Source organism: Pseudomonas sp. S2_E02 (genome assembly GCF_054668355.1).
The window spans coordinates 3,414,401-3,472,071 of sequence record NZ_CP162761.1; the positions used below are offsets into that span (position 1 = coordinate 3,414,401).

The window sequence follows — 57,671 nt, forward strand, 5'->3', positions numbered from 1 at the left end:
CAGGCGCACCAGATCAATCCGGAAGACCCAGCCGTACTCGACAGCCTCGGCTGGGTGAATTACCGCATGGGCAATCTGGATGACGCCGAGAAATATCTGCGTCAGGCGCTGGAGCGCTTCCCTGATCACGAAGTCGCCGCGCACCTCGGTGAAGTCTTGTGGACCAAGGGCAACCAGCGTGAAGCCAAACAAATCTGGGGCAAATTCCTCAAGGATCAGCCCGACAGCACCATTCTGCGCAGCACCATCAAGCGCCTGACCGGATCCGAGACTCTTTAACCCATGTTTTTGCGCCACGTTATTGTTTTCAGCTTCATCGCCCTGCTCGCCGGCTGCTCGGGTTTTGGTACCCGCGAATCGGTCGAGGGCCACGGCAGTCCGGCTCAATGGGCCGCTAACAAACAACAGCTGACCGGCCTTGATGGCTGGCAGATCGACGGCAAGATTGGCATCCGCGCACCGAAAGATTCCGGTAGCGGCACACTGTTCTGGCTGCAACGTCAGGATTACTACGACATTCGTTTGTCCGGCCCGCTGGGTCGTGGCGCCGCACGCCTGACCGGGCGTCCGGGCAAAGTGTCGCTGGAAGTCGCCAATCAGGGGCGCTACGAATCGCAGTCCCCTGAAGCCCTGCTCGAAGAACAGCTTGGCTGGAAACTGCCGGTGTCGAATCTGGCCTGGTGGGTGCGTGGCCTGCCGGCTCCGGACAGCAAAAGTCGCCTGAATCTGGACGCCAACAGCCGCCTGGCCAACCTGGAACAGGATGGCTGGAAGGTCGAATACACCGCTTACACCGAACAAAACGGTTACTGGTTGCCCGAGCGCATCAAACTGCACGGCACTGACCTCGACGTGACGCTGGTGATCAAGACCTGGCAACCGCGCAAGTTGGGGCAGTAACCCATGACCGCAGCACGCCTGACCCTGCCGTCGCCGGCCAAACTCAACCTGATGCTGCACATTCTCGGTCGCCGTGAAGACGGCTATCACGAATTGCAGACGCTGTTTCAGTTTGTCGATTACGGCGATGAAATCACTTTTGCCGTGCGCGATGACGGCGTGATTCAGTTGCACACCGAGTTCGCCGGCGTGCCGCATGACAGCAACCTGATCGTGCGTGCAGCAAAAATGCTCCAGCAACAGTCCGGTTGCTCGCTCGGCATCGATATCTGGATTGATAAAGTCCTGCCCATGGGCGGCGGTATCGGTGGCGGCAGTTCGAACGCGGCGACGACTTTGCTCGGCCTGAATCATTTGTGGCAGTTGGGTTGGGATGAAGATCGCCTGGCTGCACTAGGCCTTTCGCTGGGGGCCGACGTACCGGTTTTCGTCCGTGGCCACGCGGCGTTTGCCGAGGGCGTGGGCGAGAAACTCACCCCCGTGGATCCCGAAGAACCGTGGTATCTGGTGCTCGTGCCGCAAGTCTCTGTAAGTACGGCAGAAATTTTTTCCGATCCTTTGTTGACACGTAACACGCCGCCCATTAAAGTGCGCCCCGTTCCCGAGGGAAACAGTCGAAATGACTGCTTGCCGGTGGTTGCAAGGCGTTATCCAGAAGTACGTAACGCATTGGATTTGTTAGGTAAATTTACCGAAGCAAAGCTCACCGGAACTGGAAGTTGTGTGTTTGGGGGCTTCCCAAGCAAAGCTGAAGCTGATAAAGTCTCGGCCCTTCTGACAGAGACCCTTACAGGGTTTGTAGCCAAAGGCAGCAACGTTTCGATGTTGCACCGCAAGCTGCAAAGTCTGCTCTAAAGGAACCAAGTGCACGGCACTTGATGCAACAGATACAGGGGCGTCGCCAAGCGGTAAGGCAGCAGGTTTTGATCCTGCCATGCGTTGGTTCGAATCCAGCCGCCCCTGCCATTTTCTATACTCATCCAGGTTACCCTCAGCCTCTAGGTACTGCGCGTGTCCAAGATGATGGTCTTTACGGGGAATGCTAACCCCGATCTGGCTCGGCGTGTTGTACGTCAGCTGCATATCCCTCTCGGTGACATCTCTGTCGGTAAGTTCTCCGACGGCGAAATTACTGCCGAGATCAATGAAAACGTTCGCGGTAAAGACGTTTTCATTATTCAGCCGACTTGCGCTCCGACCAACGATAACCTGATGGAACTGGTAGTGATGGCTGATGCCTTCCGCCGCTCCTCGGCTACTCGTATCACTGCTGTTATTCCTTATTTTGGTTATGCCCGTCAGGATCGCCGTCCGCGTTCCGCACGTGTGGCTATCAGCGCGAAAGTCGTTGCTGACATGCTTACCGTAGTCGGCATTGACCGTGTTCTCACGGTTGATCTGCATGCTGACCAGATTCAGGGTTTCTTCGATATTCCGGTAGATAACATCTACGGCTCCCCGGTTCTGGTGGATGACATTGAAGATCAGCGCTTCGAAAACCTGATGATCGTGTCCCCGGACATTGGTGGCGTCGTGCGTGCACGTGCTGTTGCCAAATCCCTGGGCGTGGACCTCGGGATCATCGACAAACGCCGTGAGAAAGCCAATCACTCTGAAGTGATGCATATCATCGGTGATGTCGAAGGGCGTACCTGCATTCTGGTCGATGACATGGTCGATACCGCCGGCACTCTGTGCCACGCGGCCAAGGCCCTGAAAGAGCATGGCGCAGCCAAGGTCTTTGCCTACTGCACACACCCTGTGCTGTCGGGTCGGGCCATCGAGAATATCGAAAATTCCGTGCTGGACGAGCTGGTGGTGACTAACACCATCCCGCTGTCCGCTGCAGCACAAGCCTGTGCACGTATCCGTCAACTGGATATCGCACCGGTTGTTGCCGAAGCGGTTCGCCGCATCAGCAATGAAGAATCGATCAGCGCGATGTTCCGTTAAGGGCCCTGCCCTTCTCGAAATGTCTCGTTGACGAAAAGCGCCCCGCCCCGGCATTCCTGCCGGGGCGGGGCTTTTTTGCCCATACCGTGTTCGGCGCTGGTCGCAAACGCCACTCGGTCATGGCTATTTTGGAGATACAAAATGAACGATTTTACTCTGAATGCTGAAGTGCGTTCCGACCTGGGGAAAGGTGCGAGCCGCCGCCTGCGTCGTCTCGCCGCTCTGGTTCCAGCTGTTGTTTACGGTGGCGAAAAAGCCCCTGAATCCATCAGCATGCTGGCCAAAGAAGTTGCCAAACTGCTCGAAAACGAAGCTGCCTACAGCCACGTTATCGAACTGAACGTTGGCGGCAAAAAGCAGAACGTCATCATCAAAGCTCTGCAACGTCACCCATCCAAGGGTCACGTTCTGCACGCTGACTTCGTACGCGTCGTAGCCGGTCAGAAACTGACCGCTATCGTGCCTGTGCACTTTGTTGGTGAAGAAGCTCCGATCAAGAAAGGCGGCGAGATCTCGCACGTCCTGAACGAAATCGAAGTAACTTGCCTGCCGAAAGATCTGCCTGAGTTCATCGAAGTCGACCTGTCGGCTCTGGAAATCGGCGCAATCGTCCACCTGTCCGACATCAAAGCCCCTAAAGGCGTTGAGTTCGTTGCACTGGCTCACGGTGACGACAAAGCTGTTGCAAACGTACACGCTCCACGCGTTGCTCCAGAAGCTACCGAAGAAGGCGCAGCAGAGTAATTCACTCTGTTTAGCCTGAGTGAGCAAGTAACATCGCGGACTGGAACGTAGCGAGAAAGCGGGCGAGAACGCGGAGTTTACATCCATGGTAAATGAGCATTTTTCGTCCACTTTCGCCGCTTTGCCTGATCACGGCGATGTTACTCACCACTCAAAGGAAGGGCCCCTATCGTGACTGCCATCAAACTGATCGTTGGCCTGGGAAATCCAGGCGCCGAATACGACCAGACCCGGCATAACGCAGGGGCCCTTTTTGTTGAGCGCATCGCCCACGCACAGAATGTGAATCTTGTGGCCGATCGCAAATATTTCGGCCTGACCGGGCGCTATTCGCATCAGGGTCAGGATGTTCGTCTGCTGATTCCCACCACCTACATGAACCGCAGCGGCCAGGCCGTGGCGGCACTCGCCGGTTTCTTCCGCATCAAGCCTGAAGAAATTCTGGTGGCGCATGACGAACTCGACTTGCCTCCGGGCGTTGCCAAGCTCAAGCAGGGCGGCGGCCATGGCGGTCACAACGGGTTGCGCGACATCATTGCGCAACTGGGCAATCAGAATACGTTCTACCGCCTGCGGCTTGGCATTGGCCACCCGGGCGTCGCCAGTATGGTTTCAAATTTCGTCCTGGGTCGTGCGCCACGCGCCGAACAGGAAAAACTCGATGCCAGCATCGACTTTGCCCTCGGCGTGCTGCCGGATATCCTCGCCGGTGAATGGAACCGCGCGATGAAAAACCTGCACAGCCAGAAGGCCTGACTCTACTCCGAGGGGAAACACCATGGGATTCAATTGCGGCATCGTCGGCCTGCCTAACGTCGGCAAGTCCACCCTGTTCAACGCCCTGACCAAATCCGGTATCGCGGCCGAGAACTTCCCCTTCTGCACCATCGAGCCGAACAGCGGCATCGTGCCGATGCCGGATCCGCGCCTGGAAGCACTGGCGGCCATCGTCAATCCGAAGCGCATCCTGCCGACCACCATGGAATTCGTCGACATCGCAGGCCTGGTTGCCGGCGCCTCGAAAGGTGAAGGCCTGGGCAACAAGTTCCTGGCCAACATCCGTGAAACCGACGCGATCGCTCACGTCGTGCGCTGCTTCGAAGACGAAAACGTGATCCACGTGTCCAACAGCGTCGACCCGAAACGCGACATCGAAATCATCGACCTGGAACTGATCTTCGCCGACCTCGACAGCTGCGAGAAGCAACTGCAAAAAGTCGCGCGTAACGCCAAGGGCGGTGACAAGGACGCCGTGGTTCAGAAAGCTCTGCTTGAGCAACTGATCGCGCACTTCACCGAAGCCAAGCCGGCACGCAGCCTGATGAAGAACATGAGCGCTGACGAAAAGGCAGTGATCAAGGGTTTCCACCTGCTGACCACCAAACCGGTCATGTACATTGCCAACGTCGCTGAAGACGGTTTCGAGAACAACCCGCACCTGGACGTGGTTCGTGCCATTGCCGAAGAAGAAGGCGCCATGGTCGTTCCGGTCTGCAACAAGATCGAAGCGGAAATCGCCGAACTGGATGACGGCGAAGAGAAGGACATGTTCCTTGAGGCCCTGGGCCTGGAAGAGCCTGGCCTGAACCGCGTGATCCGCGCCGGTTACGAAATGCTGCACCTGCAGACCTACTTCACCGCCGGTGTCGAAGAAGTCCGCGCCTGGACCGTCAAAGTCGGTGCCACCGCACCTCAAGCTGCTGGCGTGATCCACACCGACTTCGAGAAGGGCTTCATCCGCGCCGAAGTGATCGCCTACAACGACTTCATCCAGTACAAGGGCGAAGCCGGCACCAAAGAGGCCGGTAAATGGCGTCTGGAAGGCAAGGATTACATCGTCAAGGACGGCGACGTGATGCACTTCCGCTTCAACGTTTAATGCAAAAATCAGAAAACCTATCTATCCTCAAGCGGCTTAAACCCTAAAAATGGAGAGCTTAGCTCTCTATTTTTATAAAAAATCAAAAGTACATCACAAAAGGAAGTTGAAGATGGCAGCCCCTCAAACCCAACCCCGCGTAGCTTCCAATGATGCTGGTAGGGGGGCAAGCACCGTCCTAAACGGACTAATTTCAAAGGAGTTGGTTTTTGCTGTGGTTGGACCTGTTGGTTCCGGCACTAGCTGGGTTGCGAATGCCCTAAAAGATCAACTCAGAAAAGGAATAAATCAGTCTGAAGTTCATATTTTAAAGGCCAGCGACGCCATTGAAGCGCGGGCAAAAGAGATAGGAATCATCATTGATTCAAAAACCGCGTTAACGCGCGCGCGGTCACTCCAAGACGCCGGGGATAAAATTCGAGAATCCGATACAGCTGGCGTTGCAGTAAATCTGATTTCCGCGATCCAAAAAATTCGCTCGACCACGGTGGAAAAAACTACTGAATCCACCGCTGAAAAACCCTATCGAGTGTATATTCTAGACTCTCTGAAACATCCCGCCGAAGTGGCATTACTTAGAAGCGTATACCAAGAGGCGTTTTGTTTGATTGGTGTTGTTTGTGAAAACGATATCCGAGAGGCACGCTTAATTGAAAAAAAATGTGATTCTTCCACACCCGAAGAAATAAGAGAGTTCGTAAACCGCGATCAAGACTCTGGAATAGATAACGGCCAGAAAGTTGCTGATACGTTTCACTTAGCCGATTTTTTTGTAGATAACACTCCAGCCCGCTTCATCGAAAAAGACGAAGACCGAAAAGAAAATCCGGCTTGGATTGTAAACGAACAACTTGGGCGTCTCATCGATATACTTACATTCAAAAAAGTAGTTCGACCCAATCCGAGTGAAACTGGTATGTTTCATGCGTATGGCGCCCAGATGACAAGCGCATGTCTTTCTCGTCAAGTTGGGGCGGCCCTGATGGACGGGATTGGAAACCTAATGTCCACAGGAACAAACGAAGTACCGAATGCCGGTGGCGGCGTATATGGTGGCAACTTAGTCTTCTCGAATGGATATGAAAGAGAAGATCATCGCTGTGCAGCTGGCAATGGCTATTGCAGCAGTAATCGCGAGCAAGACGAAATTATTAAAGATTTGATCGTCAACGTTCCAGAACTAAGTGGAATAACATTTTCAAATTTGAAAACCAAACTAAAAAACACAAGAATTGGAAAACTCTTGGAATTCAGCCGCGCCGTCCATGCTGAAATGGATGCGCTATTGAGCGCCGCTCGCAAAGGATCGTCGCCGGTAGGTGGGAAGCTTTACGTCACAACATTCCCTTGCCACTATTGCGCCCGGCACATCGTATCGGCTGGCGTCGATGAGGTTCAATATATCGAACCGTATCCAAAGAGCTTAGCATTTCATCTTCATGGGGACGCGATTGAGCAGACAGCTCAAGACTGGATTGCACCAAGCAATATCATAGCTAGACTTTCATCTATTACGGACATCACCAATATAGAACACGAAGAAATCAAAGTTCTATTTCGGCCGTTTACAGGAGTTGCCCCTCGGCTCTACCGCCGGGCATTCATGAAAAGCAGACCATTGAAAAACAGTAATGGCGATTTTCATATTGGAGAACCTGTATGGGCATCAGGACTACTACGTCTCAGCTATCAAGATGTTGAAGACCGATTGATTGCTAACAACTCGCAACAGGAGAAGATATGAAAACCATAATCAAGTCGAATTTTTTGCGTCTCATCACTCCTGTAAATGAAACTTCGTACTTTCAATCAGATTGTGAGGAGAGAAAGATGTTTAGCACATACAACAAAAAGCAAAACATTGAAACTCTTATCCTCTTGAGAGAATCTGAAATCTCAAAAAAAGGCACATTTAATACTTTCGCCAAGAGATTTCGACCTTCATACGTAATTGACTTGAGATCAGTACCTAGACTTGACTTACTTGCTGGGTCTAGAGCGCTTGCTTTCAGATTATTTGAAGAACTTGACATAGAATATTTCGATTTTTTTGGAAGGCTTGAGATAGGTTTTCATGACAACTTGGAGGAAATAGAGAATCATCTTATTAAATCCTTTCATTCAATATGCAAAAAACAAAAAAATGTCCAGCGACCATTAGTTTTATTTTTTGACAATGAAAGTCTGCTTCAAAATTTCCGCCAAACACTTCCACAGACTCTCATTAGCAACAGTAACTCTCTGAATCGTTGCTCTTTTAGTATCACAGAGTACAAATCCGGTTTTTTATCAGTCAACATGGCCAATGCATAACATCGGATGGTTTAACGGTAGGAGTTCACACTGTTGAAAATGCTCAACCAAAGCAAAGCCGCGTTTGATACGCGGCTTTTTTGTGCCTGACAGATTGTTAAAAGATCGCAGCCTTCGGCAGCTCCTACAGGTGTACATCAATCCCATGTAGGAGCTGCCGAAGGCTGCGATCTTTTGATCTTAGGGCTTTTTGGTACGCGGCAAGAAGATTGCCAACACGCCAAACAACGGCAGGAAAGAGCAGAGGAAATACACGTACTCAATCCCGTGAATATCCGCCAGATGGCCGAGCAGCGCCGCGCCAATCCCGCCAAAACCAAACATCAAACCGAAGAACACCCCGGCAATCATCCCGACATTGCCCGGCACCAGTTCCTGCGCGTACACCACGATCGCCGAGAATGCCGAAGCCAGAATGAAGCCGATCACCACACTGAGAACAGTGGTCCAGAACAGATCGACGTGAGGCATCAGCAACGTGAACGGCGCCACACCGAGGATCGAGAACCAGATCACCGCCTTACGCCCGATCTTGTCGCCGATCGGCCCACCGAAGAACGTCCCCGCCGCCACCGCGCCCAAGAACAGGAACAGGTGCAACTGCGAACTGGCCACCGACAGGTCGAACTTCTCGATCAGGTAGAACGTGAAATAGCTCGTGAGGCTGGCCATGTAGAAATACTTGGAGAACACCAGCAGCCCCAGCACCACCAACGCACTGATCACCCTGCCCTTCGACAGCCCGTGAGTCGCTGCCTGACCGGCCTTGAGCTTGAACAGGTTCAAGTGATGGGCGTACCAGCGACTGATGCGGTACAGCACGAACAGCGCAAACACCGCGAACAAGCCGAACCACGCCACATTGCCTTGGCCGAACGGAATAATGATCGCCGCCGCCAGCAACGGACCGAACGCGGAACCGGCGTTACCGCCGACCTGGAAGGTCGATTGCGCCAGACCAAAGCGTCCGCCCGAGGCGAGTCGTGCGATCCGCGAGGCTTCGGGGTGGAACGTCGAGGAACCGATACCGATGAGCGCCGCCGCCAGCAGAATCAACGGGAAACTGCCGACCATCGACATCATCACGATGCCAATCAACGTGCAAATCGACCCGGCCGGCAACAACCACGGTTTCGGATGCCGATCGGTGTGATAACCGACCCACGGCTGCAACAAAGATGCGGTCAGCTGAAAGGTCAGAGTAATCAGGCCGACCTGAGTAAAGGTCAGGCCGTAATTGGCCTTGAGCATCGGGTAGATCGACGGCAGCACCGACTGGATCAGGTCGTTGATCAAATGCGCCAGCGCCACCGCGCCGATGATACGCATCACCAATGGGCTGCTTTGCGGAGCAGCGGGCGCCGAGGCAGCGGCGGTCTGAACGTTGCTGATAGCCATGAAAGTTTCCGGACAGCAGATGGGTGCACACAGGCAGGTGCGTCAATGTGCCATTTTTCGGTGCGCCAGCGCCATCCCCTTAGCCAGCTAACTAACTGACTGGTCGTCGACTGCAAAGTGATAGCGCAACGCCATGGTCTGAATCTTGCCTTGTTTCATCCCTTGAACGCGGGCGCCTTACAAAGGCGACCGACAATGGGAAGTTTCGCTACAGAGCCGGCCTACAGAGCGGGCGAGAGTGAACTTTCGAGGCCTTTTAGCAGGGCACAACATCAACGTCGCACGACCGCGATGCACGCCAATAGTGCGTGGTGTCCAGAGGAGTCATGAGGCATGCAGGCTTTCCTTTCACCGGGGATCAAATTGCTGGGGCGGTTTGGCTTCGCAGGTAAATTCCAGTTGTTGTTTCTGCTGTTCATTCTGCCGTTGGCCGGCAGCCTGTTGATGATTGGCCAGGACTATCGCGACAAACTCAATCTGATTTCCGGCGAACGTGCCGGCGTGCGTCAGTTGCTCGCGCTGGATGCGCTGGACAACCTGCTCGCCGCCCAACGTGACCGCGCCGCGCGCTGGCGCGCCACGGAAACCAATCGCCAACCGACGCCGGCCACCCTCGCCGCCATGGGCGCATTCGACGCGGTGCAACCGGCGGTTCTGCAAGCCACCACCGATTTAGGCGCTGCGCTGAAAAATGAAGGCGCCGAGGGGGAAACACTCACCCGCTATCAAGCGCTGCAAACCGCGCTCAACGGCCTGGACTCGAAAAGCCTCAGCGGTGTCGGTTGGTGGCCGGACGGCTACGACCGTTTCACCAGCGCCCTCAGCGCCCTGCAAGCGTTGCGCGAGCAGATCGTCATGGACAATCGCCTGACGCTCGCACCGTGGCTGGAAACTTATCTGCTCACGCAGATCTCCACGCAACACGCCCCGGACCTGATCGAACGCGTTGGACGCCTCGCTGCCGTCGGCCAGGCTTCAGTAGTCTCGGGCCAGTTCACCCTGCAAAGCCGTCTGCAGTTGCGCGACCTGCGCAGCCGCATCGGTGACGCCCGCGAGCAATTGGTCAAAACGGCCACGCTGCTCGAAGCACGCTTGCCGAAAGATCAGCAGAGCTGGGCCAGCCAATACCACGACAGCCTCAAAAACCTCGACAGCGGTCTGAAGGTGTTGGACGACGGCGTATTCGGCGGCTCTATCAATCTCAAACCCGAAGAGTTCGAACGCAGCCTCGATGCGCTGCTGACCGACCTAGCCGCACTGCGCCAGCAATCGCTGGTGTCGCTGGATCAACGACTTGACGCTTACCACAGCTCAGCGATCCGCCAGTTCATCATCGTCGCGGCGATTTTCGGCTGCCTGCTACTCGCGGCGTTGTACCTGTTTGTCTGCCTGCAAGCCTCGATCCGTCGCAGCGCCAGCGGCATCACCCTGCTCGCCGAAGCCCTGCGCGATGGCAACCTGAGCTTGCAAGTGCCGGTGGTGGGCCGCGATGAGCTGGCCGCGATCAGCACTGCACTCAACGTTGCCGTGGTGCAACTGCGTAGCAGCATGCTTGGCGTCGATCACGAGACTTCGCAACTGAGCAACGCGGTGCGCAGTCTCAACGAGCATTCCAGCGGCGCCCTCAGTGAAGTCGAAGCGCAGCAATTGCAGATCAGCCAGATCGCCGCAGCCGCCACGCAGTTGGCCGCAACGTCGCAAGGCGTGGCGCAGAGTTGCGAACAGGCTTCCGGCAGCGCACAGCACACCCGGCGCATCGCGGCCGACAGCAGCCGCGACAGCCAGCGCACCACGGCGAGTATTCAGCAGCTCAATCAGCGTTTGAATGAAACGGCTGCGGCGTTGGGTCGGGTCAGTGAACAAGGTCAGCAGATTCAATTGGTCGTCGACACCATTCGCGGCGTCGCCGAACAAACCAATCTGCTGGCGCTCAACGCAGCCATCGAGGCTGCTCGCGCGGGTGAACAGGGACGCGGTTTCGCCGTGGTCGCCGATGAAGTGCGCAGCCTTTCACAACGTACACAGTCGTCCACCGCGCAGATCGCCGGTACGGTCGACAGCTTGCGCGCGACGGTCAACGAAGCCGTGAGTTTGATGGAAGCGGCGTGCGGCCAGGCGCAAACCGATGCCGAGTCGGTGACTGGTCTCGGTGAACGCCTGGGCGAAATCGCCAGCGCCGTGCAAAGCGTCACCGACACCCTGGCGCAGATCGCCACAGCGGTTGAAGAGCAAGCGAGTACCGCCGACGAAGTCAGCGGCAATATTCAACAGGTTGATCAGGCGGCCGTACGTTTGCTTGAAGGCGCACGGGCGGTGAATCTGGCGGCGGACACTCTGAGCCAGGGCAGTAAAGCGCTGAGCGACAACACCGCACGCTTCCGCCTCAGTTGATCACCGCCTCAGGGAAGTCCGTTTCCAGTTCAGCCTTGAGCCATTGAATAAACCACGCCACATCCGCCGAGAGTTCGGCGGACGGCGTCAGCACCCGATAACTCTCAAGCTTCACCTGAGCGTCGACCGCGCGCACCAGTTTGCCGCTGGCCAGTTCATGGCGCACCAGTACCTCGTTGGCCAGCGCGATGCCCTGCCCGCTCTCGGCGACCGACAGCGCGTGATCGTTGTTGACGTAGAGCATGTCGGAATTGAGGTGGATATCGAGGTCGTGCGCGGCGAACCAGAGGTTCCACCATTCGCCGTCATCGACGTGGATCAGATCGTTTCTGACCAGATCAGCCGGGCTTTTGATCGGTGCGATGCTGGCCAGATACGCCGGCGTGCAGATCGGAAAAACTCGTGGGCAAATCAGCGCTTCCCGTGAGTCGGCATATTGCCCGTCGAGGCCGTAGACGATGCCCAGATCGGCGCTCTTGCCATCGACTTCGGTAAAAGTCGAGTTCGGCTCGATCGCCAGTTTCAATCCCGGGCGCAGATGCCGCAGCGCTTCGATCCGAGGCATCAACCAGCGCTTGGCGAAACCCGGCACCACCATGATCCGCAGCCAGCGCTCGGCATCTTTCGGCTGCGCTTCTTTGCCCGCCTCGATGATCAACTGCAAAGCGGTGCTGATCTTGCGATGGTACTTCTCCCCCGCTGGCGTCAGGTTGACTCCGCGCGAGGTGCGCTCGAACAATTGAATGCCCAGCCAGTCCTCGAGCAATTTCACGTGGCGGCCAATCGCAGGCTGGGTCACGTGCAGGGCTTTCGAGGCTTCGACATAGCTGCCCAAACGGGCAGCGGCATCAAAGGCGCGCACCGCGTTGAGCGGCGGCAAACGGTGGTCGGGCATGATTCCTGGCACCTTCGGCTGTTAAATTTACTAACACCTGCCATGTTTAAATTGAAGTGTCGCGCCGCGCAACCCCTGGCTGATAATCGAGCCACAGCAGAACAAAAAAACAGCTGGTTTCACACCCGAACGCAATCTCGATCCTGCCCAAAAAAATAATATCCATGGCCCGACGGCAACGCTTTGCAAAGCGAGTCACAGGCGATGGGGGAATCGGAGGTAACGCATGAATGCCCTGCATTCGCTGCAAACGCTGGCGGTCTCGATCCGCTCGGTGCGCAAGGTTTACGGTGATCCGCAGACCGGTCCGGTGGCGCTGAAAAGCATCGACCTGGACATCCGCGACAACGAATTCTTCACCCTTCTTGGCCCTTCCGGCTGCGGCAAGACCACGCTGCTGCGGATGATCGCCGGTTTCGAATTTCCCACCGAAGGCGAGATCCTGCTCTACGGCGAAAACATCGCTGATCGCCCGCCGTTCCAGCGTCCGGTCAACACGGTGTTCCAGCATTACGCGCTGTTCCCGCACATGACCATCGCCGAGAACCTCGCTTTCGGTCTTGAATCGCAGCCGATGGGCAAAGTCCTCAGCAAGGCGCAAATCGCCGAGCGCGTGCGCGAGATGTTGGCGCTGGTGCAGATGGAGCGCTTCGCCAATCGCAAACCGGCGCAACTGTCTGGCGGTCAGCAGCAACGTGTCGCCCTCGCCCGCGCTTTGGCACCGCATCCGAAAGTGTTGCTGCTCGATGAGCCACTGTCGGCACTCGACCTCAAGCTGCGTCAGGCGATGCGCGAAGAGTTGAAAACCATCCAGGCCAAAACTGGCATTACCTTCATCTTCGTCACCCACGACCAGGAAGAAGCGCTGACCATGTCCGACCGCATTGCCGTGCTCTCCGAAGGCGAAGTGCAGCAGGTCGGAAGCCCGGAAGACATCTACGAACGTCCGCGCAATCGCTTCGTCGCCGATTTCATCGGCGAAACCAATTTCATTGAAGGCACTGTCACTCGTGTGGAAAACGGTCAGGCGTGGTTCGCCGGCCCGGCGGGTCATCCATTGCCGGCGCAACCGTGCAGCGATGTGCAGGTCGGCGCCAATGTCACCTTGTCGGTTCGACCTGAGCGTCTGCATCTGGTACCAGCGGCTACCGAAAACGCGCTGCCATGCCGGATCGAAGCGCAGATCTATCTCGGCACCGATCTGCAATATCAGGTCAGCCTCAGCGAAGGTTCGCGCCTCACCGTGCGTACACCCAACTGCGTCGACCAGAGCCTGCGTTTCGCCGTCGGCAGTCAGGCCGGTCTGTTGTTCGACCGTGGAAGCGCCAGCGTCCTGCACGATTGAGCCGGAGGAATTGCCATGCACGCCTTACCGATTGCCAACACGCTGGAACGCCGCAAGGCTTTCCAGAGCTTCCTCGGGGTCAGCCCGGCGCTGATCGCCATCGGCCTGTTTCTGCTGGTGCCGATTCTGATCGTCATCGGCTATTCGCTGATGGAGGCCAACCCCTACGGCGGGGTCAACAAAGTCTTCAGCAGCGACGCCTATACCTCACTGCTGTTCGAGCGGCAACTTGACGACAGCCTCGCGTTTGCCGACTCGTATTTGATCATCGCCCTGCGCTCGATCGGCATTGCCGGGTTGACCACCATCATCACGTTGTTGATCGGTTTTCCGGTGGCGGTGTGGCTGGCCATGCAACCGGCGCATCGCCGTGGCTTGCTGATCTTTCTGATCACCGTGCCGTTCTGGGCCAACCTTCTGATCCGCACTTACGCGTGGATTCTGCTGCTGCGCAACACCGGGGTGATCAACAACAGCCTGATGGGCATGGGCGTTATCCATGAACCGTTGCAGCTGTTGTACACCGACGGCGCGGTGCTGCTGGGGCTGGTTTACACCTACGCGCCGTTCGTGGTGTTGCCGATTTACGCGACGCTGGAAAAGATGGACATCCGCCTGCTCGAAGCCGCGCAGGATCTCTACGCCGGACGCATACGCACCTTGCGCAAAGTGGTATTGCCCATCGCCAAACCGGGAATTCTCGCCGGCGCGATCCTCACTTTCGTACCGTGCCTGGGCGCGATGATCGCCCCGGAACTGCTCGGTGGCGGCACGCGAATGATGCTCGGCAACCTGATCTTCCGCCAGTTCAGCGATGCGCGTAACTGGCCGTTTGGTGCGGCGTTGTCGCTGGTGCTGATGGCAGCGGTGATGCTGGTGCTGACCGTGTATGCCCTGCGCGCCGAGCGCCAGCGCATCGCCAAAGGAGGTGCGTAATGATCGGCATATTCAAACGCAAAGGGCTGGGCGTGCAGGACTTCCCCGGTTTCGGCGGCTTCAGTTTTCTGTTCTATCTGTACCTGTATGCACCGATCGTGGTGCTGGTGGTGTTCTCGTTCAACGCCAACCAATCGGCGACGGTGTGGACCGGATTCAGCCTCGATTGGTATCGCGCCGCGTTCGCCAATCAGGCCCTGCGCCAGGCCGCTGGCAACAGCCTGTTGATCGCCGTCTGCGCAAGCATGATCGCCACGGCGATTGCCACCCTCGCCGCCCTCGGTACCTCACGCGGAGCCAAGTTCAAGGGCCTGCACTTGTCGATGGGCGCGATCATGTTGCCACTGGTGTTGCCGGAAATTGTCGTCGGTGTGGCGACGCTCGCATTGTTCTCGACCATCGGTCTGTCGCTGGGTTACGGCAACCTGATCATCGCGCACACGGTGTTCTGCATTCCCTTCGCCTACCTGCCGATTCGGGCACGACTGAACGACATGGACCTGTCGCTGGAACAAGCCTCGGCCGACCTCTACGCCGGCCCGTGGCGCACCTTTCGCAAAGTCACTTTGCCGCTGCTGATGCCGGGGATTTTCTCCGGGCTGATGCTGGCCTTCATCGTCTCGCTGGATAACTTCGTGATCTCGATGATGGTCTCGCAGGCCGGCACGACGACCCTGCCGATCTTCATTTTCGGCCTGCTACGGATGGGCGTGACACCCGACGTCAACGCCGTGTCGACGCTGATCCTCGGCGTCTCGGTGCTGTTCGTCAGCCTCTCTTACCTGTTGGGCAAAAAGAACGCCTGAACCTTCTACGACCTGTGGGGAAATAGCATGAGCAAGTGGATAAAAAGCGTTGGCACTTCGTTGTTTCTGACTGTGCCGCTGGCGATGATGGGCAGTGTTCAGGCCGCCGAGAAACTCAACGTAGTGAGCTGGAGCGGCTACTTTTCGCCGGAGATTCTCGCCAAGTTCCAGAAGCAGACCGGCATCGAGGTCACCGTCGATTCCTATGACTCCAACGAGACGCTGCTGGCGAAACTGAAACAGGGCGGCGCCGGTTATGACGTGGCGATTCCGTCGCACCAGTTCGTGCCGATCCTGATCAAGGAAAACCTGCTGGAACGCTTCGACCCGGTCAAGGAACCCTACTACGCCAGCGTTGTGGATAACTTGAAAAAACCGAGTTGGGACCCGGAGGGCGCGTATTCGGTGCCGTTCATTTGGGGCACCACCAGCGTCGTGTTGGACTCCGCGCGCTACAAAGGCCCGGCTGACAGTTACAAGGTTTTGTATGAGCCGCCAGCCGAATTGCAGGGGCGCATCAACATGTTCGACTCGGTCAGCGACATGGTCGACATGGCCAGCCTCTATCTGAACATTCCGCTGTGCAGCGAAGACCCGAAACAGATGCAGCAAGTGCTGACTTTGCTCAAGGCACAGAAGCCGTTCGTGAAAACCTACAGCTCCAAGGCCGGCTCGATTCGCGAGAACCTTGCCTCCGGTGAAATCGACATGTCGATGTTCTGGGGCGGTTCGTCGATGCGTGCCCGCGAGATGAAACCGACGCTGAAATACCTCTACCCGAAAGAAGGCGTGCTGGCCTGGGTCGACAATATGGTCATCCCTACCGGCAGCAAGAATCCGGCGAATGCCAAGGCGTTCATCGCCTTCCTCAGCCAGCCGGAAAACTCGGCGATGACGCAGAACTTCCTCAAGCACCAGAGCCCGATCAAAGGCGTCGAACCGTTCCTCGACGCGGCGCTCAAGGATGCGCCGGAATTGCACATTCCCGAGGGCACTAACGTGGTGTTCAGCAAGACTTGCGGCGAGGGTGCGATCCGCCTCGCTGACCGTCTGTGGACCAACCTGATGCGTTGATCGTTACCGCCCCGTCGCACAGGCGGGGCGCTTTTCCAGCCGTCTCAAAGGCCGCTTGCAATGAACTCTAATAAAATCAGCGAACTGGTCCTGTTGCAGGCCCACGAGCTCGCCGAACGCATCCGCCTGCGCCAGGTTTCCTGTCGGGAAGTGATGCAGACTTACCTTGCCCATATCGAACGTTTCAACCCGCTGGTCAATGCGTTGATCAGCCTGCAATCACCGGAACAACTGCTGGCTCAGGCCGATGAGCGCGATGCCGAACTGGCGCGCGGCGAGTACCGTGGCTGGATGCATGGCTTGCCTCATGCGATCAAGGATCTATCACTGACCCAAGGCATCCGCACCACATTGGGGTCGCCGCTGTACAAGGACTTTGTGCCTGAGCGCGACGGCATCATGGTCGAGCGGATCAAGGCAGCCGGCGCAATCATCATCGGCAAGACCAACACCCCGGAATTCGGCCTCGGTTCGCAGAGTTATAACCCGTTGTTTGGTGCGACCGCTTGCGCGTATGACCCGAGCAAAACCGCAGGCGGCAGCAGTGGCGGTGCGGCGGCGGCGCTGGCGATGCATCTGGTGCCGGTGGCGGATGGCAGCGACATGATGGGCTCGCTGCGCAACCCGGCGGCGTTCAACAACATCTTTGGTTTTCGTCCGTCACAGGGTCGTGTGCCGTTTGATGACAGTGCCGATCTGTTTTTCGATCAGCTCGGTTACGAAGGGCCAATGGCGCGCAGTGTGAAAGATGCGGCGCTGCTGTTGTCGGTGCAGGCTGGCGGTGATGCTCGGGCGCCGCTGTCCATCGCTGAATCCGGTGAGGCGTTTGCGGCGCCGCTGGAGCGTGATTTCAAAGGCACGCGGTTGGGTTGGTTGGGCGACTTCAACGGTTATCTGCCGATGGAGAACGGCGTTCTGTCGCTGTGTGAGAAGACCTTTGCCGACTTTGAAAGCTTCGGCTGCCACGTTGAGTCCGTTCAGCCGGATTTCGCGCCTGAGCGGCTGTGGAGCAGTTGGCGGACGTTGCGGCACTGGATGGTCGCGGGGTCGCTTGGCGCGACGTATGCCGATCCGCAGAAACGCGCATTGCTGAAACCGGAGGCGATCTGGGAAGTGGAAAACGGTTTGAAGCTATCGGCCAGCGAAGTGTTCGCCGCCTCCGTGGTGCGCAGCGATTGGTATCGGGCGATTTCTCGGCTGTTCGAAAAGTACGATTACCTGCTGCTGCCCAGCGCCCAAGTGTTCCCTTTCGATAAAACCCAGCCGTGGCCAACGTCTATCGAAGGCGTGGCGATGGATACCTATCACCGCTGGATGGAGGTGGTCATCCCCGGCACGTTGTCGGGTTGCCCGGTCGCCAATGTTCAGGCGGGGTTCAATTCGGACGGTTTACCGATGGGGCTGCAAATCATCGGCAAGCACCAGGCCGACTTCGCTGTCCTGCAATTGGCGCACGCGTATGAGCAGGCCAGCCGCTGGTTCCAACGCTGCCCTTCGCCGCTGCTGAGGCAGTGATTTTGATAAACGGTTGAAAGCGTAGAAAAAATTTTTAAATTTACGCTTGACGCTTTTCCATTTCAGGGGAATAATGCGCGCCACTTGGCTACATAGCTCAGTTGGTTAGAGCATAGCATTCATAATGCTGGGGTCCGGGGTTCAAGTCCCTGTGTAGCCACCAAGTACTAAAAACGGCTTACCGAAAGGTAGGCCGTTTTTTTATGCCTGCAATAATCTCCCCTTCCGGTTACACACCTGCAAAAGGTCTATCTTCAGTCCTTTCGATTGGATCTGTGCGCTCGCAGCCCCTCATCAGTCAGACTTTCTTACATTTTGCACTTCGCCTTTTTTCACATAAGCAAATATCAAATTCAAGATAATGCCTTCCTCACAACCAGGCATTAAGTCAGGTAATACGGGCCTCGCCCGCCATAAAATTCAAGATAATCAAAAGCGCTACTTGAGAAAAAAAGCCGCTATCCCTTGAGGGTTAGCGGCGTTTTTTCCTACGCAAATAGCGTTGCGGCTTTACTCGGACGATTCATCTATTCCGCTGTAATCACCAGACAGCCTTTCATCACACGCACTTTGACGTTCTCGTTCACCTCGAATCCTGCCTGCCGTAACCACAGGCCGCGCAGTCTGATCCAGGGTACGGGTTTGGCGGGGCTGTAGGTTTTTTCCTTGGTGTGGACCGGGTAAAAGTCTGCGGCGATTTTCAACCGGCGTTCAGTGATGGGGGTTGATGTCGTATGATTGGTTTTAGCCATGGTTCAGCTCCTTTTAAGCTGCTTTGTGGTTAGCGGGGCCAGGGTGTTGTCGCACCTTGGTTCCGCGTTCTTTGGGTTACTTCAAATTTCTTTTTCTTCGTCGCTCGCTTTGGTCGCTGCCTGTGCGATCAGGGCGTCAAGCATCTGCGCAATGACCTTCTGTTGGACCTTCGAAAGCTCATTGATGGACTGCAACCGTCGATACCACGTCGAGGTCAAGCTGCGTCTGGGCCTCTCCGTGTACGAGGGAACGCCGAGCAGGTCTTCAACAGGCACGCGAAGCGCAAATGCCAATTTCACCAGTGTCGTGACCGGCATGCTGCGCGTACCCTCCTCATAGCCCTGAAAGGTTTGCCGGGAAAGACCTAAAGCCCTTGCAAACCGCGTCTGTGTGATTTCGTGAACTGTGCGTAAGTGAGCAATGCGACTGCCCATCGCCACCAGAAAATCGCGGTCCTCATTGGAAACACTCATGACAATGGCCGACTGAAAATAGAGTTGAATGGCAACGGACTCATCCTTTTCATCTGAAATCCATCCTGGAAAAAACGATAGAAACCATCCTCAGGTAAGGGCGCGTAAGTTGTCGACCTGAAAAATCCGTAGGAGAAATGCAGAGCAACCGCCAAGTTGCGGCGAGGTACTACAGGCGCGAAATGCCTTTTCAGCAAGCCAACGCCGACAACCCTTTCGCCCAGATTTGTCGAGTGCGCAAACCGACCATGGCCCGCCAATCCGGATCAGCCGGATAGAACTGCTCGAGCAGATTCAGTTTGATCTCACGCCCTACCGCATCCAGCGGATCACCATGCAAATGCAGCCAATGGTCATCACGTAAATGCCGATGCACAGCCGGCCCCGGATACGTCCCGCACTCGATCACGAACGGCATCAATTGCACGTCCGGTAAAGCATTGAGCAACGCCTGTGAGGTGTACCCCGTAGCCGTCGCCGCCACACCCGTTTCGCTCAAGGTGTCGGCGCCGGTGTGCAGGGTGTAAAGCCAAGAGCCATAAATTGCCTGGGCCTGCGCGAGTGCCGGGTAAGGCGCCTGGGTGATGGTCAGTAACATCGGATGACCGTACTCGCCGGCGCCGGTGTGCAGGTCAAAACACATCACGGTTTCAGCGCCAGCCAGATGCGTTTTGATGATTTGGTGCAGCGTGCGATTCGACCAGCTCGGCGCGCGGCCACCGTAAAACAGTCCGTCGGGATGACTGTGCTGACCACCCTCGACAATCGACATCACCGCCGGCCAGCCGTGTTCGTTGATTTGCGCATCGAGCAAGGCGTCCGCACGTTGGCGCTCGGGGCCGTGCAAATCGGTGCAGGCGTAGATTTCATGCAGTGCCGCGTACGCGCGGTTATCCGGTAAGGGTCCTGTGAAATCGAGGTGATTGCGGTTGAGGTCGATGTTGTCTTCGTTGACCCGGCGTAACCACGCCGTACCCCATGGGTTGATCAGGTGCACCATCACCACCGCGACATCCTTGGGCAGCGATCCGGGTGCGAAGGTTTTCAGCCATTCGATCTGGCAATCCGAGCCGTAATAGCCCTCGACTCCGTGGGTACCGCTGAGCGCTACCAGCCGGCGCTTGGCCAGCGGATCGCCGAGCACGGCGACGTCGGTGCTCAGCGGTTCGCCGAATGGCCCGCAGCGTGGATGTGCGTAGGAGGTGAGCGCGGCACCGGCGGCATTGGCGGCGGCGATGAACTGTTCGCGTTGATCGTGGTAGCTGGACTCGGAGGGGAACTCGCTGTGCATGCCTGGCCTCTTGTGATTTTTATGCCTTTACCTGTAGGAGTGAGCCTGCTCGCGATAGCGGCATTACGGCCAACATCAGTGTTGACTGAACCACCGCTATCGCGAGCAGGCTCACTCCTACAGGGGATGTTGGTGCTCCATAAATTTGCGGTTGACCCTAGCGAACATCCGCCCCGAAAAGAAAGACAAAAATGCCCACCGGTTTGCGTCGCGACCGAGCGGTCGATAAAGTCCCTGAGACTTTTATCCCACGGACGGAGAGCCCGCGTGTTTTCAGCCTTGCCCTTGAGCCGCTTTCGCCTGCCTGCCCTGACGCTGATCATCAGCGCCCTGACCCTCACCGCGTGCAACGCCCCGCCCTCTTCGACCCTGCCGCTGGCACCGGAAGCCGCGTCCGGTTTCCGCACCGATCTGCAAACCCGTCACGCCAACCAACACATGGCCGCCGCTGCCAATCCTCTGGCTGCTGAGGCCGGTCGCGAAATGCTGCGTCAAGGTGGTTCGGCGATTGATGCAGCGATTGCGATGCAAGCGGTGCTGACTCTGGTTGAGCCGCAGTCTTCCGGGATCGGCGGAGGCGCGATGATCGTGTTGTGGGACGGTAAACAGGTGCGCACGTATGACGGCCGCGAAACCGCACCGGCCGGAGCCACCGAGAAGCTGTTCTTGCGTGCCGATGGCCAGCCTATGTCGTTCCCGCAGGCGCAGATCGGCGGTCGTTCGGTCGGCACACCGGGCGTGTTGCGCGCGCTGGAGATGGCACATAAACAACACGGTCGCCTGCCGTGGGCGAAGCTGTTTGAACCGGCGATCAAACTGTCCGAGCAAGGCTTTGCGATCTCCCCGCGATTGCACTCGCTGCTGGAATCAGACCCATTCATCCGCCAGTCGCCGGATATGGCCAAGTACTTCCTCAACACCGATGGCAGCGTCAAAGCCGTCGGCACGCGCCTGCAAAACCCGGCATTGGCCGCCGTGCTCAAACGCATCGCCAACGAAGGCCCGGACGCACTGTACAAAGGCCCGATCGCCGAAGAAATCGTTGCCAAGGTGCAAGGCCACGCCAATCCCGGCAGCCTGTCACTGAACGATCTGCAGCGCTATCAAGCCAAGGAGCGCGCGCCACTGTGCACCGATTACAAACGCTGGCAGGTCTGCGGCATGCCGCCACCGTCGTCGGGCGGGATCGCCGTGGCGCAGATTCTCGGTACGTTGCAGGCACTGGAAACCCGCGATCCACGTCTTTCCCTGACGCCGCTGAAACCGCAGAAGACCGACAAACCGGCCGGCATTGAACCGGATCCGCAAGCCGTGCATCTGATCGCCGAGGCCGAGCGTCTTACCTACGCCGACCGCGCGCAATACGTCGCCGATACCGACTTCGTGCCGGTACCGGTCAAAGGTCTGGTCGATCCCGGATATCTCGCCAGCCGCGCCAGCCTGATCGGCGAACGCAGCATGGTCCGCGCCAAACCGGGCACGCCACCGGGTGTGCAGGTCGCCTACGCACCGGACCGTTCGCCGCTGCGCATCTCCACCTCGCAAGTGGTCGCGGTGGATGACCTCGGCGGCGCGGTGTCGATGACCACCACCATCGAAGCCGCATTCGGTTCGCACCTGATGGTTCAGGGTTTTCTGCTTAACAACCAGATGACCGACTTCTCGTTCATCCCCGAAGAGAACGGCCAGAAAGTCGCCAACCGCGTCGAACCCGGTAAGCGCCCACGCTCGTCGATGGCCCCGACGCTGATCTTCGATCGCCACAGCGGCGAATTCCTCGCCAGCGTCGGCTCGCCGGGCGGTTCGCAAATCATCGAGTACGTGGCGAAAACCACCGTCGGCCTGCTCGACTGGAACCTCGACCCGCAAAGCGCCATCAGCCTGCCCAACTTCGGCAGCCGCAATGGCCCGACCGAACTGGAACAAGGCCAGTTCAGCCCGGCGCTGATTCAGGCGCTGAAAGACAAAGGGCATGCGGTGAGTGAAATCGACATGACCAGCGGCACCCAGGCCATCGTGCGGGTCAAGGATGCGCAGGGGAAAGCGTCGTTGGAAGGTGGCGCGGATCCACGGCGTGAGGGGGAAGCGCTGGGGGATTGAGGCTAGGACGCAAAGAGAAAAGGCTTACCGGGAGGTAGGCCTTTTGCTTAGCACACTGCGTATTTCAAATCGGGATGTTTAAAAACTGCGAGGTAAACAGAGAACCGTCCCACAAGGTTTTCAGGTTGTCCGTCGGACGTCAGCTCTCTAGCCTGTACTCGTCGCTGCCAATTCAGTGACCGGGATTGGAAACCCCGAGTAGAACCGAGCGCACAAGCGCCTTTCATAACGTATCCTTGCGCACCTTCATGGTGTGCACTCCGTTATGGCGGCTGTGCGCGGGAGACCTTCGGGTCAACCGGGTTCTCCGTTCCCCGGGTTTCCAACCTGCGTACAGCTGCCACCTATTCGTTCGGAAACCGAATCGGCCAGCTCCAATCCTGATCGGAGAACACCATGAAAAAACCAACACCCAATCCCCCCGAAACAGACACCGACCCAACATCCCCGTACGCAACCATCGACAGCAAAAAACTCAACGAAGCGGCCGACCGCGCCCTCGACCACTACCTCAAACCGACCGCTCACCTCATGGCGTCCAATCGACCCTACGAGCCGATGTACCTCGCCAACCCGGTGTACGACACGGAATCGTTGCTGGCCAATGCCAGCGAAACCCTCGGCTCGGTCACCGAGATGCTCAACAACTTTGCCGCCATGCTTGATACCTCACACCGCAAGACCGCGCTGGGCATCGCGCAAATCGTCATGCTGACTGAGCTGGCGGTGAATCAGGCGCTGGATAACGTTCAGCCGACGGCGTAATTACTTCGACGTATAAAAAATCCGATGCCCGCAAAGGCATCGGATTTTTTTTGATTGGGCCAAAGGTCAAACATCAACGCAAAGCTATTATTCAAACCGCGAGCGTCTTGCCATCCACCGCATCACCAATCTTCAGGAAATGCCCACCCGCCACGTGGTGCAAGGTGCGCAAACCGTCATGCCCTTCGAAATGCCAGCGCCCGTCACTGAACACACGTTCATCGGCATGGGCGGCGATGACTTCGGCGAGGAACAGGTCGTATTGCTCGTGGTTGCGCGGCTCCGGGAGTAAACGGCATTCCAGCCAGGCGACGCAGCCGTCAAGCAGCGGCGCTTCGACTTGTTCACCGGCAAAAGTCTGCAAACCATAGGCCTGAAACTTGTCTTGCCCTTGGGTTTGAGTGATGTCCAGGCCCGACGTATTGCCAACGGTTTGCACGATGTCGGCCTGATTGACGCACGGGACGTTGAGCACGAAGGTGCCGGACGCTTCGAGCAACTGGCGGGTCCAGGTGGATTTATCGAGGACGACGGCGACTTTCGGTGGCTCGAAATCCAGCGGCATGGCCCAAGCGGCAGCCATGATGTTGCGCTGGCCGTCGTGAGCGGCGCTGACCAGCACGGTCGGCCCGTGGTTGAGCAAACGGTAGGCTTTGTTCAGGGGCACCGGGCGGCGGTGGGAATCACTCATGGGATCTGCTCCGGGGGAAAAGGAGCCGATTGTAGCGCTGCCACTGAAGAAACACAGAACCTGTGGGAGCGAGCTTGCTCCGGGCGGCGTTCCGACGAAGGCGATAGGTCAGTCACATCAATGTTGAATGACACACCGCTTTCGCGAGCAAGCTCGCTCCCACAATGGATCAGTGGAGATTAGTGGGAGAGTTGGTTGGCGAACTGGCCGACGGCGTTGACGACTTTCTGCGCACCGTCCTGAATCTCGACAATCACCGTGCCCGCCTCTGCCGCCAGCGCCAGGCCCTGTTCAGCCTGGAGCTTGCCGTCGGTCATCAGCGCCACCGCATTGCGCGCCATTTCCTGGTTCTGCCGCACCACGGTGACAATCTCTTCGGTCGCCTGACTGGTGCGCGAGGCCAGTTGCCGCACTTCGTCGGCCACCACCGCAAAGCCACGGCCCTGCTCACCGGCGCGCGCCGCCTCAATGGCAGCGTTGAGCGCCAGCAGGTTGGTCTGTTCGGCAATGCCGCTGATGGTTTTGACGATGGTACCGATCACCTGCGACTGCTCGTTCAGCGCTTCGATACCCTCACCGGCAGCCTGCATGTGCCGCGACAGATCACGCATTACATTCACCGCCTCGGTGACCACAGTGGTGCCACGTTGCGCGGTGCTGTCGGTTTGCTGCGAGGTGCTGTAGGCAATGCTCGCCGCGTCGGCTACTGCTTGTTCGCGGTTGACCTGATCGGTGATCACCGTGGCGAACTTCACCACTTTGTAGAGTTTGTCGTTGGCATCGACCACCGGGTTATAGGACGCCTCCAGCCAGACCGTACGACCATGACTGTCGACACGTTTAAAGCGTTCAGCGACGAATTCGCCGTTGTTCAAACGGCGCCAGAAGTTCTGGTACTCGGTGCTGTTGTATTCCTCCGGCGTGCAGAACATGCGGTGATGTTTGCCCTTGATCTGCGCCAGGCTGTAACCCATGCCGCTGAGAAAGCGATCGTTGGCATTGAGCACATTACCGTTAAGGTCGAACTCGATTACCGCCGTCGAACGCACCAGCGCACCGATCAGATTTTCGTGTTCACGCGAGGCTTCGATGGTGCGGGTCAGGTCGCTGGCGTAGAGCGAAATGTGCTTGATCCGCCCGTCCGAAGAACGCACCGGTTGCACGATGGAACGCAGCCACGCTTCCTCACCATTGCCGCGCAACAGGCGCACGGCACCGGCGAAATGCTCGCCGCGCGTCATGGCGTTTTTGAAGCGGTGATGGAATTCGTCGGTCTTTACGTGGGCCGGGACGATATCTTCAATCGCTCGACCGATCAGGTCCTGGCTCTTGTAGAGCATCTCGGTAAGGAAGTTCTGGTTGACCGATTGAATGCGCCCGTCAGGTTCCAGACACAGCACCAGCATCTCGCTTTCCAGGCTTTCCTTCACCTGCACAAGGCTGGAGAGTTCTTCACGAAGAGCGGCCAGCTCTTGCTTCAGGCGTTTGTTGAACATGGGAAAGTACCAATGGGCAGGATAGAAAGCGGGATACAGCCTAGCCATCGGCCTTGAAAAGCTTTTCTGAAGAGCGTTTGCGACCCGCCGGTCAAAAATAGTTCGAGCGCACGCTGTCAGGCAGCTCCGGCCACCTGACATTGTCCTGTGCGCGGCATTCGCGAGCCAAAATACGCTGCCGTCAATAGCCCCACAACGCCCATCACCGCGCAGAACATCACACAGATCCACGGACTCCACGACATCAGACCGATCAGCAACAGCGGTGTGGTGCTCGCCCACGCCGCGTAGGCAATGTTGTAGGTGAAGGAAATGCCGGACACGCGGATACGCGCGGGGAACAAGCCGACCATCACCGATGGCACGGCGCCGACGACACCGCACGCCAGACCAGCAATGGCATACGCAATGCCAATCCACTCGCCACCGCTGATCAGGCAGCCATAAAGCACACCGATACCCAATGGCAGCAGCAGACTGTAGAGCATGACCGTGCGCCACGCACCGAGGCGATCAACCAACAGACCGGCAATCACACAGCCGATATTGAGGAAGACGATGCCCAACGCGCTGAGGGCGAAGGTGTGGCTGGCGGTCATGCCGAAGGTTTTCTGCATCATGGTCGGGGTGATGACGACGAATACCACCACCGCCGAAGTCAGCACGCACGTCAAAAGCATCGCCGGCAGCATCGCCAATCGATGCTCGCGAAGCACCGTGCGCAGCGGCAGTTCAACCCGCGCCTCGCGCTGCGTTTCCATGGCCATGAACACCGGGGTTTCGCTCAACCAGCGCCGCAGGTAAACGCCGATCACGCCGAACACACCACCGAGCAGGAACGGATAGCGCCAGGCGTAATCGAGGATTTCCGCCGGGGTGAAGACTTGCGCGAGGAACGTCGCAGTCAACGCGCCGATCAGATAACCGAAGGTCAGCCCGGCCTGCAAAAAGCCCAACGCGTAACCACGATGGCCGGCCGGTGCGTGCTCGGCGACAAACACCCAGGCACTCGGCACCTCCCCGCCAACCGCCGCGCCCTGCAGGATGCGCAGCGCCAGCAACAGCAGCGGCGCGAAATAACCGATCTGGGCATAGGTCGGCATGATCCCGATCAGCAGGCACGGCAGCGCCATCATCAGGATGCTCAGGCTGAAGACTTTCTTGCGCCCGAGTCTGTCGGCGAAATGCGCCATCAGGATCCCGCCCAGCGGCCGCGCCAGGTAGCCGGTGACAAAGATCCCGAAGCTTTGCAGCAGACGCAGCCACTCAGGCATTTCCGGCGGGAAAAACAACTGACTGAGGGTCAGGGCGAAGAATACGAAAATGATGAAATCGTAAATCTCCAGCGCCCCGCCAAGGGCCGCAAGGCCGAGGGTCTTGTAGTCGGAGCGGCTGAACGGCAAGGGTTTGGCCGTGGATTGGGCGGTCATGGCAAAGAACTCTGGCAGGCAAAAAACCAAGGCGCCCATGGTCTACGCAAATGCGCGGATGGACAACCCGTTAGACCATAGTCCCGGTTTTGCAAAACCTGCTCACAAATCGTCTTCGCTTGATTTACTGTTGAAGCCTGTCCTGCCAGGTGAAACCCACCGACCTCGAGCCGAGCCGGGAACCTTGTAGGAGTGAGCCTGCTCGCGATAGCGGTGTGTCTGTCACCTCCATGTTGAACGTGCCGATGCCATCGCGAGCAGGCTCACTCCTACAGGAGATCTGCGTTTCGCCTGCCGGATCAAAAATAACCATAAAAAATCCGAGGTACTTCCTGTGGCCGTTGATATCGAAGATAGCCGCTCCGCACGCTTTGCCCTGCGCTGTTCAAGCTTTGCCGAACGCTGGTTCCCCGATTCCTGGGTATTCGCCGCGCTGGCCGTGATCATCGTCGCCCTGGCCACCCTGGCCATGGGCGCGAAACCCACCGATGCGGCGATGGCGTTCGGCGACGGGTTCTGGAGCCTGATCCCGTTCACCATGCAAATGGCCTTCGTGGTGATCGGCGGCTATGTAGTCGCCAGTTCGCCACCGGCCGTGAAACTGATTGATCGCCTGGCGCGTATCCCGAAAAACGGCCGTTCTGCCGTGGCCTGGGTCGCGTTGATCTCGATGGTCGCGTCGTTGCTCAACTGGGGCCTGTCGCTGGTATTCGGCGGTTTGCTGGTGCGCGCCCTCGCCCGCCGCACTGATCTGAAAATGGATTACCGCGCCGCCGGCGCCGCTGCCTATCTGGGCCTTGGCGCGGTGTGGGCGCTGGGTTTGTCGTCGTCGGCCGCGCAGTTGCAAGCCAACCCCGCCAGCCTGCCGCCGTCGATCCTGTCGATCACCGGGGTGATTCCGTTCACCGAAACGATTTTCCTCTGGCAGTCCGGCGTGATGTTGCTGGCGCTGATCGTGATCTCGATCATCATCGCCTACGCCACCGCCCCCGGGCCGAATTCGGCGCGCGACGCCAAGGCCTGTGGCATCGACCCGGCCTTCAACCTGCCACCGCTGCAACCGCGTACGCGTCCGGGTGAATGGCTGGAACACAGTCCGCTGCTGATCATCATGCTGGTGCTGTTGGCAGCGGGATGGCTGTTCCATGAGTTTTCAACCAAACCGGCGATCACCGCGATTTCCGGGCTGAACACCTATAACTTCCTGTTCATCATGCTCGGCGCCTTGCTGCACTGGCGGCCGCGCAGTTTCCTCGATGCCGTCGCCCGCGCCGTGCCGACCACCACAGGCGTGTTGATCCAGTTCCCGCTGTACGGCTCGATCGCCGCGCTGATGACCACGGTCAAAGGTACGGACGCGCAAACCCTGGCGCACCACATCTCAACGTTCTTCGTCAGCATCGCCTCCCACGACACTTATGCACTGTTGATGGGCGTGTACTCGGCGATTCTCGGTTTCTTCATTCCATCCGGTGGCGGCAAGTGGATTATCGAGGCGCCGTACGTGATGCAGGTCGCCAATGATCTGCAGTACCACCTCGGCTGGGCAGTGCAGATCTACAACGCGGCCGAAGCGCTGCCGAACCTGATCAACCCGTTCTACATGCTGCCGCTGCTCGGCGTACTCGGGCTGAAAGCGCGGGACCTGATCGGATTCTCCTTTGTGCAATTGCTGGTGCACACGCCGCTGGTGCTGCTGTTGCTGTGGGCGTTGGGGACGACGCTGGCGTATACGCCGCCAGTGATGCCTTAACCCTAGCGGGGCGCAGTCATGATGGCCGCGCCCCACACTTTTCTCCTGAAACAGCTCTGTGTCGGGCTGCCTGTCGCAAATAATGGCTCAGAGCCATCATCCTGCTTTACCGCATCGCTCCCTCGGTAATATTCTGCGCGCCCATAAATGTTTCCATTTTTTACCAAGCGCAAAGGGAGTTCGTTGCAATGATCATAGGGATTGACCTGGGAACCACCAACAGCCTGGTCGCCGTCTGGCGTGGCGATGCCACCGAGTTGGTGCCCAATGCCCTGGGTCAGTTCCTGACACCGAGCGTTGTCGGCCTGGATGATCAGGGCCGGATTCTGGTCGGTCAGGCGGCGCGCGAGCGTCTGCACACGCATCCGCGCCTGACCGCGTCGCTGTTCAAGCGCCACATGGGCAGCGCCACGCAAACGTACCTGGCCGACAAGGCGTTTCGCCCGGAAGAGCTGTCCGCGCTGGTGCTCAAGAGTCTGAAGGAAGACGTTGAACGCGCCTACGGCGAAACCGTCACCGAAGCCGTGATCAGCGTTCCGGCCTACTTCAGCGACGCTCAACGCAAAGCCACGCGCATCGCCGGCGAACTGGCCGGGCTGAAGGTCGAGAAGCTGATCAACGAGCCGACCGCTGCCGCCCTCGCCTATGGACTGCACCAACGCGACAAGGAAACTTCGTTCCTGGTCTTCGACCTCGGTGGCGGCACGTTCGACGTGTCGATTCTGGAGCTGTTCGAAGGGGTCATGGAAGTGCGCGCCAGCGCCGGTGACAACTTCCTCGGTGGCGAAGACTTCGACACGGTGCTGCTGGAGCACTTCATCAGCCAGCACCGTTCGGCCGCCGACTTCCCTGAGCGCAGCAGCGTCATCCAGCCGCTGCGTCGCGAGGCCGAGCGCGTGCGCAAGGCGCTGGGCCAGGACGACAGCGCCGAATTCCGCTTGCAACTCGGTGAGCGGCAGTGGACGCACACCATCACCCAACAACAGTTGGCAACGCTGTACATGCCGCTGCTCGAACGCCTACGTGCGCCGATTGAGCGGGCGCTGCGCGATGCGCGCATCCGTGTCAGCGACCTCGACGAGATTTTGCTGGTCGGTGGCACCACGCGCATGCCGCTGGTGCGCAAACTCGCTGCCGGGCTGTTCGGCCGCTTCCCGTCGATCACCCTCGACCCGGATCAGGTCGTGGCACAGGGCGCGGCCATTCAGGCGGCACTCAAGGCTCGCGCTGCAGCGCTGGAAGAAGTGGTGCTGACCGATGTCTGCTCCTACACCCTGGGCATCGAAACCTCCACACAGGTCGGCCGCAACTATGAGAGCGGCCACTACCTGCCGATCATCGAGCGCAACAGCATCGTGCCGGTCAGTCGGGTGAAAACCGTGTACACCCTGCACGACAATCAGGAACAGGTGGTCGTGCGCATCTTTCAGGGCGAAAGCCGCCTGGTCAAAGACAACGTGGCACTCGGCGAACTGGACATCAAGGTGCCGAAACGCAAGGCCGGCGAAGTCGCTCTCGATGTGCGTTTCACCTACGACAACAACGGCCTGCTTGAAGCCCAGGTGAAAATCCCCCTGACTGGGCAACAGCATTCGCTGGTGATCGAGAACAACCCCGGCGTGCTCTCGCCGGAGGAAATCCAGCAACGCCTGCAGAACCTGGCACAGCTGAAAATTCATCCGCGCGAGCAGCAGGTCAACACGCTGTTGACTGCACGTCTGGAGCGCCTCTATCAGGAAAGCCTGGGCGATATGCGTGATCTGATGGGCGATTGGGCCAAGCAATTCCAGATAGCCCTCGACTCTCAGGACGAGCGCCAGATCCGCGAAGTGCGCACCGACTTGAGCCGACGCCTGAGCGAACTTGACCGCACCCCGTGGCAATAAGGAGCCTGACCATGGATTGCTGGTCGGTGCTGCACCTGCACGATGACGCTGAAGCGCGCGACATTAAACGCGCCTATGCGCGTCTGCTGAAAACCTTCCGCCCCGATGAGGATGCCGAGGGTTTCCAGCGTTTGCGCGAAGCCTACGAACAAGCGTTGGCAATTGCCCGGTGGCGCCTTGAAAACGCTGAGCCTGCGGACGAAGACGACGTCGCCGTGGGCACGGCTTCCAGCGCCTTTGCCGCACTGGCTCTCGATGCTGCGCTGGCAAACAACCGCAGCCACCCGCAAAACACCGCGTGGGATTTTGCCGATCTCGACTTTCCGCCCGTCAACCCGGCAGCCCCGGAGCCTTTTGCGCCGCCGGCGAAGGATGATGCTTTGCCTGTCGAGCCTCTGACGGCGGCCCCGGACACAGAAGCGTATGTGCTTGAAGCGCAGGCCGCGCGGCAACTGCTTGAAGGGCTATCGCCAGAAAATCTCGGCGAGCGTTGGGATCAGGCGCAACAGCAAGGCTGCGCCAAGGCCTTCGAAAGGCTGTTACTGCAGTTGTGTTTTGAACAGACACATCTGCGCAGCCCAGTGCTGCACTGGGCCGTCGAGCAACTGGGATGGTTGGGGCCGTGGCAAGACGTGCTGATGAATGATCGTCAGCGTGACGGACTCGCTGAGAGCCTGATGGCCGATTACCGAAACACCCTGCAAGCGCTGCTGGAAAGCCAGAGCGAGCGCGAATTCCTCAACGTGCTCAAACGCTACAGCGCCCAACCGTGGCTGCAGGTTTTCGATCGCCGCGAACAATGGCAGCAAACCCTGCTGCACTTGCTCAATGACAGCGAGTGGAGCGTGCCGCTGTTCGACCGCATCGGCCAACTGTTCGGCTGGGATCACAACAAAGGCCTGCACCCGCAACCGGACTGGCTCTGGGACAGACTGATCGAACGCTGCGATCAGGAAAGCTTCTATGACAATCTGCGGGGCAAGGCGGAAAGTGACCGCACGTGGGCGGCCGACGTTCAGGCCGCGCATCTGTTGATCAATCCGCTCAAGCCCCTGCAGCAGAAGAAGATCATTGATGGCTTTGGCCAGAATGAATGGCAGGCCTGCCATGACTTGTCGGAAAAGCTTGCTTGGCGCTTCCCCGAACTGCTCGCACGTTTGCCCTATGCCGATGTTTTTTACTGGCGACGGTTCTTTCCACGGCCCATCGCCGCCGAGACCTGGGTACGGGTATGGGCGGCAATTGCCTTGGCGCTGTGCCTGTTCTATCTGGGTATTGAGAAAAGGGATGCCGCCAATCTCATCTTCATTCCGATGATCTTTGCCTGCGTACCGGTATGGTTTTTTCGCTTTGCATTGAGTTGGTGGGTGGTGCTCACGGCCCACGTGATCGTGCCGGATCTGTGGCTCACCGAGGGACTGATTCCGCGCAAATGGAACCCTGACACGCGCTGGCTGGTGATACGCCACGGGGTTCCGCAGGTGGTGATGCTGCTGTTGTTTTCGCTGATGCTCGGGCCGCTGGGCGCGCTCACTTATGTCGGCACGCTCCTGATCGGGCTGGTGCACAAACGCCGTATCGGTTCGCTCGATCCGGAACTGAGCAGCCGCCACCCTTGGCTGACCGCATTGCATTGGGCGCACTTCAGTCCGCTGCAATTGCTGTTTCTGGTGGTCATGACCGCCGTAACAGCGGCGAGCAGGCTCGGCTATTCGCTCACCCAGCTCATGCCCGGCTAGGAGCGCAACGACAAAACGCTCTGTCACCCAACCGTCATATTGCCTTGCTAGCGTCCGCCCGAAACATACTGAAACAATTAAGCAAGCGGGCTGACCGATGAAAGATGAAACAGACGGCACTGACGCACCTGAATCCAATCACCCCACCGACACCAGTCGCCGCCGCTTTCTCGGCGGCGTCGCGGTGCTCGGTGTCGGTGCCACGCTGGCCGGGTGTGGCAGCGCCAGCGATCAACCGGGCAAACCGACCGAACGCCCGCTGACGCCCGCCGAGCTGGACAAAGCCCTGCGCGACCAAGTGAAAACCGTAGTGGTGATCTACGCCGAGAACCGCAGTTTCAATAACCTGTTCGGTGATTTCCCCGGTGTCGAAAAGCCGCTGGCCGCGCTCAAACCCGGCGACTATCAACAACGTGATCGCGACGGCTCGCTGCTGCAAACCCTGCCTCCGGTCTGGGGCGGTGTGCTGCAGATCGGCCCGCAAACCCTTGATGGCGTGACTTACCCCAACGCCACGCAGTTTCAGGAAAACCTGCCCAACGCACCGTTCGCCCTCAAAGGCCCGAACGGCGAGGACTTGCCGTTCGGCCTGGTGACCCGCGACTTGTGGCACGTGTTCTATCAAAACCAAATGCAGATCAATGGCGGCAAGAACGATGGCTTCGTCGCCTGGGCCGACTCCGGCGGCTTGACCATGGGCCACTACGCCCAGAGCCGCTATTCCCTGCGCCTGTGGGATGTCGCGCAGGAATTCGTGCTGTGCGACAACTTCTTCCAGGGCGCCTTCGGAGGCTCGTTTCTCAACCACCAATACCTGATCAGCGCCACCGCGCCGTTCTATCCAGACGCGGCCAATTCGGTGGCCAAGTCGCAGATCGCCGCGCTGCAAAGCGATGATCCGAGCGACCCGCGCCTCAAGCCGCTGGAGCAATCGCCGGCCAGCGCCATGACCGGCCCGCCGCAGTTCGGCCCAAGTGCACTGACCCCGGATGGCTTCGGCGTCAACACCCTCGCCCCACCCTACTGGCCGACGTGGATTCGCGACCCTGAACGCCCGGCGTATTCAAAAGCGGATCTGCCCAACGTGATGGTGCCGCAGACCCACGAACACATCGGCGACAAGCTGTCGAAAAAGCACATTGACTGGGCGTGGTATGCCGGCGCGTGGCAGGCGACGCTGGAGCAATACAAGGATTCCGGCGGCATTCCGAAAATCCCCAACTTCCAGTATCACCATCAGCCGTTCAACTACTTCAAGCAACAAGGCCCGGAGAACCCCGACGAGCGCAATAAACGCCTGCGCGATGCTGGCCTGGGCGATGAGTCGAGCAGCAACAAATTCTTCGCCGATGCCGAAGCGGGCAAGTTGCCGGCAGTGAGCTTCTACAAACCGCAAGGCAACCTGAACATGCACGCCGGTTATGCCGACGTGGCCTCCGGTGACCGGCACATCGTGCGTGCGCTGAAGGTGCTGCGTGAAAGTCCACAGTGGCAAAACATGGTGGTGATCGTCACGGTCGACGAGAACGGCGGCTGGTGGGATCACGTCGCGCCGCCCAAGGGCGACCGCTGGGGGCCGGGCTCGCGAGTGCCGGCGCTGGTAGTGTCGCCGTTTGCACGCAGGGGCACGGTGGATCATACGGTCTACGACACGGCATCGATCCTGCGGTTGATCACCCGTGTCTTCCAGTTGGAAACGCTCGACGGTCTCAAACAACGTGACGAGGCGATGGTTGCCCGGGGCCAGCAACCCATGGGCGATTTGACCAACGCCCTGCATTTTCCGGCCTGAAACCCAGCCCAGCGAGTTTGCGCAAAAATCTGCGGATGACAGCTTCTCTGTCAAACGCGGCTGATCCACTATGAGGCGCCCCCGACACGCGGGGAACCCACGCTGAAAAGGATCTGAGCATGTTCAAACTCGCAGGACTCACACTTGCCGCGCTGACGCTGAGCGCGGCCGCCCACGCCGATGTCGATCTGAAACTGGGCAGCACCGAACGCGTTACCCGCCTGTTCGCTTACCCCAACAATTGCAGCGTAATCTGCTTCCGCAACTGGACGCTGGAACAGACCGTCGCCCATTACCTGAGCCAGAGCGTGCAACGCGATGGTTATGCCGATGCCAAGGTGTTGGTAAAAACCGATAACGGCCAGCTCTACGCCGAGATCACCGGCGTGCCAAAGGATTACGACAAACCGCTGTCGGCGCTGTTGGACGCGGGAGATCTGGCCTACACCGGCGCCAGCAAACTCAACGCCGACGGTAAATGGGCCTACAGCTGGTACCTGTTCCTGCCGCTGGGCATGGCTTTGGAAAACCGTAAAAGTGTCGAGTTGCTGCACTTCCCGCCGGATTACTCGCTGACCCAAGCGCAGGACTATTTGCGTTCGAACACCACCGATCGTTGGGCGACGCTGCTGACTGACAATGGCATTCCTGCCGAGCAGACGCCGGCCTATCAAACCATCATCGATATCGCCCCGATCGCTGCGCCGTCCAATGCTGGCAGTGATCTGGAAGGCGTGTATGACTACTTCAAGGACTACCAGACCACGCTGGTCAAACAGTTCAGCCAGACCGCCAGCGGCACGACGCTGCCGATGGTCGCGTTCGGCGCGCCGGTGCGTAACTGGATCAAGCAGCAATACGGGCCAACCGTGAATGTCTTGGGCCTGGCGACGATCAGCCCGAGCGAAGGCGTGAAAGTGCCGGTGCTGGGTTCCAACCACCCGAGTTATATCTGGTACGCCGCTGACCCGAAAAGCTACACCGGCGACGACGCACAGGCCAAGGCTGATGCTGCGGGCCTGAAAGTCATGGGTCAGGATTTGAGCGCGGCCTGCTGGCAGGCGGGTATGGGCAGCAAACCAGGCAGCGATGCACAGGCCACGCTCAACAGTTGCACGCAGACGTGGCAGGTCACGCAGAAAGTCAAAACCTGCGAGTTGTTCTACACCTCGATCCGCAACCTGACCCCGGAACAGGCTGTCGCCAAGTGCGCGACCACTCCGATCAAGGCACAACTGAAGCAGTTGCAGGCACCGCTGCCTGCCACCGCCGTTCCCGCCCCGCACCTGTAATCGCTTGAAGCGCTCCCGTGTCAGCCAATGCTGACGCGGGAAAGCGTCTAACTCGCCTGTCAGATCTGACAGTAGACCAGCTATACCTAATACGACAAGATTGGATCCAAACAGAAGTGTTGCAGCACTGACAGGACGTCAACCCCAGGAAGTCGCAAAACCTTTGCGGCAAGGACTGTTATGAATATCCACGCCATGGCGCAATCGTCGCCACGCGACACAGAGGGCATTTATCCCTTCGCCGGTCTTCCCGTGCGACTGGGATTTCCCGCCAGTACCGATTTCGAAATCATCCACGATGCGCACGCCAGCCCTATGGGGGTCGCGGCGCGGCGTGAGTTTCTGCAAAGCCATCGGATGTGCCGGGTGTCAGGGCAACTTCTGCCCTATCGCTGCCGACAGACCCGACAGATGCTGACGGGCATCCACATTTACGATCCGCGCTTTTGCGGTTTGATCGAACACGCCTGCGACCCCAATGTGTTTCTCGACATGAGCGAGCTGTGGTTGTGGGCGTTGAAAGATATCCACAGGGGGGAGCGGCTGACCATGGACTACGCCGCCACCGAAGACAAACTGCTGCATCAGTTTGCCTGCGGCTGCGGAGCCAAACGCTGTCGAGGGTGGATCACCGGTTACGACGAACCGCCCAGCATCGAGGGCCAGCACTTTTTACAGCGCTGGCGGCACTCGGGTTTGCGCTGAAAGGCCGTTTACAACGCGCCAACCGGACGCAAACGGTATTGCGGCGGCAATTGCTCGAAACCACTGATGGTGGTGTTCAGGCTTTTCCAGCGACCGTCCTTGATGCCGTAGATGCAACCGTGGATCGACAGGCTCTGCCCGCGATGCCAGGCGTTCTGGATGATGCTGGTGTGGGCGACGTTAGCCACTTGCTGGATCACGTTGAGTTCGCACATGCGATCAACCTGCTCTTCTTCGGTCGGTAACTTGGCCAGCTCCTCGCGTTTTTCGTAGTACAGATCGCGGATCGAACGCAGCCAGCCGTCGATCAGACCGAACTGACGGTCCTGCATCGAGGCGCGTACACCGCCGCAGCCGTAGTGGCCGGTGACGAGAATGTGTTTAACCTTGAGCACGTCGACCGCGTACTGGATCACCGACAGGCAATTGAGGTCGGTGTGCAGCACCACGTTGGCGACGTTGCGGTGCACAAACAGATCACCCGGCAGCATGCCGACGATCTCGTTAGCCGGCACACGTGCGTCGGAACAGCCGATCCACAGATATTCCGGCGTTTGCTGGCGCGCCAGCTTGGCGAAGAAATCCGGGTCTTCCTTGGTGATCGCGTCAGCCCAACGCTCGTTGTTATCAATCAGGTCTTGTAAGTCGTGCATGCTGTAAGGCCTCAAGAAAGATGCGCTGCTTTGACAGACGACCGCCCGTCGGGGTCACGCCAGAATCGCAAGTGATTTCATGGGAATTCTCGTGTGTCCGGTGAGTCCACCTTAGTAAGGCCCACAGTATGAGGATTTGCCATGACTGATTCACGACGCCCTTACGATGCGGTGCAACCGGAGCCCATCGATGATAACGAAGACCGCATGGGTTCGGTGCATGAGCTGGATTTCGATGAAGACGAGCCTAGCGCGAAAATCGGTGATGAAATCACCGAGCGTGAACGTGAACAGTTGATGCCCCGTGAGCGTGTACGAGAGGCGGGCATGACCGGGGCTTCGGTCAGTGATCATGAGCCGACTGACGATGACCTGAGCCCGGAAACGCTGATCCATGAAGATGGCGCGCGGGACGCCGAAGAGGCCGGGGAAGGCAATCAGGCCGATTGGGACTTGAGCATCGTCGATGAAGATGACATTGGCGGAGGCAACGGGCTGGATGAGGCGGAACTGGCGCGGCGCGATCCGCTGGATGGCAACCGTTGATCATCAGTGCCTGACGGGACGCTTTCGCGAGCAGGCTCGCTCCCACAGGTTTTTGGTTTGATCACAGAATTTGTGTGCGAATCAAATCCACTGTGGGAGCGAGCTTGCTCCGGGCGGCGTTCCGACGAAGCTTTTAAGCAGGATCAGTCAACCAGGGTGCAGGCCATGACCACGGCATCTTCACGCCCACCCACCGCCGGATAATAATCCCGACGCCGGCCAATCTCGTTGAAGCCATAACGTTCATACAACTTGAACGCGCCCGTATTGCTGTCACGCACTTCCAGAAAACATTCCCGCGCCGAAGCCGCATAGGCCCGCGACATCAGATGCTCGAGCAACGTCAGCCCCAGCCCGCGCCCCTGATTTTCCGGTTTGACGGTAATGTTGAGCAGATGCGCCTCATCCAGAATGATCTGCACCACCCCGTGGCCAACCTGTTGCTCACCTTCGAACATCAGCCATATCTGGTATTTACCCAGGCCGTCGAGAAAAATCCCCCGGGTCCACGGATGGCTGTACGCGGCGTACTCGATTTTCAGCACGGTTTCCAGATCCGCCTCGGTCATCGGGCGGAACGATACAGCGTCACTCATTCGGTTCTTTCCAGCGCGCCATCAGCCGACGCATGGCTTGCCACACAGCGGCCTTGCGCTGTGGCTCTTCCATTAACAATTCCAGACCGGGAATGGCCCAGGCCGAGCCCAGACCTTCGATCTGCAATTCACGATTGAACGCTTCGGCATCCGCTTCACCGGCAAAACGCACCGCCGGAAGGCCGATCAGCCACAGACAGGCGCAGGGTGCGGCTTCCATTTGCACGGAAAGGAAACCCTGAACGAAATCACGCGCCGCCTCCGGGCCTTGATCCATGGTGCCGCGATTGAGCCACGGCCAGCGCACCGGCTCACCGACGATTTGCGGCGCATCCGGCAGACCGGCGGCGCGCAGCATGTCTTTCAGCAGCAAATAGGCGGGATCACGGCTCTGGAACGGTTCGCCTGTGGGTAACTCGACCAGCAGCAGGCATCGCCCGGCGCGCAGTAATTGCAGGGCGAAACGCGGTGGTGGCACCGGTGCCGGTTTGGCGACGACTGGCGTGTCGTCGGCCTCTTCTACCGGTTTGGCGTTGGTTCGTGTGCTGGCCAGCGAAGGACGCGGCACCTCGATCTTCGGCCGCTCACTCGGACGCGCAGCCGGTGCTGCCGGGGCTTCGGCCTGCGGAGCAAGCACGACCGGCGCCTCTACCTCGGGCTCGGACATGTCCAGCAGCTCGGGCCGCGACGGTGCGGCGAAGGGCAATTCGGTGCGCGGCAGCCAGTTGACCACCTGCATGGCGTTCAAATAGGCGCGGCGGCGGGACTCGATTAGCAAGGGTCGGCCACTTGTGGATAACTGAAGTGCGCTGATTCTACCGCCCTTCGTTCAAGATCGCCCGTTGTAGATCGATACTCTTTCACGAGGCGCTTTACCCACGCTCTTTATACAAAGAATGCGACAGCCCGTCCCGAGAGTGAATCGCATCCTTCGTGATGCAGTACAATCGCCGCTTTTCATTGCCAACCAGCCGGGCATTCCGATGATCGAACCCAAGCGCGTCTTGCGCGCCCTCGCTGAACACTGGGCACTGCTTGAGCCACTGTGTGAGCACTTCGACCAAGGCACATTGAGCCTCAACGAACTGCGCTCGCAACTGGCCGCCCAACAACTGGACAGCACGCCGCAGGACATCACCAGCCTGCTCGACGTGTGGATTCGCCTCGATATCCTGATTCCGGTGGCGAAAAGCCCGAACCGTTTCGAGCTGAACGCACAGATCCATGATTTCCTCGCTTATCTGCGTCGCGAGCACCGACTGGGCCTGTGCCTGGAAATCGAAGCCTATCTGCGCCACCTCGAACGTCTGGCCGGGTATATCCAGGACGCGTTCGAGGTTCGCGACGGCCACGATCTCGCCCGCCAGTTGCGCCTGCTCGACATGCGCGTGCGCGACGTACTGAAGAAGCTCGACAACGACGAACAGGCCCTGGTCGCCGTCGCCGAGCGCGCGAAGACCAGCGATCGGCAGATTCCATTGCGTCAGCGTTACGCCGAAGTACTGGCGACGTGGGACGAATACGTCGAGCCGATGATCGACCTGGTGAACGCCGATGGCGCCTTCGAACAAGGCGTGCGCAAAGTCGAAACCGTGTTGCTGAAAATGCTCAGCGAACAGCAGCGCCTCGGCCATCTGGTCGATGACGACATGCTGCTGCGCACCCACGCACGCATCCTCGAGATGCAGACCAGCGCCCAACTGACGTTGCGTCACGCCCGCGAACTGCTGCTGCCGCTGCGTGAAGAAGCGCGCCGGCACAACGCCGTTACCCGTGGTGCCGCGTTAGCCCTGGCAGCGATTCGCCGTAAAGGCATCGACGCCGTGCCGCAAGCCGCGATGCCGCTGTTCACCCGCCCGCAAAGCACCTTCCTCGGCAGCGCCAGTCAGGTCGAAGCCTACGTCTATGCGTTGGCGCGTTTCGAGCCGAAACCGGCGCGCTTCCCCAAGGCGCACAAGACCCAGAAAGGCGAAGCACCACGCGCGCCCCGCACCGTCCGCGAGATGGTCGACCGCTGCGAAGAAGCCTTGCCGATGCCGGATCTGATGACCTGGCTGCTCGAGCAGGAGCCGGACGGCGCCACTGACGAATTGCTCTACTGGTTCTCGCGCCTGTCGCGGGAAAAACGCTTCAAGCGCGAGCGTCTGGAACGCCGCGAATACCACACTCACGAGCACCAGGTCAGCCTGCGCTCCTTCGCCCTGCTCTCGGCCAGCGACAGCGCCGCCGAGAATTCTGCGAGCATCCCCAATGCATCTTGATCTTTCCGAACTGTCGCAACTCGCGCCGATCTTCCGCGAGCTGTTCAAGGGTTACCACGTCAGCCGCCGCGATCCGGAGCTGTACGCGCAACTGTCGAACTTCCAGGATCAGTACCGCACGCTGTTCAAGGCGCTGGGTTTTGAACTGGTCTGCGACACCCGTGGTTTCTACTACTTTGTGCCGGACATGGCCGCTGCGGCGGTAAACAAGACTGCGCAGCGTCTGGCGCTGTTCACCTTTATCCTCGTTGAGCACCTGGCCGATCAGGGCCGCGATCCGATCGCCGTGCTCGATGGCGGCAGCCTCGGCCGTGAAGAACTGCCATCGCTGCTGGAGAAGTACCGCGACCTGTTCATTCAGGCCGAGGTGCAGACCGTTGAAGAGCTCGAAGAAAAGATCATGCGCCGCATGACTCAACTCGGTTTTGCCAGCGAAGAAAACGGCGTTTATCGCTTCCTGCCGCCAATGCACCGTTTCCTCGACGTGTGCCTGTCGGTACAGCAGGACCGCGATCTGGCGGCCAGCGTGCACAGCGTATTGCCGCTGCCGGCACCGGTGCTGATCGACGAAGCGGCGGAAGCCAAATTCCTCGAAACCGACGATCCGCTCGATCTTTCAGAGTTTGAAGAGGAAAGCGAAGAAGACGCACTGGCCCGCGCCATTGCCGAAGAACAGGAGTCCGACGCATGAGCCAGGAACGCTACGGCATCCGCCGCTTTGCCCTTTTGAACACCGCCGGTTACAGCCTCGGCCTGTTCCCGCTGGAAGAACCGTTGTCGGTTTACGGCGCGAACAACCTCGGTAAATCGGCGTCGATCAACGCCCTGCAATTCCCGATTCTGGCGCGCATGTCGGACATGAGTTTCGGCAAGTACAGCCTCGAACAATCGCGGCGCTTCTACTTCGCTTCCGACACCAGCTACATCCTTGTCGAAGTGAACCTGCCGCACGGCCCGCACGTGATCGGCGTGGTCGGTCGCGGCCCGGGCGGTGGTTTCGGTCACCAGTTCTTTGCCTATGCCGGCAAGCTCGATCTGGCGCATTACCAGAAGAACGACACCTGCCTGCGCCAGAAAGAGCTGTTCAGCAACCTTGAGAAAGAAGGCCTGAAAGCCTACGAACTCAAGCCGGACGAACTGCGTCGGTTGCTGGTTGGCGGTCACACCTCGATCCCGCTCGACCTGACGCTGATCCCGCTGCGCTCCACCAGCGAGCAGAGCCTGAAGACCTTCCGCGCGCTGTTCATCAACCTGCTGCACATGCGCGAAATCACCGCGGCCAAGTTGAAGCAGTTGTTCCTCGACGCCTTCGAGCACAGCCTGCGTTCCGGCAGTGTCGATTACATCGCTGCGTGCGAAGAAGCCTTCCGCGACGTGCGCCGGATGGAACAGGACTACAACTCGCTGGTCGCCGCCGGCCCGCTGGTTGAGGCCTTGGCCAACGGCGTGAAACAGCGCGACGTGCTGCGCGGCAAACTGCATCGCCTGTCGCCGCTGCTCGATTCGTTGCTCGGCACTTGGTCGGACTACGCCAGTGCGCGCAAAGAAGAACTGACCATTCAGGCTGACCACTACCGTGGCGAGCAGGACAGCCTGCAAAACGATCAGCGCGGCGGCACTCAGGAGTTGATGCGTCTGGAGCGGGAGATTTCCGGCATCCAGCGCTGGCTCGGCGAGCTGTCGGTGCTGAAGAACCGCTTCGCGCTGGTCGATGACGTCAAAGTGCTCGAGCAACAATTGCTCGCGGCCAAAGACGCGCATGACGAATTGGCCGGTGCCTTGGCGCAATCCCGTCAGTTCAGCGCTGAAGATCTGGAAGAGCGCGTACGCGATCTGGAAAAACGCCTGAAGTCGGTGAAACAGCAACTCGATCACGCCGACAACAACAGCTACGCCCGCCTGCGCGAAGAGTTCTCGCAGCAGGACGTCGAGCGTTTGATGCGCCTGTTCAACAGCGCGCTGTTCAGTCTGCCGCTGGGCGAACACGGCATTACCCTCGACGACGATGGCGAGTGGGTCAAATCGGTTGAGCTGATTCTCGACGGCTTCAAGGGCGAGCGTTTTGAAGTGCCTGGTCTGTCGATCGACATCTCGCACATCGAGCCGCCGGCGCTACAAGCCTTGGCTGACCGTGCCGCGCTGCGCGATCAGAAAGAGCGTCTGGAAAAAGAGCTCAAGCAACTCAAGACTCAACAGGCTGTAGCCGCCGACCGCGCCGCGAGCAAAACCCAGACCGAAGCGCTGTACCAGCAAGTGCTGGACGCGCAGAAGGCGCTGGAAGATTTCCGCCGCACCCAGACTCTGAGTGCCGAGGAAGGCGACAAGCTCGAGCAACTGGCGCAGATGGAAGGCGCGCAGGACGAACTCAAGCGTTCCAGCGATGCGTTCACCGAGCGCGTCCAGCAACTGTCGGCCAAGCTGCAACTGGTCGGCCGCCAGATCGCTGACATGGAAGCCAAGCAACGCACCCTCGACGATGCGCTGCGCCGTCGTCAGCTGCTACCGGCGGATCTGCCGTTCGGTACGCCGTTCATGGATCCGGTCGATGATTCGATGGACAACCTGTTGCCGCTGCTCAACGACTATCAGGACAGCTGGCAAGGCTTGCTTCGCGCCGATGGCCAGATCGAAGCGCTGTATGCGCAAGTACGTCTGAAAGGCGTGGCCAAGTTCGACAGCGAAGACGACATGGAGCGCCGCCTGTCGCTGCTGATCAACGCTTACGCGCACCGTACCGATGAGGCGCTGACCCTGGGCAAGGCCCGTCGTGCGGCGGTCACCGACATCGCCCGGACCTTGCGCAACATTCGCAGCGACTACGACAGCCTCGAGCATCAACTGGCGCTGTTCAACCGCGAGATCAACAAGCGTCAGGTGTCCAACCTGCAGAGCTTCCGCATCGTCCTTGCGCCGAACAAGGAAGCGCTCAAGCACATCGACCAGATCATCCACAGCGCCGGTCAGTACGAAGAAGGCGAAACCCTGTCGGTGTTCGATCTGAGCCAAAGCGCCGAGCAGGACAACAAGAACGAAGAGGCCAAGGAATACCTGGCACGGCTGGTGGCGGCAAACCACAACCAGCTCGGCCTCAAGGACTTGTTCGAACTGGCCTTCGAGATCACCAAGGTCAACGGCCAGCCAGTGATCCACACCGACATCGATGGCGCGGCGTCCAACGGCACGACCATGACCATCAAAGCGCTGACCAACATGTACTTGTTGCTGCACTTGATGGACCGCGATCAGGCCGGTCGCGTACGTCTGCCGTACTACCTTGATGAAGCAGCGGATATCGACGAGAAGAACCAGGCTGCGCTGCTGGAAACCAGTCTGCAACTGGGTTTCGTGCCGATTCTGGCGAGTGTGAAGCCGCAGGTCTGCGCCAGTGTCGCGATCGACCTGGAAGGCGGCAGCGGCCCGGCGGGCATCTACATCGATGAGGCGGACTGGAAGTACATCCGTCGCCATGATGTGGTCAAGGCAACGCTGAATGTTGAAGCGGATGAACCGGAGCTGGATGCGGTTTGATCGGCATTAACTGAAGGCAAAAAAAGGGCCGCGATCTGCTGGGATCGCGGCCCTTTTTTATGGTTTGGGGTTTGTGTTGAATTAAAGGGCCTCTTCGCGAGCAAGCTCGCTCCCACATGAAACGCATTCCAAATGTGGGAGCGACGGTGCGACGATTCGACTTGCTCGCGAAGGCGTCTTAATAGACGCCACATCAACTTCGGGTTACTTACCGAGGGAAATCTTCGGCGCCCACGTCAGCCACTCATCCTCAAACTTGTCGAACAACGGGAACGTCTGCTCAGGGCGCGCCGGATTGCCCATGCGCTCACCGTCCGGCGTGGCGAAGGCGATGCCACCCTGAATCGCCGTCTCCAGCGACTCGGTGCGCACTGTCAGCCCATTGAACAAACCGATATCAAACCCGACACCACTGGTGTTCCAGAAACGGCTACCGCTGCGCACCAACGGTGCGTATTTCGGCTCGATCAGAATGTGCACCAACACTCGATCAGCGGTCTGGCCCAGTTCATAACCGGTGACTTTGCCCACGGTAATTTCACGGTAAGTCACTGGCACACCCGGTTTCAGCGAACCACGACGGGCCGCGCTCAAGACCAGACTCAGACCCGCCTCTTGCTTGGTCACTTCTGGCGCATTGGCCAGGGCCACGAAGTTCTTCTGCGGCCCCAGATTCTTCGCCGCCGGTTGCACTTCCACGTATTTTCCGGTCACCAGGGTTTCCAGATTTTCTGTCTTGATCAGGCCCAGCTCAGGTTTGACCACCCAGAATTGGCTGCCGACCCGGGCGATCTTCTCCGGCACTTCGGTAATCCGCGCCGTGAGGATCACCGATTGCAGATCATCGGTCAGATCGACGCTTTCAATCTTGCCGACATCCAGTCCCTTGAAGCGCACCGGGGTGCCACTGCGCAGACCATCAGCGCGTTCGACTTTGATCGTCACCACCGCGCCTTTCTGATTCGCCTCATCATGGTTGGCGAACAGGCGGAAACGTGGAATACGCTTCTGCAACGGCGCCTTGGCCTGCGGTGTTTCAAAAGCGATGCCACCGGCCATCAGGGTCTGCAGCGATTCGCTCTTCACTTGAATGCCGCCGGTCAGTCCGCCGGTCAGCGTGATGCCGCTGACATTCCAGAAGCGCGTCGACGCATTGACCAGGTTTTCGTATTCCTTCTCGATGTGAACACCGATGACCAGTTGCTTGCGAGTCTTGGAAAACTGGTAGCTCTGCACCGAACCGACCTTGACCTGCTTGTACAGAATCGGACTGCCAACATCGATGGAGCCAAGGACATCGGTGAACAACACCAGGTGCAGCCCCGGCGAACGCAGATCCAGCGGCGGCGCCTTCGGCCGAGCCTCGAACTCGCGTTTCGGCGCAGCGCCCTTGTCACCCGGGCGCACGGCGATGTAGTTACCTTTCACCAGCGCTTCCAGCCCGGTGATACCGGCCAGAGAAATCGACGGTTTGACCACCCAGAACTGGGTGCCATCGACCAGATAGTCTTCGGCCAACGGATCAAGAGTCAGCTCGGCAGTGGCGCTGTTCAGATCCGGGTCGATCTTCAATGCTTTCAGGTTGCCGACCTGAATGCCTTTGTACATCACCGGCGTGCGGCCAGCCTGCAGGCCTTCGAAGTCGCTGAGTTTGACCTTCACCCGGATCCCGGCCGCAGCAGCATCGAAATCTTCGTAGAGACGGAACGGCAGGCTCGGATCGGTCGGCGGGCTGTCCTTGCGGTTCTCCGGCGTGGCGAAGGCGATACCACCGGCGACGATGCTGGCCAGCGATTCGCTGCGCACTTTCACGCCGGACAGGTTGGCGTCGATGCTGATGCCGCTGGCGTTCCAGAAACGCGTATGTTTGCGCACCAGTTTGGCGTAGGTCGGCTCAATGAAGACTTTGAGCTCAACGGTGCTTTGATCTTCCGAAAGCACATAGCTTTTGATCTGGCCAACCTTGATCTGTTTGTAGAACACCGGACTGCCACGGTTCAGCGAACCGAGACGATCGGCCTTGATGGTCAGATGCAGGCCGGGTTTGGCATCCGACAGCGGCGGCTCTTCGGCCAGCGCCTTGAACTTGCGCACAGGTTCGCCTTCGCCAGGGCTGATGGCCACGTAGTTACCGGAGACCAGGGTTTCCAGACCGGTGATGCCGGCCAGGGTCACGCTTGGCTTGACCAGCCAGAAACGCGTGCTGGTCTTGAGGTATTGCTCGACGTCTTTGTTCATCTCGACGGTGGCGATCACGCCTTTGGAGTTGCCTTCGTCGTCGAGTTTGAGCGCCTTGACCTTCCCGACCGACATGCCTTTGTACATGACCTCGGTCTTGTTGGCCTGGATGCCTTCGCCACTCTCGAAGCGGATCTGAATTTCGATCCCAGTCTCGGAATAGGCACGCCAGCCGAGCCAGCCGCCGATGATCAGCGCGATCAGAGGCAGTACCCAAATGGCAGACCAGTTCGAGGCCGGTCGGGTTTTCGCTACGGGCAAATCAGTCATGGTCGTCGTCCGACTCCGTGTTATCCCAAATCAGTCGGGGATCGAAAGTTACTGCGGCGAGCATCGTCAGAATCACCACACTGGCGAAAGCGATGGCGCCAAGATTGGCTTCGACACTGGCAAGCCGGCCGAAGTTGACGACCGCCACGAGAATGGCGATCACAAAAATATCGAGCATCGACCAGCGGCCAATAAACTCGATAAAACGGTACATCCAGATGCGCTGACGGGCGGACAACGGTTGACGTCGTTGCACCGAAAACAGCAGCAGCGCGATGCCCACCAGTTTGAAGGTCGGCACCAGAATACTGGCGATAAACACCACCGCAGCAATCGGAATCATGCCGTGCTGCACCAACTGGATCACGCCGGACATGATAGTGCTCGGATCACCCTGACCCAAAGAACTGACAGTCATGATTGGTAAGACGTTGGCCGGAATATAGATGATCGCTGCCGTGATCAGCAGTGCCCAGGTGCGGGTGAGGCTGTTTGGACGCCGGGCATGAACCAGTGCACCGCAACGGGTGCAGGTTTGCTCGTCGGTGTCGGCTTCTTGCTTGTTCAATTCGTGGCATTCGGTACACACCAGAATGCCCGCATCAATCGCCCGCATGAGCGTCCTCTCCTGATAACGCCTGCCAGATCTGATGCGGTGACATCACCACCTCCAGCCATACCTGTACCAACAACAAACCAATGAAACATACCAGGCCAAGACCAACGGTGATCGCTGCCATATCAGCCAGTTTGACGATCGCCACCAGTACGCCCATGAGGTAGACCTCGAGCATTCCCCAGTCTTTGAGGTGGTGGTAAATGCGATAGAGCAACAAGCCGTAACTGCGGCCGATATCGAAACGGATCGTCAGCAATACGAATAACTGGCACAGCAACTTGAGCAGCGGTATGGCCATGCTGCACAGGAATACGACAATGGAAACACCCTGCATGTCGGTGTTGAACAAGCCAAGCACGCCGCTCCAGACCGTATCCTGCGAAGACTGTCCGAGGATATTGAGTTGCATGATCGGTAAAAAGTTTGCCGGGATGTACAGCAATAATGCTGCAATCACCAGGGCGAGGCTGCGCTGCACCACGTTATGGCGATGGGCGTACAACTCGTAACCGCAGCGTGGGCAGAGCGCTTTCTCGCCATGGGCAAGCGTTGGCTTACGCATCAGCAGGTCGCACTCGTGACAGGCCACCAAGTCTTCCAGCGGTAAATCTGACAGCCCAGGGGCGTCAACCGACTCTGACATAAAGGCTCTGGCTCCGAATAAGGTGGGGCTATTCTAGTGTTCTGATTCGAAAATAACTGTGCAAATTTGTTCGTTGTCGCGAGTAAAAAACTTTCCTGCGGGCAAAACAAAACCCCAACTGCTTTCGCAATTGGGGTTTCGGAATTTAATCTTGACGATGACCTACTCTCACATGGGGAAACCCCACACTACCATCGGCGATGCATCGTTTCACTGCTGAGTTCGGGATGGGATCAGGTGGTTCCAACGCTCTATGGTCGTCAAGAAATTCGGGTACTGACTCGTGACCAGATGGCCTCGCTTCAGCAAATTGGGTATGTGACAGCTTTCGGTGTTTTGTGAACATCGAACTTTCGGTTCGTTTCGTCTTCACACACCGCAATCTGGTCTCTTCGACGCAAATTGCTTGGGTGTTATATGGTCAAGCCTCACGGGCAATTAGTATTGGTTAGCTCAACGCCTCACAGCGCTTACACACCCAACCTATCAACGTCGTAGTCTTCGACGGCCCTTCAGGGAACTCAAGGTTCCAGTGAGATCTCATCTTGAGGCAAGTTTCCCGCTTAGATGCTTTCAGCGGTTATCTTTCCCGAACATAGCTACCCGGCAATGCCACTGGCGTGACAACCGGAACACCAGAGGTTCGTCCACTCCGGTCCTCTCGTACTAGGAGCAGCCCCTCTCAAATCTCAAACGTCCACGGCAGATAGGGACCGAACTGTCTCACGACGTTCTAAACCCAGCTCGCGTACCACTTTAAATGGCGAACAGCCATACCCTTGGGACCGGCTTCAGCCCCAGGATGTGATGAGCCGACATCGAGGTGCCAAACACCGCCGTCGATATGAACTCTTGGGCGGTATCAGCCTGTTATCCCCGGAGTACCTTTTATCCGTTGAGCGATGGCCCTTCCATACAGAACCACCGGATCACTAAGACCTACTTTCGTACCTGCTCGACGTGTCTGTCTCGCAGTCAAGCGCGCTTTTGCCTTTATACTCTACGACCGATTTCCGACCGGTCTGAGCGCACCTTCGTACTCCTCCGTTACTCTTTAGGAGGAGACCGCCCCAGTCAAACTACCCACCATACACTGTCCTCGATCCGGATAACGGACCTGAGTTAGAACCTCAAAGTTGCCAGGGTGGTATTTCAAGGATGGCTCCACGCGAACTGGCGTCCACGCTTCAAAGCCTCCCACCTATCCTACACAAGCAAATTCAAAGTCCAGTGCAAAGCTATAGTAAAGGTTCACGGGGTCTTTCCGTCTAGCCGCGGATACACTGCATCTTCACAGCGATTTCAATTTCACTGAGTCTCGGGTGGAGACAGCGCCGCCATCGTTACGCCATTCGTGCAGGTCGGAACTTACCCGACAAGGAATTTCGCTACCTTAGGACCGTTATAGTTACGGCCGCCGTTTACCGGGGCTTCGATCAAGAGCTTCGCGTTAGCTAACCCCATCAATTAACCTTCCGGCACCGGGCAGGCGTCACACCCTATACGTCCACTTTCGTGTTTGCAGAGTGCTGTGTTTTTAATAAACAGTCGCAGCGGCCTGGTATCTTCGACCGGCATGAGCTTACGGAGCAAGTCCTTCACCCTCACCGGCGCACCTTCTCCCGAAGTTACGGTGCCATTTTGCCTAGTTCCTTCACCCGAGTTCTCTCAAGCGCCTTGGTATTCTCTACCCAACCACCTGTGTCGGTTTGGGGTACGGTTCCTGGTTACCTGAAGCTTAGAAGCTTTTCTTGGAAGCATGGCATCAACCACTTCGTGTTCTAAAAGAACACTCGTCATCAGCTCTCGGCCTTAAGATCCCGGATTTACCTAAGATCTCAGCCTACCACCTTAAACTTGGACAACCAACGCCAAGCTGGCCTAGCCTTCTCCGTCCCTCCATCGCAATAACCAGAAGTACAGGAATATTAACCTGTTTTCCATCGACTACGCTTTTCAGCCTCGCCTTAGGGACCGACTAACCCTGCGTCGATTAACGTTGCGCAGGAAACCTTGGTCTTTCGGCGTGGGTGTTTTTCACACCCATTGTCGTTACTCATGTCAGCATTCGCACTTCTGATACCTCCAGCAAGCTTCTCAACTCACCTTCACAGGCTTACAGAACGCTCCTCTACCGCATCATCCGAAGATGATACCCGTAGCTTCGGTGTATGGTTTGAGCCCCGTTACATCTTCCGCGCAGGCCGACTCGACTAGTGAGCTATTACGCTTTCTTTAAAGGGTGGCTGCTTCTAAGCCAACCTCCTAGCTGTCTAAGCCTTCCCACATCGTTTCCCACTTAACCATAACTTTGGGACCTTAGCTGACGGTCTGGGTTGTTTCCCTTTTCACGACGGACGTTAGCACCCGCCGTGTGTCTCCCATGCTCGGCACTTGTAGGTATTCGGAGTTTGCATCGGTTTGGTAAGTCGGGATGACCCCCTAGCCGAAACAGTGCTCTACCCCCTACAGTGATACATGAGGCGCTACCTAAATAGCTTTCGAGGAGAACCAGCTATCTCCGAGCTTGATTAGCCTTTCACTCCGATCCACAGGTCATCCGCTAACTTTTCAACGGTAGTCGGTTCGGTCCTCCAGTTAGTGTTACCCAACCTTCAACCTGCCCATGGATAGATCGCCCGGTTTCGGGTCTATTCCCAGCGACTAGACGCCCTATTAAGACTCGCTTTCGCTACGCCTCCCCTATTCGGTTAAGCTCGCCACTGAAAATAAGTCGCTGACCCATTATACAAAAGGTACGCAGTCACAGAACAAAGTCTGCTCCCACTGCTTGTACGCATACGGTTTCAGGATCTATTTCACTCCCCTCTCCGGGGTTCTTTTCGCCTTTCCCTCACGGTACTAGTTCACTATCGGTCAGTCAGTAGTATTTAGCCTTGGAGGATGGTCCCCCCATATTCAGACAAAGTTTCTCGTGCTCCGTCCTACTCGATTTCATGACTAAGAGATTTTCGCGTACAGGGCTATCACCCACTATGGCCGCACTTTCCAGAGCGTTCCGCTAATCTCAAAGCCACTTAAGGGCTAGTCCCCGTTCGCTCGCCACTACTAAGGGAATCTCGGTTGATTTCTTTTCCTCAGGGTACTTAGATGTTTCAGTTCCCCTGGTTCGCCTCTTGCACCTATGTATTCAGTACAAGATAACCATCTTATGATGGCTGGGTTCCCCCATTCAGACATCTCCGGATCAAAGTCTGTTTGCCGACTCCCCGAAGCTTTTCGCAGGCTACCACGTCTTTCATCGCCTCTGACTGCCAAGGCATCCACCGTATGCGCTTCTTCACTTGACCATATAACCCCAAGCAATCTGGTTATACTGTGAAGACGACATTCGCCGAAAATTCGAATTTCTCAATTAAGAGAACTCACAAATTTTACCTTAGCCTGATCCGTTACCAGTGAAAGTAACGTTCAGTCTATCTTTCTATCACATACCCAAATTTTTAAAGAACGAACTAGTCAAAGACTAGAAATCAACATTCACCATCATCATGATGGAATGCTCATTTCTAAGCTTTACACAAGAGAAGCAGTAGTGGTGGAGCCAAACGGGATCGAACCGTTGACCTCCTGCGTGCAAGGCAGGCGCTCTCCCAGCTGAGCTATGGCCCCGTATTTCTACAGGCGTTTCCCACACAAAATTGGTGGGTCTGGGCAGATTCGAACTGCCGACCTCACCCTTATCAGGGGTGCGCTCTAACCAACTGAGCTACAGACCCAATTTCGGGCTGCTTCTTTCGTCTTCTTCAATGAATCAAGCAATTCGTGTGGGAACTTATGGAGCAGCTGATGTCGTCGATTAAGGAGGTGATCCAGCCGCAGGTTCCCCTACGGCTACCTTGTTACGACTTCACCCCAGTCATGAATCACACCGTGGTAACCGTCCTCCCGAAGGTTAGACTAGCTACTTCTGGTGCAACCCACTCCCATGGTGTGACGGGCGGTGTGTACAAGGCCCGGGAACGTATTCACCGTGACATTCTGATTCACGATTACTAGCGATTCCGACTTCACGCAGTCGAGTTGCAGACTGCGATCCGGACTACGATCGGTTTTATGGGATTAGCTCCACCTCGCGGCTTGGCAACCCTTTGTACCGACCATTGTAGCACGTGTGTAGCCCAGGCCGTAAGGGCCATGATGACTTGACGTCATCCCCACCTTCCTCCGGTTTGTCACCGGCAGTCTCCTTAGAGTGCCCACCATAACGTGCTGGTAACTAAGGACAAGGGTTGCGCTCGTTACGGGACTTAACCCAACATCTCACGACACGAGCTGACGACAGCCATGCAGCACCTGTCTCAATGTTCCCGAAGGCACCAATCCATCTCTGGAAAGTTCATTGGATGTCAAGGCCTGGTAAGGTTCTTCGCGTTGCTTCGAATTAAACCACATGCTCCACCGCTTGTGCGGGCCCCCGTCAATTCATTTGAGTTTTAACCTTGCGGCCGTACTCCCCAGGCGGTCAACTTAATGCGTTAGCTGCGCCACTAAGAGCTCAAGGCTCCCAACGGCTAGTTGACATCGTTTACGGCGTGGACTACCAGGGTATCTAATCCTGTTTGCTCCCCACGCTTTCGCACCTCAGTGTCAGTATCAGTCCAGGTGGTCGCCTTCGCCACTGGTGTTCCTTCCTATATCTACGCATTTCACCGCTACACAGGAAATTCCACCACCCTCTACCATACTCTAGCTCGACAGTTTTGAATGCAGTTCCCAGGTTGAGCCCGGGGATTTCACATCCAACTTAACGAACCACCTACGCGCGCTTTACGCCCAGTAATTCCGATTAACGCTTGCACCCTCTGTATTACCGCGGCTGCTGGCACAGAGTTAGCCGGTGCTTATTCTGTCGGTAACGTCAAAACAGCAACGTATTAAGTTACTGCCCTTCCTCCCAACTTAAAGTGCTTTACAATCCGAAGACCTTCTTCACACACGCGGCATGGCTGGATCAGGCTTTCGCCCATTGTCCAATATTCCCCACTGCTGCCTCCCGTAGGAGTCTGGACCGTGTCTCAGTTCCAGTGTGACTGATCATCCTCTCAGACCAGTTACGGATCGTCGCCTTGGTGAGCCATTACCTCACCAACTAGCTAATCCGACCTAGGCTCATCTGATAGCGCAAGGCCCGAAGGTCCCCTGCTTTCTCCCGTAGGACGTATGCGGTATTAGCGTTCCTTTCGAAACGTTGTCCCCCACTACCAGGCAGATTCCTAGGCATTACTCACCCGTCCGCCGCTGAATCCAGGAGCAAGCTCCTCTCATCCGCTCGACTTGCATGTGTTAGGCCTGCCGCCAGCGTTCAATCTGAGCCATGATCAAACTCTTCAGTTCAAACATCTTTGGGTTTTTAAGAAACCCTAAACTTGGCTCAGCAATCGTTGGTTACATCTTTGATTTCTCGCGGAGTAACTTGTGATGCTGATAATCTTGTTGACTATCAGTCTGACTCCACAAGCACCCACACGAATTGCTTGATTCAGTTGTTAAAGAGCGGTTGGCTAAGATCTTTCGTCTCAACCGAGGCGCGCATTCTACAGCAGCCTCATTTGCTGTCAAGTGATTATTTTCAGAAGTTTTCGAAGAATTCTTCAACAACTTCAACCACTTGCGCTTCCGATCTCTCGTCAGCGGGAGGCGAATTCTACAGCGTTACACGCTGCTGTCAACACCTCTTTTTCAACTTCTTTCTGGCTTCGATGAACTGAAGCGACCTGCTGCCGAAACCTGCATAACTCATTGAATCTCAAGGAGTTTTCCGTTTCGACTGCGCCGGAAGTGGGGCGAATTATAGACATCCTGAATCTGCCGTCAACCGTTAATTTCGCTTTTCTTGCAAAACCTGCTTTTTAGCCAGCAAACGCGGGATCCGACGCATCACTGGCGGAATACGCAGCAACAGAAGCACCGCGCCTACAAAGGCATAGATCGCCCATTCCTCGAGATCAGCACGCACGATCCACAGCATATGCAGCAAACCCAGGCCAAGAATCACATAGACCAGACGATGCAGCTTCTTCCAGCGCGACCCCAAACGACGCTGACTGTAGCGATTTGACGTCACCGCCAGCGCCAACAATCCGAGAAAACCCAAAGCCCCCACTATTATGTAGGGCCGCTTACGCAACTCGACAGTCAGCTGCGACCAATCGAAACCCAGAATAAACGCCATATAACTACACAGATGCAAAACCACATAGGCAAAACACCAGAGCCCCAGCTGTCGGCGCACTGCAATCCACCCAGCCCAACCGGTGAGCTTCTGCATAGGTGTCATGCTCAGAGTGATCAACAACAACACCAACGTCCCCAAGCCCAGCCGATCCACCAGCACTTTGCCAGGATCGGGCCCGAGCAAATCCCCGAGAGCCTGATACAACCACAGCATCGGCCAGACTGCCGCCGCAATGAAAACGCCTATACGCCAGTACGGGAATCGCATCAGTAATTCTTCCGCAGATCGAGCCCTGTGTATAAAGAAGCGACTTCATCCGAGTAGCCGTTGAACATCTGCGTATCCCGCACATTTGGCTTGAACAGACTGTTTGGCAATCGCCGCTCCCGCGCCTGGGTCCAGCGTGGGTGATCAACCGTCGGGTTCACATTCGCATAGAAGCCGTATTCATCTGCCGCGATACTCTGCCAGGTCGTCTTCGGCTGCTCGCTGACCAGGCTGATACGGACGATGGATTTAACGCTCTTGAAGCCGTACTTCCATGGCACCACCAAGCGCAGAGGCGCACCGTTCTGATTCGGTAACTCGCGGCCATACATACCCACCGCCAGAATCGCCAGTGGATTCATCGCCTCATCCAACCGCAAGCCTTCTACATAAGGCCAATCGATCAGGGCAAACCCTGAACGCTGGCCAGGCATGCTCTTGGGATCCTGCAAGGTTTCAAAACGGATGTATTTGGCCTTGGACGTTGGTTCGACCTGCTTGAGCAGCGCCGAGATTGGAAAACCGATCCACGGAATGACCATCGACCACGCCTCGACACAGCGCAAGCGATAGATGCGCTCTTCCAATTGGTACGGCTTCATGAAGTCTTCCAGCGCATAGCGCCCTGGCTTACCCACCTCCCCGTCGACCACCACACTCCATGGTTCGGTTTTCAGCGAGCCCGCATTCGCCGCCGGGTCGCCCTTGTCGGTACCGAACTCATAAAAGTTGTTGTAGTGAGTGGCGTCTTTATAAGGCGTGATCGCCTCATCCTTGACGTTGACCGCCCCCCATTTAGTAGAAGGCAGCTTCTCGGTGAACCATGCAGGTGCCTTGCCCGGCTCGACATCGGCATACCGCGCCGCATCGTCGGCATTGGCCCAGCGCGGCAGGCTACTGACGGCGATACCGGCAGCAGTGGCCCCCAGCAATTGGCGGCGAGAGAGATAAATGGACTCAGGCGTGACATCCGACTCGTAGCAGTCGGACGCTTTGGGGACTTTGATCAACATGGCAACTCCGCAGCTTTGGAGGACAGATGCACCCATAGACTGCGGAGTATGCGGGAAATTACATCACTCGGCTTTTTTGTGCCGACGAAGATGCAACAGGTACTGAACCGGGCCGGAAGCCGCGTAAGCGAGGAACACCAGCAACAGAATGCGCGGCGGATCACTGAAGACCACGGCGAACACCAGCACCACCGCAAGGATCGCCACAAACGGTACGCGCCCCTTCAAGTCCAGCTCTTTAAAGCTGTTGTACTTGATGTTGCTGACCATCAGCATCCCAGCAGCCGCGACCATCAGCGCGACCAGGAACGACATCTTCGAACCCTGGATCCCGTAATCACTGAATGCCCAGACAATCCCCGCCACCACACCGGCCGCTGCCGGGCTGGCCAGACCAATGAAATAACGTTTATCCGCCGTGCCAACCTGCGTATTGAAACGCGCCAGACGCAACGCCGCGCCTGCTACATAGATGAAGGCAACCATCCAGCCGACCTTGCCCATGTCGCCCAACGCCCAACCGAATGCCAGCAACGCCGGTGCAACACCGAACGCGACCATATCCGACAGCGAGTCGTACTCGGCGCCAAAGGCACTTTGCGTATTGGTCATGCGCGCGACACGACCGTCGAGGCCGTCGAGCACCATGGCGACGAAAATCGCGATCGCGGCGAACGCAAAATACTTGCTCGCGTTCGCCGAATCACCGGCACTCAACGCAGCCTGGGCGCTCATCGAGTTGATGATGGAGTAAAACCCTGCGAACAGGTTCGCAGTGGTGAACAGGTTCGGCAGCAGATAGATACCACGATGCCGGACTTTACGACCTTCTGCGTCGTGCCCTTCTTCGATGTGCTCATCGATGGGCAACAGGCTTTCGGCGTCAGAAGCCTTGTTCGGCTCTTCGGGACGTTCGCTCATGGACATTACCTTGCAACGGTTTGAAGAAAATTCGACAGGTGCTTGAGGACGACAGTTCGGCCACAAACGCTGCAGCTTTATACCAGAACCACCGCCTCAAACGAAAAAACGCGGCCGAGGCCGCGTTTTTTCATACAAGGGACAACGACTTAGTTTTTGGCTTTGTCGACGATCTTGTTGGCACCGATCCACGGCATCATGGAGCGCAGTTGCTCGCCGATGACTTCGATACCGTGAGCGGCGTTGTTACGACGCTTTGCGGTCATCGAAGGGTAGCCGGTTGCGCCTTCGCTGATGAACATTTTGGCGTATTCGCCGTCCTGAATACGTTTCAGGGCGTTGCGCATGGCCTGACGGGATTCGGCGTTGATCACTTCCGGACCGGTCACGTACTCGCCGTACTCAGCGTTGTTGGAGATCGAGTAGTTCATGTTGGCGATACCGCCTTCGTACATGAGGTCAACGATCAGTTTCAGTTCGTGCAGGCACTCGAAGTAGGCCATTTCCGGCGCGTAGCCAGCTTCAACCAGGGTTTCGAAACCGGCTTTTACCAGTTCAACGGTACCGCCACACAGAACGGCTTGTTCGCCGAACAGGTCGGTTTCGGTCTCGTCCTTGAAGGTGGTTTCGATGATGCCGGTACGACCGCCACCAACGCCAGCGGCGTAGGACAGCGCAACGTTTTTGGCGTTGCCCGAGGCGTCCTGGTAGATAGCGATCAGGTCAGGGATACCGCCGCCCTTGACGAACTCGGAACGTACGGTGTGACCCGGAGCTTTCGGCGCGATCATGATCACGTCGAGGTCGGCACGCGGAACAACCTGGTTGTAGTGGATCGCGAAGCCGTGGGAGAAGGCCAGGGTGGCGCCTTTCTTGATGTTCGGCTCGATTTCGTTTTTGTACAGCGAGGACTGGAATTCGTCCGGGGTCAGGATCATGACCAGGTCGGCCGCAGCAACAGCGGAAGCAACGTCGGTCACTTTCAGGCCGTGAGCTTCAGCTTTGGCAACAGTGGCCGAACCTTTACGCAGACCAACGGTAACGTCGACACCGGAGTCTTTCAGGTTGCACGCTTGGGCGTGGCCCTGGGAACCGTAACCGATGATGGCAACTTTCTTGCCCTGGATGATCGACAGGTCGCAGTCTTTATCGTAGAAAACTTTCATGAATTTCCCCTTTATATCCAGGCCGTTCAGGCCATTCGCTAATTTGGTTTAGATGCTGAGTACTTTGTCGCCGCGGGCAATGCCGGTCACGCCGCTACGGACGGTTTCCAGAATCGATGCGGTGCCGATGGACTGAATGAAGCTGTCGAGCTTGTCGCTGGTACCGGTCAATTGAACGGTATACACGCTGGCGCTGACGTCGACGATCTGTCCACGGTAAATATCGGTGGTGCGTTTGATCTCGGCGCGCTGGGCGCCAGTGGCCTTGACCTTGACCAGCATCAGTTCGCGCTCGATGTGAGCGCTTTCCGAGAGGTCCACCAGCTTGACCACTTCGATCAGCTTGTTCAGGTTTTTGGTGATCTGCTCGATGACTTCATCGTGACCCACAGTGGTCAGCGTCAGACGCGACAGGGTCGGGTCTTCGGTCGGGGCC

The 57,671-nt window shown here is 57.7% G+C and carries 45 protein-coding genes, 4 tRNA genes, 3 rRNA genes and 1 pseudogene (2 of these 53 running past the window's edge); 28 read left to right on the plus strand and 25 right to left on the minus strand.

Annotated elements, in window-relative coordinates:
• From AB4O01_RS15265 to AB4O01_RS15305, 9 genes are all read left to right on the plus strand, one after another.
• Positions 1–279, plus strand: partial view of a tetratricopeptide repeat protein gene (locus AB4O01_RS15265; RefSeq protein ID WP_460088979.1) — the final stretch only. It extends 1,446 nt beyond the left edge of the window; only the last 279 of its 1,725 coding nucleotides appear in the window; the start codon falls outside the window, past its left edge; the stop codon is at positions 277–279.
• A gap of 3 nt (positions 280–282) precedes the next feature.
• A complete protein-coding gene (lolB, locus tag AB4O01_RS15270) occupies positions 283–900 on the plus strand; it encodes a lipoprotein insertase outer membrane protein LolB (protein WP_038360912.1) in 618 nt (205 codons plus the stop codon).
• Between the two features lie 3 nt (positions 901–903).
• Positions 904–1,755, plus strand: a complete 852-nt coding sequence (gene ispE / locus AB4O01_RS15275; RefSeq protein ID WP_116255185.1) for a 4-(cytidine 5'-diphospho)-2-C-methyl-D-erythritol kinase — start codon at positions 904–906, stop codon at positions 1,753–1,755.
• A gap of 36 nt (positions 1,756–1,791) precedes the next feature.
• A tRNA-Gln gene (locus AB4O01_RS15280) sits at positions 1,792–1,866 on the plus strand.
• A gap of 45 nt (positions 1,867–1,911) precedes the next feature.
• A complete protein-coding gene (locus AB4O01_RS15285; RefSeq protein ID WP_003171603.1) occupies positions 1,912–2,853 on the plus strand; it encodes a ribose-phosphate pyrophosphokinase in 942 nt (313 codons plus the stop codon).
• A gap of 141 nt (positions 2,854–2,994) precedes the next feature.
• Positions 2,995–3,597, plus strand: a complete 603-nt coding sequence (locus AB4O01_RS15290; protein WP_093441442.1) for a 50S ribosomal protein L25/general stress protein Ctc — start codon at positions 2,995–2,997, stop codon at positions 3,595–3,597.
• A gap of 171 nt (positions 3,598–3,768) precedes the next feature.
• Positions 3,769–4,353 (plus strand): aminoacyl-tRNA hydrolase, encoded by a 585-nt coding sequence (gene pth / locus AB4O01_RS15295; protein ID WP_008079560.1) that lies wholly within the window; start codon positions 3,769–3,771, stop codon positions 4,351–4,353.
• A 22-nt stretch (positions 4,354–4,375) separates the two neighbouring features.
• Positions 4,376–5,476 (plus strand): redox-regulated ATPase YchF, encoded by a 1,101-nt coding sequence (gene ychF / locus AB4O01_RS15300; RefSeq protein ID WP_007912904.1) that lies wholly within the window; start codon positions 4,376–4,378, stop codon positions 5,474–5,476.
• A gap of 112 nt (positions 5,477–5,588) precedes the next feature.
• Positions 5,589–7,220 carry an anti-phage dCTP deaminase gene (locus AB4O01_RS15305; RefSeq protein ID WP_460088980.1) on the plus strand — a complete coding sequence of 544 codons (1,632 nt, stop codon included), beginning with the start codon at positions 5,589–5,591 and terminating at the stop codon, positions 7,218–7,220.
• 749 nt (positions 7,221–7,969) lie between these two features.
• Here AB4O01_RS15305 and AB4O01_RS15310 read toward each other — a convergent pair.
• A complete protein-coding gene (locus tag AB4O01_RS15310) occupies positions 7,970–9,187 on the minus strand; it encodes an MFS transporter (RefSeq protein WP_460088981.1) in 1,218 nt (405 codons plus the stop codon).
• 333 nt (positions 9,188–9,520) lie between these two features.
• Between AB4O01_RS15310 and AB4O01_RS15315 the strand changes: the two genes are divergently transcribed.
• On the plus strand, positions 9,521–11,578 hold the full coding sequence (locus tag AB4O01_RS15315) for a methyl-accepting chemotaxis protein (RefSeq protein WP_093441452.1): 2,058 nt from the start codon (positions 9,521–9,523) through the stop codon (positions 11,576–11,578).
• Here AB4O01_RS15315 and AB4O01_RS15320 read toward each other — a convergent pair.
• Complete coding sequence (locus AB4O01_RS15320; RefSeq protein ID WP_460088982.1) at positions 11,571–12,473, minus strand: LysR substrate-binding domain-containing protein; 903 nt, start codon at positions 12,471–12,473, stop codon at positions 11,571–11,573. The two genes, AB4O01_RS15315 and AB4O01_RS15320, sit on opposite strands and share 8 nt — an antisense overlap.
• A 226-nt stretch (positions 12,474–12,699) precedes the next feature.
• On the opposite strand from AB4O01_RS15320, the gene AB4O01_RS15325 reads away from it, so the two are divergent.
• From AB4O01_RS15325 to AB4O01_RS15350, 6 genes are all read left to right on the plus strand, one after another.
• On the plus strand, positions 12,700–13,818 hold the full coding sequence (locus AB4O01_RS15325; protein WP_460088983.1) for an ABC transporter ATP-binding protein: 1,119 nt from the start codon (positions 12,700–12,702) through the stop codon (positions 13,816–13,818).
• Between the two features lie 15 nt (positions 13,819–13,833).
• A complete protein-coding gene (locus tag AB4O01_RS15330) occupies positions 13,834–14,754 on the plus strand; it encodes an ABC transporter permease (protein ID WP_064120432.1) in 921 nt (306 codons plus the stop codon).
• Positions 14,754–15,560, plus strand: a complete 807-nt coding sequence (locus tag AB4O01_RS15335; protein WP_116255190.1) for an ABC transporter permease — start codon at positions 14,754–14,756, stop codon at positions 15,558–15,560. Before AB4O01_RS15330 ends, AB4O01_RS15335 begins: the two co-directional genes overlap by 1 nt.
• Positions 15,561–15,587: 27 nt before the next feature.
• Positions 15,588–16,634 carry an ABC transporter substrate-binding protein gene (locus AB4O01_RS15340; RefSeq protein WP_093441473.1) on the plus strand — a complete coding sequence of 349 codons (1,047 nt, stop codon included), beginning with the start codon at positions 15,588–15,590 and terminating at the stop codon, positions 16,632–16,634.
• 60 nt (positions 16,635–16,694) lie between these two features.
• Positions 16,695–18,149, plus strand: a complete 1,455-nt coding sequence (locus tag AB4O01_RS15345; protein WP_460088984.1) for an amidase — start codon at positions 16,695–16,697, stop codon at positions 18,147–18,149.
• A gap of 86 nt (positions 18,150–18,235) precedes the next feature.
• A tRNA-Met gene (locus AB4O01_RS15350) sits at positions 18,236–18,312 on the plus strand.
• A 364-nt stretch (positions 18,313–18,676) separates the two neighbouring features.
• On the opposite strand, the gene AB4O01_RS15355 is transcribed toward AB4O01_RS15350, so the two are convergent.
• The 3 genes from AB4O01_RS15355 to AB4O01_RS15365 all read right to left on the minus strand — a co-directional run bounded on the left by AB4O01_RS15355 (position 18,677) and on the right by AB4O01_RS15365 (position 20,666).
• On the minus strand, positions 18,677–18,901 hold the full coding sequence (locus AB4O01_RS15355) for a SymE family type I addiction module toxin (protein ID WP_039761255.1): 225 nt from the start codon (positions 18,899–18,901) through the stop codon (positions 18,677–18,679).
• Between the two features lie 81 nt (positions 18,902–18,982).
• Positions 18,983–19,375, minus strand: coding sequence for a helix-turn-helix domain-containing protein (locus AB4O01_RS15360; RefSeq protein WP_460088985.1), 393 nt, complete (start codon positions 19,373–19,375; stop codon positions 18,983–18,985).
• 190 nt (positions 19,376–19,565) lie between these two features.
• Entirely contained in the window at positions 19,566–20,666 is a 1,101-nt protein-coding gene (locus tag AB4O01_RS15365) for a DUF2817 domain-containing protein (protein ID WP_460088986.1), read from the minus strand.
• Positions 20,667–20,933: 267 nt separating this feature from the next.
• On the opposite strand from AB4O01_RS15365, the gene ggt reads away from it, so the two are divergent.
• Both ggt and AB4O01_RS15375 read left to right on the plus strand, forming a co-directional pair.
• Positions 20,934–22,766, plus strand: coding sequence for a gamma-glutamyltransferase (gene ggt / locus AB4O01_RS15370; protein WP_460088987.1), 1,833 nt, complete (start codon positions 20,934–20,936; stop codon positions 22,764–22,766).
• Positions 22,767–23,162: 396 nt separating this feature from the next.
• Positions 23,163–23,531 carry a DUF6124 family protein gene (locus tag AB4O01_RS15375; RefSeq protein WP_460088988.1) on the plus strand — a complete coding sequence of 123 codons (369 nt, stop codon included), beginning with the start codon at positions 23,163–23,165 and terminating at the stop codon, positions 23,529–23,531.
• Positions 23,532–23,622: 91 nt separating this feature from the next.
• Here the strand turns inward: AB4O01_RS15375 and AB4O01_RS15380 are convergent, their stop codons facing one another.
• The 4 genes and pseudogenes from AB4O01_RS15380 to AB4O01_RS15395 form a co-directional block, all read right to left on the minus strand.
• On the minus strand, positions 23,623–24,222 hold the full coding sequence (locus tag AB4O01_RS15380) for a flavin reductase family protein (RefSeq protein ID WP_116255197.1): 600 nt from the start codon (positions 24,220–24,222) through the stop codon (positions 23,623–23,625).
• Between the two features lie 179 nt (positions 24,223–24,401).
• The gene (locus tag AB4O01_RS15385; RefSeq protein WP_416221731.1) at positions 24,402–25,010 is read right to left on the minus strand and encodes a methyl-accepting chemotaxis protein; all 609 of its coding nucleotides are present in this window, start codon (positions 25,008–25,010) and stop codon (positions 24,402–24,404) included.
• Positions 24,990–25,859: pseudogene (locus tag AB4O01_RS15390) on the minus strand (PAS domain-containing protein); the annotation flags it as partial. The pseudogene AB4O01_RS15390 and the gene AB4O01_RS15385, both read right to left, overlap by 21 nt.
• A complete protein-coding gene (locus tag AB4O01_RS15395; protein WP_460088989.1) occupies positions 25,835–27,148 on the minus strand; it encodes an MFS transporter in 1,314 nt (437 codons plus the stop codon). The pseudogene AB4O01_RS15390 and the gene AB4O01_RS15395, both read right to left, overlap by 25 nt.
• 334 nt (positions 27,149–27,482) lie before the next feature.
• On the opposite strand from AB4O01_RS15395, the gene AB4O01_RS15400 reads away from it, so the two are divergent.
• From AB4O01_RS15400 to AB4O01_RS15425, 6 genes are all read left to right on the plus strand, one after another.
• Positions 27,483–28,901, plus strand: coding sequence for a short-chain fatty acid transporter (locus AB4O01_RS15400; protein WP_460088990.1), 1,419 nt, complete (start codon positions 27,483–27,485; stop codon positions 28,899–28,901).
• A 188-nt stretch (positions 28,902–29,089) separates the two neighbouring features.
• On the plus strand, positions 29,090–30,787 hold the full coding sequence (locus AB4O01_RS15405; protein ID WP_460088991.1) for a molecular chaperone HscC: 1,698 nt from the start codon (positions 29,090–29,092) through the stop codon (positions 30,785–30,787).
• Positions 30,788–30,798: 11 nt separating this feature from the next.
• A complete protein-coding gene (locus AB4O01_RS15410; protein ID WP_460088992.1) occupies positions 30,799–32,526 on the plus strand; it encodes a J domain-containing protein in 1,728 nt (575 codons plus the stop codon).
• Positions 32,527–32,623: 97 nt separating this feature from the next.
• Positions 32,624–34,318, plus strand: a complete 1,695-nt coding sequence (gene acpA, locus AB4O01_RS15415) for an acid phosphatase (protein ID WP_093441523.1) — start codon at positions 32,624–32,626, stop codon at positions 34,316–34,318.
• 119 nt (positions 34,319–34,437) lie between these two features.
• Positions 34,438–35,610, plus strand: coding sequence for a hypothetical protein (locus AB4O01_RS15420; protein ID WP_093441527.1), 1,173 nt, complete (start codon positions 34,438–34,440; stop codon positions 35,608–35,610).
• Positions 35,611–35,790: 180 nt separating this feature from the next.
• Entirely contained in the window at positions 35,791–36,315 is a 525-nt protein-coding gene (locus tag AB4O01_RS15425; RefSeq protein ID WP_093441532.1) for an SET domain-containing protein-lysine N-methyltransferase, read from the plus strand.
• An 8-nt stretch (positions 36,316–36,323) separates the two neighbouring features.
• Here AB4O01_RS15425 and can read toward each other — a convergent pair whose 3' ends face one another.
• A complete protein-coding gene (gene can, locus AB4O01_RS15430) occupies positions 36,324–36,968 on the minus strand; it encodes a carbonate dehydratase (RefSeq protein WP_007912954.1) in 645 nt (214 codons plus the stop codon).
• Positions 36,969–37,109: 141 nt separating this feature from the next.
• Here can and AB4O01_RS15435 point away from each other — a divergent pair, with 141 nt between their 5' ends.
• The gene (locus AB4O01_RS15435) at positions 37,110–37,514 is read left to right on the plus strand and encodes a serine kinase/phosphatase (RefSeq protein ID WP_460088993.1); all 405 of its coding nucleotides are present in this window, start codon (positions 37,110–37,112) and stop codon (positions 37,512–37,514) included.
• Positions 37,515–37,657: 143 nt separating this feature from the next.
• On the opposite strand, the gene rimI is transcribed toward AB4O01_RS15435, so the two are convergent.
• The gene (gene rimI, locus AB4O01_RS15440) at positions 37,658–38,110 is read right to left on the minus strand and encodes a ribosomal protein S18-alanine N-acetyltransferase (RefSeq protein WP_007912963.1); all 453 of its coding nucleotides are present in this window, start codon (positions 38,108–38,110) and stop codon (positions 37,658–37,660) included.
• The gene (locus AB4O01_RS15445) at positions 38,103–38,849 is read right to left on the minus strand and encodes an energy transducer TonB (protein ID WP_460092275.1); all 747 of its coding nucleotides are present in this window, start codon (positions 38,847–38,849) and stop codon (positions 38,103–38,105) included. Before AB4O01_RS15445 ends, rimI begins: the two co-directional genes overlap by 8 nt.
• Positions 38,850–39,093: 244 nt before the next feature.
• On the opposite strand from AB4O01_RS15445, the gene mksB reads away from it, so the two are divergent.
• From mksB to mksF, 3 genes are read left to right on the plus strand one after another with little or no spacing between them, the layout of a single operon-like run.
• Positions 39,094–40,371, plus strand: coding sequence for an Mks condensin complex protein MksB (mksB, locus tag AB4O01_RS15450; protein WP_007912967.1), 1,278 nt, complete (start codon positions 39,094–39,096; stop codon positions 40,369–40,371).
• Positions 40,361–41,062, plus strand: coding sequence for an Mks condensin complex protein MksE (gene mksE, locus AB4O01_RS15455; protein WP_007912968.1), 702 nt, complete (start codon positions 40,361–40,363; stop codon positions 41,060–41,062). The genes mksB and mksE overlap by 11 nt, the downstream gene beginning before the upstream one ends.
• Positions 41,059–43,899, plus strand: a complete 2,841-nt coding sequence (gene mksF, locus AB4O01_RS15460) for an Mks condensin complex protein MksF (protein ID WP_093441541.1) — start codon at positions 41,059–41,061, stop codon at positions 43,897–43,899. The genes mksE and mksF overlap by 4 nt, the downstream gene beginning before the upstream one ends.
• Before the next feature lie 204 nt (positions 43,900–44,103).
• Here mksF and AB4O01_RS15465 read toward each other — a convergent pair whose 3' ends face one another.
• The 13 genes from AB4O01_RS15465 to ilvN form a co-directional block, all read right to left on the minus strand.
• On the minus strand, positions 44,104–46,407 hold the full coding sequence (locus AB4O01_RS15465; RefSeq protein ID WP_257356124.1) for a PqiB family protein: 2,304 nt from the start codon (positions 46,405–46,407) through the stop codon (positions 44,104–44,106).
• Entirely contained in the window at positions 46,400–47,023 is a 624-nt protein-coding gene (locus AB4O01_RS15470) for a paraquat-inducible protein A (RefSeq protein ID WP_093441551.1), read from the minus strand. The genes AB4O01_RS15465 and AB4O01_RS15470 overlap by 8 nt, the downstream gene beginning before the upstream one ends.
• The gene (locus AB4O01_RS15475; protein WP_093441556.1) at positions 47,010–47,669 is read right to left on the minus strand and encodes a paraquat-inducible protein A; all 660 of its coding nucleotides are present in this window, start codon (positions 47,667–47,669) and stop codon (positions 47,010–47,012) included. The genes AB4O01_RS15470 and AB4O01_RS15475 overlap by 14 nt, the downstream gene beginning before the upstream one ends.
• A 149-nt stretch (positions 47,670–47,818) precedes the next feature.
• Positions 47,819–47,934, minus strand: a 5S ribosomal RNA gene (gene rrf / locus AB4O01_RS15480).
• Positions 47,935–48,086: 152 nt separating this feature from the next.
• Positions 48,087–50,980: ribosomal RNA gene (locus tag AB4O01_RS15485) — 23S ribosomal RNA — on the minus strand.
• A 246-nt stretch (positions 50,981–51,226) separates the two neighbouring features.
• Positions 51,227–51,302: transfer RNA gene (locus tag AB4O01_RS15490), tRNA-Ala, on the minus strand.
• 30 nt (positions 51,303–51,332) lie between these two features.
• Positions 51,333–51,409, minus strand: a tRNA-Ile gene (locus AB4O01_RS15495).
• Positions 51,410–51,490: 81 nt separating this feature from the next.
• A 16S ribosomal RNA gene (locus AB4O01_RS15500) occupies positions 51,491–53,027 on the minus strand.
• Together the 16S, 23S and 5S rRNA genes with 2 tRNA genes alongside form the textbook arrangement of a ribosomal RNA operon.
• Before the next feature lie 484 nt (positions 53,028–53,511).
• Positions 53,512–54,135, minus strand: a complete 624-nt coding sequence (gene msrQ / locus AB4O01_RS15505; protein ID WP_093434948.1) for a protein-methionine-sulfoxide reductase heme-binding subunit MsrQ — start codon at positions 54,133–54,135, stop codon at positions 53,512–53,514.
• Positions 54,135–55,148, minus strand: coding sequence for a protein-methionine-sulfoxide reductase catalytic subunit MsrP (msrP, locus tag AB4O01_RS15510; protein ID WP_186625168.1), 1,014 nt, complete (start codon positions 55,146–55,148; stop codon positions 54,135–54,137). The genes msrQ and msrP overlap by 1 nt, the downstream gene beginning before the upstream one ends.
• 63 nt (positions 55,149–55,211) lie before the next feature.
• The gene (gene pssA / locus AB4O01_RS15515) at positions 55,212–56,069 is read right to left on the minus strand and encodes a CDP-diacylglycerol--serine O-phosphatidyltransferase (RefSeq protein WP_016983477.1); all 858 of its coding nucleotides are present in this window, start codon (positions 56,067–56,069) and stop codon (positions 55,212–55,214) included.
• Between the two features lie 149 nt (positions 56,070–56,218).
• A complete protein-coding gene (gene ilvC / locus AB4O01_RS15520) occupies positions 56,219–57,235 on the minus strand; it encodes a ketol-acid reductoisomerase (RefSeq protein WP_007909969.1) in 1,017 nt (338 codons plus the stop codon).
• A 48-nt stretch (positions 57,236–57,283) separates the two neighbouring features.
• On the minus strand, positions 57,284–57,671 hold the 3' portion of the coding sequence (gene ilvN / locus AB4O01_RS15525) for an acetolactate synthase small subunit (protein WP_003176102.1). It continues 104 nt past the right edge of the window; the window shows 388 of its 492 coding nt (coding positions 105–492); the start codon falls outside the window, past its right edge; it ends in the stop codon at positions 57,284–57,286.

Bases quoted from the DNA above. Each gene is read 5' to 3' on its own strand.
- lolB (WP_038360912.1), top strand. From the start codon at position 283: ATGTTTTTGCGCCACGTTATTGTTTTCAGCTTCATCGCCCTGCTCGCC.
- ispE (WP_116255185.1), top strand. From the start codon at position 904: ATGACCGCAGCACGCCTGACCCTGCCGTCGCCGGCCAAACTCAACCTG.
- AB4O01_RS15290 (WP_093441442.1), top strand. From the start codon at position 2,995: ATGAACGATTTTACTCTGAATGCTGAAGTGCGTTCCGACCTGGGGAAA.
- ychF (WP_007912904.1), top strand. From the start codon at position 4,376: ATGGGATTCAATTGCGGCATCGTCGGCCTGCCTAACGTCGGCAAGTCC.
- AB4O01_RS15305 (WP_460088980.1), top strand. From the start codon at position 5,589: ATGGCAGCCCCTCAAACCCAACCCCGCGTAGCTTCCAATGATGCTGGT.
- AB4O01_RS15310 (WP_460088981.1), bottom strand. From the start codon at position 9,187: ATGGCTATCAGCAACGTTCAGACCGCCGCTGCCTCGGCGCCCGCTGCT.
- AB4O01_RS15315 (WP_093441452.1), top strand. From the start codon at position 9,521: ATGCAGGCTTTCCTTTCACCGGGGATCAAATTGCTGGGGCGGTTTGGC.
- AB4O01_RS15320 (WP_460088982.1), bottom strand. From the start codon at position 12,473: ATGCCCGACCACCGTTTGCCGCCGCTCAACGCGGTGCGCGCCTTTGAT.
- AB4O01_RS15325 (WP_460088983.1), top strand. From the start codon at position 12,700: ATGAATGCCCTGCATTCGCTGCAAACGCTGGCGGTCTCGATCCGCTCG.
- AB4O01_RS15330 (WP_064120432.1), top strand. From the start codon at position 13,834: ATGCACGCCTTACCGATTGCCAACACGCTGGAACGCCGCAAGGCTTTC.
- AB4O01_RS15335 (WP_116255190.1), top strand. From the start codon at position 14,754: ATGATCGGCATATTCAAACGCAAAGGGCTGGGCGTGCAGGACTTCCCC.
- AB4O01_RS15340 (WP_093441473.1), top strand. From the start codon at position 15,588: ATGAGCAAGTGGATAAAAAGCGTTGGCACTTCGTTGTTTCTGACTGTG.
- AB4O01_RS15345 (WP_460088984.1), top strand. From the start codon at position 16,695: ATGAACTCTAATAAAATCAGCGAACTGGTCCTGTTGCAGGCCCACGAG.
- AB4O01_RS15355 (WP_039761255.1), bottom strand. From the start codon at position 18,901: ATGGCTAAAACCAATCATACGACATCAACCCCCATCACTGAACGCCGG.
- AB4O01_RS15360 (WP_460088985.1), bottom strand. From the start codon at position 19,375: ATGAGTGTTTCCAATGAGGACCGCGATTTTCTGGTGGCGATGGGCAGT.
- AB4O01_RS15365 (WP_460088986.1), bottom strand. From the start codon at position 20,666: ATGCACAGCGAGTTCCCCTCCGAGTCCAGCTACCACGATCAACGCGAA.
- AB4O01_RS15375 (WP_460088988.1), top strand. From the start codon at position 23,163: ATGAAAAAACCAACACCCAATCCCCCCGAAACAGACACCGACCCAACA.
- AB4O01_RS15380 (WP_116255197.1), bottom strand. From the start codon at position 24,222: ATGAGTGATTCCCACCGCCGCCCGGTGCCCCTGAACAAAGCCTACCGT.
- AB4O01_RS15395 (WP_460088989.1), bottom strand. From the start codon at position 27,148: ATGACCGCCCAATCCACGGCCAAACCCTTGCCGTTCAGCCGCTCCGAC.
- AB4O01_RS15405 (WP_460088991.1), top strand. From the start codon at position 29,090: ATGATCATAGGGATTGACCTGGGAACCACCAACAGCCTGGTCGCCGTC.
- AB4O01_RS15410 (WP_460088992.1), top strand. From the start codon at position 30,799: ATGGATTGCTGGTCGGTGCTGCACCTGCACGATGACGCTGAAGCGCGC.
- acpA (WP_093441523.1), top strand. From the start codon at position 32,624: ATGAAAGATGAAACAGACGGCACTGACGCACCTGAATCCAATCACCCC.
- AB4O01_RS15420 (WP_093441527.1), top strand. From the start codon at position 34,438: ATGTTCAAACTCGCAGGACTCACACTTGCCGCGCTGACGCTGAGCGCG.
- AB4O01_RS15425 (WP_093441532.1), top strand. From the start codon at position 35,791: ATGAATATCCACGCCATGGCGCAATCGTCGCCACGCGACACAGAGGGC.
- can (WP_007912954.1), bottom strand. From the start codon at position 36,968: ATGCACGACTTACAAGACCTGATTGATAACAACGAGCGTTGGGCTGAC.
- AB4O01_RS15435 (WP_460088993.1), top strand. From the start codon at position 37,110: ATGACTGATTCACGACGCCCTTACGATGCGGTGCAACCGGAGCCCATC.
- rimI (WP_007912963.1), bottom strand. From the start codon at position 38,110: ATGAGTGACGCTGTATCGTTCCGCCCGATGACCGAGGCGGATCTGGAA.
- AB4O01_RS15445 (WP_460092275.1), bottom strand. From the start codon at position 38,849: ATGCAGGTGGTCAACTGGCTGCCGCGCACCGAATTGCCCTTCGCCGCA.
- mksB (WP_007912967.1), top strand. From the start codon at position 39,094: ATGATCGAACCCAAGCGCGTCTTGCGCGCCCTCGCTGAACACTGGGCA.
- mksE (WP_007912968.1), top strand. From the start codon at position 40,361: ATGCATCTTGATCTTTCCGAACTGTCGCAACTCGCGCCGATCTTCCGC.
- mksF (WP_093441541.1), top strand. From the start codon at position 41,059: ATGAGCCAGGAACGCTACGGCATCCGCCGCTTTGCCCTTTTGAACACC.
- AB4O01_RS15465 (WP_257356124.1), bottom strand. From the start codon at position 46,407: ATGACTGATTTGCCCGTAGCGAAAACCCGACCGGCCTCGAACTGGTCT.
- AB4O01_RS15470 (WP_093441551.1), bottom strand. From the start codon at position 47,023: ATGCGGGCGATTGATGCGGGCATTCTGGTGTGTACCGAATGCCACGAA.
- AB4O01_RS15475 (WP_093441556.1), bottom strand. From the start codon at position 47,669: ATGTCAGAGTCGGTTGACGCCCCTGGGCTGTCAGATTTACCGCTGGAA.
- msrQ (WP_093434948.1), bottom strand. From the start codon at position 54,135: ATGCGATTCCCGTACTGGCGTATAGGCGTTTTCATTGCGGCGGCAGTC.
- msrP (WP_186625168.1), bottom strand. From the start codon at position 55,148: ATGTTGATCAAAGTCCCCAAAGCGTCCGACTGCTACGAGTCGGATGTC.
- pssA (WP_016983477.1), bottom strand. From the start codon at position 56,069: ATGAGCGAACGTCCCGAAGAGCCGAACAAGGCTTCTGACGCCGAAAGC.
- ilvC (WP_007909969.1), bottom strand. From the start codon at position 57,235: ATGAAAGTTTTCTACGATAAAGACTGCGACCTGTCGATCATCCAGGGC.